The organism is Rheinheimera sp. 1928-s (assembly GCF_029269265.1).
In the GTDB taxonomy this organism is placed as follows: domain Bacteria; phylum Pseudomonadota; class Gammaproteobacteria; order Enterobacterales; family Alteromonadaceae; genus Pararheinheimera.
Map to the genome: position 1 here is coordinate 1 of NZ_JARIXP010000004.1, position 57,671 is coordinate 57,671.

Annotated in this window: 44 protein-coding genes and 1 riboswitch (1 of these 45 running past the window's edge); of the genes, 17 read left to right on the forward strand and 27 right to left on the reverse strand. The window is 47.0% G+C overall.

Annotated elements, in window-relative coordinates:
- The 9 genes from P3C17_RS10395 to sdhC form a co-directional block, all read right to left on the reverse strand.
- Positions 1-178: transposase (locus tag P3C17_RS10395; protein ID WP_300929847.1), on the reverse strand; the 178-nt coding region annotated here is incomplete at its 3' end.
- Positions 179-351: 173 nt separating this feature from the next.
- Positions 352-1,224 carry a succinate--CoA ligase subunit alpha gene (sucD, locus tag P3C17_RS10400; protein WP_008899439.1) on the reverse strand — a complete coding sequence of 291 codons (873 nt, stop codon included), beginning with the start codon at positions 1,222-1,224 and terminating at the stop codon, positions 352-354.
- Between the two features lie 10 nt (positions 1,225-1,234).
- Positions 1,235-2,401: an ADP-forming succinate--CoA ligase subunit beta gene (sucC, locus tag P3C17_RS10405; protein ID WP_300929380.1), complete on the reverse strand. Its 1,167-nt coding sequence runs from the start codon at positions 2,399-2,401 to the stop codon at positions 1,235-1,237.
- Positions 2,402-2,547: 146 nt separating this feature from the next.
- The gene (gene odhB, locus P3C17_RS10410; protein WP_300929381.1) at positions 2,548-3,732 is read right to left on the reverse strand and encodes a 2-oxoglutarate dehydrogenase complex dihydrolipoyllysine-residue succinyltransferase; all 1,185 of its coding nucleotides are present in this window, start codon (positions 3,730-3,732) and stop codon (positions 2,548-2,550) included.
- Positions 3,733-3,848: 116 nt separating this feature from the next.
- Positions 3,849-6,656 carry a 2-oxoglutarate dehydrogenase E1 component gene (locus P3C17_RS10415; RefSeq protein ID WP_300929382.1) on the reverse strand — a complete coding sequence of 936 codons (2,808 nt, stop codon included), beginning with the start codon at positions 6,654-6,656 and terminating at the stop codon, positions 3,849-3,851.
- Positions 6,657-6,767: 111 nt separating this feature from the next.
- Entirely contained in the window at positions 6,768-7,487 is a 720-nt protein-coding gene (locus P3C17_RS10420) for a succinate dehydrogenase iron-sulfur subunit (protein ID WP_300929383.1), read from the reverse strand.
- Between the two features lie 12 nt (positions 7,488-7,499).
- A complete protein-coding gene (gene sdhA, locus P3C17_RS10425; protein ID WP_300929384.1) occupies positions 7,500-9,272 on the reverse strand; it encodes a succinate dehydrogenase flavoprotein subunit in 1,773 nt (590 codons plus the stop codon).
- Complete coding sequence (gene sdhD, locus P3C17_RS10430; RefSeq protein ID WP_300929385.1) at positions 9,273-9,620, reverse strand: succinate dehydrogenase, hydrophobic membrane anchor protein; 348 nt, start codon at positions 9,618-9,620, stop codon at positions 9,273-9,275. It abuts the gene before it with no gap.
- Complete coding sequence (gene sdhC, locus P3C17_RS10435) at positions 9,611-9,988, reverse strand: succinate dehydrogenase, cytochrome b556 subunit (RefSeq protein ID WP_083826317.1); 378 nt, start codon at positions 9,986-9,988, stop codon at positions 9,611-9,613. Before sdhC ends, sdhD begins: the two co-directional genes overlap by 10 nt.
- A 369-nt stretch (positions 9,989-10,357) precedes the next feature.
- Between sdhC and P3C17_RS10440 the strand changes: the two genes are divergently transcribed.
- The 3 genes from P3C17_RS10440 (at position 10,358) to P3C17_RS10450 (ending at position 13,361) form a co-directional block, all read left to right on the forward strand.
- Positions 10,358-11,635, forward strand: a complete 1,278-nt coding sequence (locus P3C17_RS10440; RefSeq protein WP_233006939.1) for a citrate synthase — start codon at positions 10,358-10,360, stop codon at positions 11,633-11,635.
- Between the two features lie 62 nt (positions 11,636-11,697).
- Positions 11,698-12,912, forward strand: a complete 1,215-nt coding sequence (locus P3C17_RS10445) for a cysteine desulfurase (RefSeq protein ID WP_300929386.1) — start codon at positions 11,698-11,700, stop codon at positions 12,910-12,912.
- The gene (locus P3C17_RS10450) at positions 12,909-13,361 is read left to right on the forward strand and encodes a SufE family protein (protein ID WP_300929387.1); all 453 of its coding nucleotides are present in this window, start codon (positions 12,909-12,911) and stop codon (positions 13,359-13,361) included. Before P3C17_RS10445 ends, P3C17_RS10450 begins: the two co-directional genes overlap by 4 nt.
- Before the next feature lie 28 nt (positions 13,362-13,389).
- On the opposite strand, the gene tcdA is transcribed toward P3C17_RS10450, so the two are convergent.
- From tcdA to P3C17_RS10485, 7 genes are all read right to left on the reverse strand, one after another.
- A complete protein-coding gene (gene tcdA / locus P3C17_RS10455; protein ID WP_300929848.1) occupies positions 13,390-14,181 on the reverse strand; it encodes a tRNA cyclic N6-threonylcarbamoyladenosine(37) synthase TcdA in 792 nt (263 codons plus the stop codon).
- 7 nt (positions 14,182-14,188) lie between these two features.
- Positions 14,189-14,896 carry a TIGR01621 family pseudouridine synthase gene (locus P3C17_RS10460; RefSeq protein WP_300929388.1) on the reverse strand — a complete coding sequence of 236 codons (708 nt, stop codon included), beginning with the start codon at positions 14,894-14,896 and terminating at the stop codon, positions 14,189-14,191.
- Complete coding sequence (gene kdsB, locus P3C17_RS10465; protein WP_300929389.1) at positions 14,897-15,661, reverse strand: 3-deoxy-manno-octulosonate cytidylyltransferase; 765 nt, start codon at positions 15,659-15,661, stop codon at positions 14,897-14,899.
- On the reverse strand, positions 15,652-15,846 hold the full coding sequence (locus P3C17_RS10470; protein ID WP_300929390.1) for a Trm112 family protein: 195 nt from the start codon (positions 15,844-15,846) through the stop codon (positions 15,652-15,654). Before P3C17_RS10470 ends, kdsB begins: the two co-directional genes overlap by 10 nt.
- The gene (lpxK, locus tag P3C17_RS10475; RefSeq protein WP_300929391.1) at positions 15,846-16,817 is read right to left on the reverse strand and encodes a tetraacyldisaccharide 4'-kinase; all 972 of its coding nucleotides are present in this window, start codon (positions 16,815-16,817) and stop codon (positions 15,846-15,848) included. The genes P3C17_RS10470 and lpxK overlap by 1 nt, the downstream gene beginning before the upstream one ends.
- On the reverse strand, positions 16,817-18,565 hold the full coding sequence (gene msbA, locus P3C17_RS10480) for a lipid A export permease/ATP-binding protein MsbA (RefSeq protein ID WP_300929392.1): 1,749 nt from the start codon (positions 18,563-18,565) through the stop codon (positions 16,817-16,819). Before msbA ends, lpxK begins: the two co-directional genes overlap by 1 nt.
- Before the next feature lie 68 nt (positions 18,566-18,633).
- On the reverse strand, positions 18,634-20,805 hold the full coding sequence (locus tag P3C17_RS10485; protein WP_300929393.1) for a DNA internalization-related competence protein ComEC/Rec2: 2,172 nt from the start codon (positions 20,803-20,805) through the stop codon (positions 18,634-18,636).
- Between the two features lie 64 nt (positions 20,806-20,869).
- Here P3C17_RS10485 and P3C17_RS10490 point away from each other — a divergent pair, with 64 nt between their 5' ends.
- The gene (locus P3C17_RS10490; RefSeq protein ID WP_300929394.1) at positions 20,870-21,409 is read left to right on the forward strand and encodes a DUF2062 domain-containing protein; all 540 of its coding nucleotides are present in this window, start codon (positions 20,870-20,872) and stop codon (positions 21,407-21,409) included.
- 36 nt (positions 21,410-21,445) lie between these two features.
- On the opposite strand, the gene P3C17_RS10495 is transcribed toward P3C17_RS10490, so the two are convergent.
- The 3 genes from P3C17_RS10495 to P3C17_RS10505 all read right to left on the reverse strand — a co-directional run bounded on the left by P3C17_RS10495 (position 21,446) and on the right by P3C17_RS10505 (position 24,683).
- A complete protein-coding gene (locus P3C17_RS10495) occupies positions 21,446-22,684 on the reverse strand; it encodes a lipoprotein-releasing ABC transporter permease subunit (protein WP_300929395.1) in 1,239 nt (412 codons plus the stop codon).
- Complete coding sequence (gene lolD / locus P3C17_RS10500) at positions 22,677-23,375, reverse strand: lipoprotein-releasing ABC transporter ATP-binding protein LolD (protein ID WP_300929396.1); 699 nt, start codon at positions 23,373-23,375, stop codon at positions 22,677-22,679. Before lolD ends, P3C17_RS10495 begins: the two co-directional genes overlap by 8 nt.
- Positions 23,376-23,471: 96 nt before the next feature.
- Positions 23,472-24,683, reverse strand: coding sequence for a lipoprotein-releasing ABC transporter permease subunit (locus tag P3C17_RS10505; protein ID WP_300929397.1), 1,212 nt, complete (start codon positions 24,681-24,683; stop codon positions 23,472-23,474).
- A gap of 86 nt (positions 24,684-24,769) precedes the next feature.
- Between P3C17_RS10505 and P3C17_RS10510 the strand changes: the two genes are divergently transcribed.
- The 6 genes from P3C17_RS10510 to P3C17_RS10535 all read left to right on the forward strand — a co-directional run bounded on the left by P3C17_RS10510 (position 24,770) and on the right by P3C17_RS10535 (position 33,161).
- Positions 24,770-25,411: a PilZ domain-containing protein gene (locus P3C17_RS10510; protein WP_300929398.1), complete on the forward strand. Its 642-nt coding sequence runs from the start codon at positions 24,770-24,772 to the stop codon at positions 25,409-25,411.
- 85 nt (positions 25,412-25,496) lie between these two features.
- A complete protein-coding gene (mfd, locus tag P3C17_RS10515) occupies positions 25,497-29,000 on the forward strand; it encodes a transcription-repair coupling factor (protein ID WP_300929399.1) in 3,504 nt (1,167 codons plus the stop codon).
- Complete coding sequence (locus P3C17_RS10520; RefSeq protein WP_300929400.1) at positions 28,997-30,079, forward strand: CsiV family protein; 1,083 nt, start codon at positions 28,997-28,999, stop codon at positions 30,077-30,079. The genes mfd and P3C17_RS10520 overlap by 4 nt, the downstream gene beginning before the upstream one ends.
- A gap of 27 nt (positions 30,080-30,106) precedes the next feature.
- Entirely contained in the window at positions 30,107-30,358 is a 252-nt protein-coding gene (bamE, locus tag P3C17_RS10525) for an outer membrane protein assembly factor BamE (RefSeq protein WP_300929401.1), read from the forward strand.
- A gap of 65 nt (positions 30,359-30,423) precedes the next feature.
- The gene (locus P3C17_RS10530; protein WP_300929402.1) at positions 30,424-32,166 is read left to right on the forward strand and encodes a DEAD/DEAH box helicase; all 1,743 of its coding nucleotides are present in this window, start codon (positions 30,424-30,426) and stop codon (positions 32,164-32,166) included.
- Positions 32,167-32,318: 152 nt separating this feature from the next.
- Positions 32,319-33,161: an HDOD domain-containing protein gene (locus P3C17_RS10535; protein WP_300929403.1), complete on the forward strand. Its 843-nt coding sequence runs from the start codon at positions 32,319-32,321 to the stop codon at positions 33,159-33,161.
- A 41-nt stretch (positions 33,162-33,202) separates the two neighbouring features.
- Here the strand turns inward: P3C17_RS10535 and lysC are convergent, their stop codons facing one another.
- Both lysC and nhaD read right to left on the reverse strand, forming a co-directional pair.
- Positions 33,203-34,549 carry a lysine-sensitive aspartokinase 3 gene (lysC, locus tag P3C17_RS10540; RefSeq protein ID WP_300929404.1) on the reverse strand — a complete coding sequence of 449 codons (1,347 nt, stop codon included), beginning with the start codon at positions 34,547-34,549 and terminating at the stop codon, positions 33,203-33,205.
- Positions 34,550-34,658: 109 nt separating this feature from the next.
- A riboswitch (Lysine riboswitch) is annotated at positions 34,659-34,832 on the reverse strand.
- 399 nt (positions 34,833-35,231) lie between these two features.
- Positions 35,232-36,479 (reverse strand): sodium:proton antiporter NhaD, encoded by a 1,248-nt coding sequence (gene nhaD, locus P3C17_RS10545; protein ID WP_300929405.1) that lies wholly within the window; start codon positions 36,477-36,479, stop codon positions 35,232-35,234.
- A 137-nt stretch (positions 36,480-36,616) separates the two neighbouring features.
- On the opposite strand from nhaD, the gene P3C17_RS10550 reads away from it, so the two are divergent.
- From P3C17_RS10550 to P3C17_RS10560, 3 genes are read left to right on the forward strand one after another with little or no spacing between them, the layout of a single operon-like run.
- Positions 36,617-37,861, forward strand: a complete 1,245-nt coding sequence (locus tag P3C17_RS10550; protein ID WP_300929406.1) for a hypothetical protein — start codon at positions 36,617-36,619, stop codon at positions 37,859-37,861.
- Positions 37,862-38,410 (forward strand): hypothetical protein, encoded by a 549-nt coding sequence (locus P3C17_RS10555; protein ID WP_053424906.1) that lies wholly within the window; start codon positions 37,862-37,864, stop codon positions 38,408-38,410.
- Positions 38,403-41,267, forward strand: coding sequence for an ATPase (locus tag P3C17_RS10560; protein WP_300929407.1), 2,865 nt, complete (start codon positions 38,403-38,405; stop codon positions 41,265-41,267). Before P3C17_RS10555 ends, P3C17_RS10560 begins: the two co-directional genes overlap by 8 nt.
- Positions 41,268-41,292: 25 nt before the next feature.
- Here P3C17_RS10560 and P3C17_RS10565 read toward each other — a convergent pair whose 3' ends face one another.
- From P3C17_RS10565 to P3C17_RS10585, 5 genes are all read right to left on the reverse strand, one after another.
- Positions 41,293-42,036: a 3'-5' exonuclease gene (locus P3C17_RS10565; RefSeq protein WP_300929408.1), complete on the reverse strand. Its 744-nt coding sequence runs from the start codon at positions 42,034-42,036 to the stop codon at positions 41,293-41,295.
- Between the two features lie 10 nt (positions 42,037-42,046).
- Positions 42,047-43,912 carry a putative nucleotidyltransferase substrate binding domain-containing protein gene (locus P3C17_RS10570; RefSeq protein WP_300929409.1) on the reverse strand — a complete coding sequence of 622 codons (1,866 nt, stop codon included), beginning with the start codon at positions 43,910-43,912 and terminating at the stop codon, positions 42,047-42,049.
- A gap of 61 nt (positions 43,913-43,973) precedes the next feature.
- Positions 43,974-45,602: a BCCT family transporter gene (locus P3C17_RS10575; RefSeq protein ID WP_300929410.1), complete on the reverse strand. Its 1,629-nt coding sequence runs from the start codon at positions 45,600-45,602 to the stop codon at positions 43,974-43,976.
- Positions 45,603-45,703: 101 nt separating this feature from the next.
- Positions 45,704-47,005 carry a porin gene (locus tag P3C17_RS10580; protein WP_300929411.1) on the reverse strand — a complete coding sequence of 434 codons (1,302 nt, stop codon included), beginning with the start codon at positions 47,003-47,005 and terminating at the stop codon, positions 45,704-45,706.
- 396 nt (positions 47,006-47,401) lie between these two features.
- Positions 47,402-49,102, reverse strand: coding sequence for a Zn-dependent hydrolase (locus P3C17_RS10585; RefSeq protein ID WP_300929412.1), 1,701 nt, complete (start codon positions 49,100-49,102; stop codon positions 47,402-47,404).
- A gap of 467 nt (positions 49,103-49,569) precedes the next feature.
- On the opposite strand from P3C17_RS10585, the gene P3C17_RS10590 reads away from it, so the two are divergent.
- The 3 genes from P3C17_RS10590 to P3C17_RS10600 all read left to right on the forward strand — a co-directional run bounded on the left by P3C17_RS10590 (position 49,570) and on the right by P3C17_RS10600 (position 55,805).
- The gene (locus tag P3C17_RS10590; RefSeq protein WP_300929413.1) at positions 49,570-51,372 is read left to right on the forward strand and encodes a glycosyl hydrolase family 18 protein; all 1,803 of its coding nucleotides are present in this window, start codon (positions 49,570-49,572) and stop codon (positions 51,370-51,372) included.
- A gap of 77 nt (positions 51,373-51,449) precedes the next feature.
- Entirely contained in the window at positions 51,450-54,524 is a 3,075-nt protein-coding gene (locus tag P3C17_RS10595; protein WP_300929414.1) for a glycosyl hydrolase family 18 protein, read from the forward strand.
- A gap of 75 nt (positions 54,525-54,599) precedes the next feature.
- Complete coding sequence (locus P3C17_RS10600; protein ID WP_300929415.1) at positions 54,600-55,805, forward strand: lytic polysaccharide monooxygenase; 1,206 nt, start codon at positions 54,600-54,602, stop codon at positions 55,803-55,805.
- 46 nt (positions 55,806-55,851) lie between these two features.
- Here P3C17_RS10600 and P3C17_RS10605 read toward each other — a convergent pair whose 3' ends face one another.
- A complete protein-coding gene (locus P3C17_RS10605) occupies positions 55,852-57,129 on the reverse strand; it encodes an acetyl-CoA hydrolase/transferase C-terminal domain-containing protein (protein ID WP_300929416.1) in 1,278 nt (425 codons plus the stop codon).
- 211 nt (positions 57,130-57,340) lie between these two features.
- On the opposite strand from P3C17_RS10605, the gene P3C17_RS10610 reads away from it, so the two are divergent.
- A protein-coding gene (locus tag P3C17_RS10610) for a hypothetical protein (RefSeq protein ID WP_300929417.1) crosses the window boundary here: on the forward strand, positions 57,341-57,671 show its 5' portion. It continues 209 nt past the right edge of the window; only the first 331 of its 540 coding nucleotides appear in the window; its start codon is at positions 57,341-57,343; its stop codon lies off the right edge, out of view.

Sequence of the window (57,671 nt, forward strand, 5' to 3'; positions counted from 1 at the left end):
CGATCTGGACATTCAGTTCCACTACTTCACAACCCAACTGAGCACTGTAAACCTGAATACAACGCCAGACTTCCTTGCCTACATTGTCTTTCAGTATTCTAAACCGGTACTTCGGCGTCCAAACAATATGGTATTGACACCGCCAGAACACATGCGATGCTTGTTGATATCTACTCATGTTAATTACCTCTTTTGACTCTGCGAAAAATCAAAACGGCAATTAGCATGGGTAGGTCTTTACAGGCAAAGCCTTTTGGATGATAACCACCTACTGAAGTAGGTGGTTTAGGGCCGAAAATAAAAAACCCGCCACAAGGACGGGTTTCTTAGCAGAAATTACTAACGGTTGGATTACCAGCCAGTCAGTTCTTTCAGTGCTTTACCGATATCGGCTAAGCTTTTCACGGTTTTCACGCCTGCGTCTTCCAGTGCAGCGAACTTCTCGTCAGCTGTACCTTTACCACCAGAGATGATGGCACCTGCGTGGCCCATGCGCTTACCAGCTGGTGCAGTTACACCGGCGATGTAAGACACAACTGGCTTAGTCACGTGTTGCTTGATATAAGCAGCAGCTTCTTCTTCAGCTGAACCACCGATTTCACCGATCATTACGATGGCTTCAGTTTGTGGATCGTCCTGGAATAATTTCAGGATATCGATGAAGTTAGAACCTGGGATTGGGTCACCACCAATACCTACACAAGTAGACTGGCCGAAACCGTAGTCAGTCGTTTGTTTTACTGCTTCATAGGTCAGAGTACCTGAACGTGAAACAATACCTACTTTACCTGGTAAGTGAATGTGGCCTGGCATGATACCAATTTTACATTCGCCTGGAGTGATCACGCCTGGGCAGTTAGGGCCAATTAAGCGCACGCCTAATTCGTCACAACGTACTTTAGCGTCCAGCATATCCAAAGTAGGAATGCCTTCAGTGATACAAACGATCAGCTTAATGCCACCGTTTGCAGCTTCCAGGATAGAATCTTTACAGAAAGCAGCTGGTACGTAGATCACTGATGCTTCTGCACCAGTCGCTTCTACTGCTTCTTTAACTGTATTGAATACTGGTAAACCTAAGTGAGTTTGACCGCCTTTACCAGGAGTCACACCACCAACCATTTTAGTGCCGTAAGCAATGGCTTGTTCAGAGTGGAAAGTACCCTGAGCACCAGTGAAGCCCTGACAAATTACTTTGGTATCTTTATTAATTAAAACGCTCATGGATTACCCCTTATGCCTTAGCCGCTGCAGCAACTACTTGCTTGGCAGCACTAGTCAGGTCTGTGTCAGCGATAATATTCAGGCCGCTTTCAGACAGCACTTTAGCACCCAGTTCTGCATTGTTACCTTGCAGACGAACAACAACTGGTACTTTCACGCCGACTTCTTTCACTGCGCCGATCACACCTTCAGCAATCATATCGCAACGAACGATACCGCCGAAAATGTTGATGAATACCGCTTTAACAGCGTCATCAGACAGGATAATTTTGAAGGCTTCAACAACACGTTCTTTAGTCGCACCGCCGCCAACGTCCAGGAAGTTAGCTGGTTGGCCACCGTGTAATTTCACGATGTCCATAGTACCCATAGCTAAACCTGCACCGTTAACCATACAGCCGATGTCGCCACCTAAAGCTACGTAGTTCAACTCCCATGAAGCAGCATGTGCTTCACGTGGATCTTCCTGTGAAGGATCCTGCATAGCTTTTAAATCAGGGTGACGGTACAGAGCGTTGCCGTCGATCACCAGTTTGGCATCTAAGCAGTGCAGATCGCCAGCAGGAGTGATAACCAGAGGGTTCACTTCCAGCAGAGCTAAATCTTTGTCTTTAAACAGTTGAGCCAGACCCATGAAGATTTTCACGAATTGGTTCACTTGCTTGCCTTCCAGGCCTAATTTGAATGCTAATTCACGACCCTGGAATGGCTGAGCGCCTACCAGTGGATCGATTGCAGCTTTCAGAATTTTTTCCGGAGTTTCGTGGGCAACAGTTTCAATTTCCACGCCGCCTTCAGTAGACGCCATAAACACGATACGACGTGAAGAACGGTCTACTACTGCACCTAAATACAGTTCTTTAGCGATGTCAGTACAAGGTTCAACCAGGATACGGCTTACAGGCTGACCTTTTTCGTCTGTCTGATAAGTAACCAGTTGCTTACCAAGCCATTTTTCAGCAAAAGCTCTGATGTCTTCTTTGCTCTTAACCAGTTTAACGCCGCCCGCTTTACCGCGACCACCAGCGTGAACCTGAGCCTTGACAACAAACATGTCGCCGCCGATTTTATCTGCAGCTTCTACCGCTTCTTCAACAGTTGCTGCGGCGATGCCTTTCGATACAGGCAAACCATATTGGGCAAACAGTTGTTTACCCTGATACTCGTGCAAATTCATGGCTATTTTCCGTTCATTTTGACATTGAAGGCTACACCGGAGGTGCAACCTGACCTTTAGATCGGCGCGTATTATAGTGCCAATCAGTCTGATAAAAAATGCTGTTGCTATAAAACAACAGCATTTTTAGTTACTTTTTCCAGATATTAGATATCCAGCAGAATACGGGTTGGATCTTCCAGCAATTCTTTGATAGTGACCAGGAAGCCTACTGACTCTTTACCATCGATGATACGGTGGTCGTATGACAGGGCTAAGTACATCATCGGTAGAATTTCCATCTTACCGTCAACAACCATCACGCGGTCCTGGATTTTGTGCATACCCAGAATAGCTGATTGTGGCGGGTTGATGATTGGAGTAGACATCAGAGAACCGAACACACCACCGTTAGTGATAGTGAAGTTACCGCCCGTTAAGTCGTCCATAGACAGCTTACCGTCACGGCCTTTTAAGGCTAAGTCTTTGATAGCTTTTTCGATTTCAGCTAAGTTCATTTTGTCACAGTCACGCAGAACCGGTGTAACCAGACCACGAGGTGTAGACACAGCGATGCTGACGTCGAAGTAGTTGTGGTACACGATGTCATCGCCATCAATAGCTGCGTTCACTTCCGGGAAACGTTTCAGCGCTTCAGTTACGGCTTTCACGTAGAAAGACATAAAACCTAAACGGATACCGTGACGCTTTTCAAACACGTCCTGGTACTGCTTACGCAGTTCCATAATTGGCTTCATGTTCACTTCGTTGAAGGTCGTTAACATGGCTGTAGAGTTTTTCGCTTCTAACAGACGGTTCGCAATGGTTTTACGTAAACGTGTCATAGGCACACGTTTTTGTGAACGATCACCTTGTACCGGAGCAGGAGCGGCAACAGCAGCAGCTTTAGCTGGAGCAGCTGGTGCACCGGCTAAGAACTTTTCTACGTCTTCTTTAGTGACACGGCCATTTTTACCAGAACCCTGGATTTTAGCAGCGTCTAAGCCTTTTTCAGCAATGAGGCGACGAACAGATGGCGTTAACACGTCATCTGACTCTGTTGCAGCAGCGGCAGGAGCAGCGTCAGCTTTAGCAGCAGGTGCGGCGGCAGGAGCTGCAGCGCCTGCGTTCATATGACCAATCACTTGCTCAGCCAATACAGTTGCGCCTTCAGCATGAACGATTTCGCCCATAACGCCATCGGCCTGAGCTACCACTTCAAGTACAACTTTATCGGTTTCAATGTCCACCAGGACTTGATCACGGCTAACGGCTTCACCTGTTTTTACATGCCAGGTGGCGATTGTTGCGTCTGCAACTGATTCTGGTAGTACCGGGACTTTAATTTCCACTTTGTCACCTTTTTTTAAAATTGGGGTTCTGAATCGTTACTTAAACTAAAGTCAGAGCGCCTTGCGGCAGCACTGACTGAATACAAAGCGGCGCAGCTAATGCTGCGCCAGATTTATTAAGCAATAGTTAAAGCTGCGTTGACTAAAGCCTGTTGCTGTTTGTTGTGCACAGACAAGTAACCTACTGCAGGTGAAGACGAAGCTTCACGGCCAGCGTACGTCAGTTTTCCACCGGCTGGGATTGAAGCCCAGAAATGGTGTTGACTGCAGTACCAGGCGCCCTGGTTTTGAGGTTCTTCCTGACACCAGACAAAATCTTTTACATGCTGGTAGTCTTTCATGATAGTGGCCATCTCTTCCGCCGGGAAAGGATACAACTGTTCAATACGGACAATAGCAATGTCAGTCAGATTGCGTTTACGGCGTTCTTCCAACAGATCGTAGTACACCTTACCGCTACACATCACCACACGTTTCACATCAGCTGGTTTGATTGGATCAATTTCAGCGATGGCGTTCTGGAATACACCAGAAGCAAGTTCTTCTAAAGTAGAAGTCGCTAATGGGTGACGTAACAACGATTTAGGTGACATCACAATCAGAGGACGACGCATTGGGCGTACCATCTGACGGCGGATCATCGCATAGACCTGAGCCGGAGTGGTCGGAACCACAACCTGCATATTGTGATCAGCACAAAGTTGCAGGAAACGCTCTAAACGGGCTGAGGAGTGCTCCGGGCCCTGACCTTCGTAGCCATGAGGCAATAATAATGTCAGACCACATAAACGACCCCACTTCTGCTCGCCTGAGCTTAAGAATTGGTCAATCACCACCTGAGCGCCGTTGGCGAAGTCACCAAACTGGCCTTCCCAAATCACTAAAGCACGAGGTTCAGCTGTGGCATAACCGTATTCAAAGGCCAATACCGCTTCTTCAGACAAAGCAGAGTCAAACACCTGGAATGGACCTTGTGAGTCGCTGATATGTTCCAGTGGTGTGTAAGTAGCAGCATCGTTTTGGTTGTGCAGTACGGCATGGCGATGGAAGAAAGTACCACGGCCAGAATCCTGACCGACAATACGGATGCGATTTCCTGCACCAACGATAGAAGCGTAGGCCAGAATTTCAGCGAAACCCCAGTCGATCTTTTTCTCGCCTTTGAGCATTAAAGCGCGGTCTTCGTATACTTTGCCAACCTGACGTTGCAAGGTATGAGTTTCAGGCACAGCAATAGCTTTTTCACCTAAGGTGACCAAATCAGGCACAGTCATGCTGGCATCGTAAGCCGTATTCCAGTCATGGCCAATGTATGGAGTCCAGTCGACTGACACTTCAGTCATAGGACGCCATTCTTCAACCACGCAGTCGCCTTTATCTAAGGCGTCACGGTAACCATCGACCATCTGCTGCACTTGTTCGGCAGTCACGACGCCTTCAGCAATCAGCTTCTGAGCGTATAACTCACGTGGAGTTGGGTGTTTTTTGATTTTCTGGTACATCAGCGGCTGAGTTGCATTTGGCTCGTCCGCTTCGTTGTGACCGTTACGACGGTAACAAACTAAGTCAATCACCACATCACGTTTGAAGGTGTTGCGGTAGTCTACAGCCAGTTGAGCCACAAAAATCACCGCTTCCGGATCATCACCATTGACGTGGAAAATCGGTGCCTGAACCATCTTGGCGATGTCAGTACAGTATGGCGTAGAACGGGTGTCTTCAGGGTTAGAGGTAGTGAAACCGACTTGGTTGTTAATGACCAGACGGATAGAACCACCCACTTTGAAAGCACGGGTTTGAGAGATGTTGAAGGTTTCAGCAACCACGCCCTGGCCAGCAAAAGCGGAGTCACCGTGAATGGTGATAGGCAGAGCCAAAGAACCGTCAGTGCAACCGCGACGGTCTAAGCGGGCACGTACTGAACCTATAACCACAGGGTTCACGATTTCTAAGTGCGACGGGTTAAAAGCTAAAGCTAAGTGAACATTGCCACCTTTAGTTTCAAAATCAGATGAGAAACCCATATGGTATTTCACATCGCCTGCGCCAACCACTTCATATTTACCAGCAAATTCGTCAAACAACTTGCCTGGGTTTTTACCCAGCACGTTGATTAGCGTATTTAAACGACCACGGTGCGCCATACCGATAATACAATCTTTTGCGCCCTGCTCGCCTGCACGGTGGATCATGGCTTTAAGCATTGGCACCATGGCATCACCGCCTTCTAAACCAAAGCGCTTGGCGCCAGGGAATTTAGAGGCCAGGTATTTTTCCAGACCGTCTGCAGCCACTAAGCCTTGTAACAGTTTGGTTTTTTCTTCTTTTCCGAACGCACGTGAAGCCTGTTGGCTTTCTAAACGTTGTTGGATCCAACGTTTTTCGTCCGTCGAAACAATGTGCATATACTCAGCACCAATGGAACCACAGTAAGTAGCTTCCAGCGCTTTGTACAAGTCGCCTAACTTCATACTGGTGTCGCCACCAGCAAAAGAGCCGACATTAAATTCGGTGTCAAAATCTGCCTGAGTCAGGTCGTGATAGGATAATTCTAAATCACGAACACGAGGCTGCTTCCACAGGTTCAGCGGGTCGAGGTTGGCATGCTGATGACCACGGAAACGGAAGGCATTGATTAATTGCAGAACTTTCACCTGGCGCTGATCTGAACCACCTGCATTCACCGTAATAACTTCACGATGTTTGTTTTTGGCGAGTTCAGCAAATTGCTGGCGAATGTCGCTGTGACGGGATTCGAGTTCTACGCCGTCAATTTTGGGCAGACTGGCAAAAAACTCACGCCATTCATCACTGACGCTGGTCGATTCAGCTAAGTAGGATTCATAGAGTTCATCTACATAGGCCATGTTGCCACCGCCTAAATGAGAAGACTCTAACCACGCCTTCATTACACCTTCGTGCATTTAGTTTCCCTTATTCGAAGCACCTGGAAAAAATTCGCGAAAAGCGGCCTGAGGTTTCAGGCGCGCTTCATTTTATACCAATCAGCGCCAATTAGCTCTGACAAAGGGCGCTTAAAGCGCCCGGTTTAACAGCATAGATTTGATTTGACCAATTGCTTTGGTCGGGTTCAAACCTTTTGGACATACGTTGACACAGTTCATGATGCCATGGCAGCGGAACACGCTGAACGCATCATCTAAATCGTTTAAACGTTGTTCAGTGGCAGTATCACGGCTGTCAGCTAAGAAGCGGTAAGCGTGTAATAAACCAGCTGGTCCGATAAATTTATCCGGATTCCACCAGAAAGACGGGCAAGAAGTTGAACAGCAAGCACATAAAATACATTCGTACAGGCCGTCTAACTTTTCACGATCTTCAGGTGATTGCAGGTATTCGCCTGCAGGTGGTAACTCGTCATTAATCAGGTAAGGTTTCACCTTTTCATACTGAGTGTAGAACTGAGTCATATCCACAACTAAGTCACGCACTACTGGTAAACCTGGTAATGGACGGATCACCAGTTTGCCGCCTTTCCCCTTGCCTAAAGCAGACAATGGAGTAATACAGGCTAAACCGTTTTTACCGTTCATATTCAGACCGTCTGAACCACAGACGCCTTCACGGCAGCTGCGACGGAATGATAAGGTTGGGTCTTGTTCTTTTAATTTCAACAGTGCGTCTAACACCATCATGTCACGACCCTCTGGATTCTCCAGAGTATAGTCCTGCATACGTGGCGCCTTATCGACGTCAGGGTTGTAACGATAGACAGAGAATTCTAACTTCTTCATTCTGCATCCCTCTTAGTACGTACGTGCTTTAGGCGGGAAAGCTTCACGGAACTTAGGTTCCATATTCACTTTACGCTTAAACATTGATTCAGTATCTGGCGTGTAGACGCTGTGGCATAACCAGTTTTCGTCATCACGGTCCGGGAAGTCAAAACGAGCGTGGGCACCACGGCTTTCTGTTCTGTAGTTGGCAGCAACTGCAGTAGAGAATGCGGTTTCCATCAGGTTGTCCAGTTCTAAACATTCAATACGCATGGTATTGAAGTCTGAGCTCTTGTCATCCAGACGTGCATATTTCAGACGTTCACGGATTTCTTTCAGCTCAGCTAAACCTTCAGCCATAGCAGCACCTTCACGGAATACCGAGAAGTTCAGTTGCATACATTGCTGTAAGTCTTTTTTGATTTGAACCGGATCTTCACCCTGACCTGGCTTGCTGTCTTCCCAACGTTGAGTACGGGCTAAGGCAGCTTGCAGATCGGAATCAGAGGCAGCACGGTATTCAGAGGTTGCAGCCAAAGCTTCGCCCAGGTGTAAACCTGTAGCACGACCGAATACAACTAAGTCTAACAAGGAGTTACCACCTAAACGGTTGGCACCATGTACAGACACACAAGCAATTTCACCACAAGCGAATAAACCTGGAACTACAACTTCAGAACCATCGGCTTTCGGATGAATCACCTGGCCATGCACGTTCGTTGGAATACCGCCCATCATATAGTGACAAGTTGGGATTACAGGAATTGGCTCTTTCACAGGGTCAACGTGAGCAAATGTCTTCGACAGTTCGCACACACCTGGTAAACGGCTTTCTAAAACTTCCGCACCTAAGTGGTCCAGTTTCAGTTTGATGTGTGGGCCCCATGGACCATCACAACCACGGCCTTCACGGATTTCAGTCATCATAGAACGAGCTACAACGTCACGACCCGCTAAGTCTTTGGCGTTTGGCGCATAACGCTCCATGAAACGCTCGCCGTCTTTATTTAATAAGTAACCACCTTCACCACGACAACCTTCAGTCACCAGCGTACCAGCACCTGCAATACCTGTCGGGTGGAATTGCCACATTTCCATATCCTGCAGCGGCACACCGGCACGTAAGGCCATACCTACACCGTCACCGGTATTGATGTGCGCGTTGGTGGTAGAGGCGAAGATACGGCCTGCACCACCAGTAGCCAATACTACGGCACGGGATTTGAAGTAAACAATTTCACCGGTTTCGATTTCAATGGCAGTACAACCTACCACCGCGCCGTCCTGGTTTTTCACCAGATCCAGTGCATACCACTCAGAAAATACCTGAGTTTTGTTTTTTACGTTTTGTTGGTACAGCAGGTGCAATAAAGCATGACCTGTGCGGTCTGCAGCAGCTGCGGTACGGGCGGCCTGTTCGCCACCAAAGTTTTTCGACTGACCACCAAAAGGACGCTGATAAACACGGCCGTTCTCAAAACGAGAGAAAGGTAAGCCCATGTTTTCCAGTTCAGTAATGGCTTCAGGGCCAGTTTTACACATGTATTCGATAGCGTCCTGGTCACCGATATAATCGGAACCTTTGACGGTATCAAACATGTGCCATTCCCAGTTGTCCGGGTGAGAGTTACCTAACGCAACAGTGATACCACCTTGCGCAGATACAGTGTGAGAACGGGTTGGGAATACTTTGGATAACAAAGCACAGGTTAAACCTGATTCAGTAATTTGCAGAGCGGCGCGCATACCCGCACCACCTGCGCCTATTACCACGGCATCAAATTCGCGTACTGGAATATTCACTTAAACACCCCACAGAACAAAGAGACCCACAGCCACATAGCCAAAAGCTAAGGTGTACAACAGGAACTGTAAAACGCCACGCAAAGCTGCGTTTTTGACGTAGTCAGTTAATACCTGCCACAGACCAATTTTGGTGTGAACTGCGATACAAACTAAGGTTAATAAAGTGAAGGCTTTCATCAGTAAACCGGAAAACAGTGCTTTCCAGATATCGTAGGTCACTTCAGGAGTAACCAGGAAAAATCCCAGAATAAACAGAGTGTACAGCGTCAGAATAACGGCTGTGGCACGTAACGAAACGTAGTCTTTGACACCGTCGCGCTTTAAACTGGCTTGATTCAGAACCATAACCAAACTCCTGTTAAAACAGCTAATACAATCCACAGTACTATAGTAATGACTGCGCTCAGGTTACCGGACTTCAGTTCTTCCCAGTGGCCCATGTCCATAATTAAGTGACGGATGCCACCAATCATGTGATAAAGCAATACTGTGATAGTACCCCAGGCGATAAACTTGGCGATGAAGGATTGTAATACCAGTTTCACTTGCTCAAAGCCTTCAGGAGAAGACAAAGAGACTGCCCAAGCCCAGATCACAAACACCAGAGCGAAAAACATGGCTACGCCAGTTACGCGGTGCAGGATCGACGCTAACGCAGGAGCAGGAAAAGATATTGTTGTAAGGTCGAGATTTACAGGTCTTTGCTTTTTCACAGTTTCTTGCCCATCGACGCTCTTTATAGAGCTTTGTTGTCATTATGTGTTGCTGAATAATCAGTCAACGCCCAATGGATATACAGGCTACAGCTCAGTGTGGTTCAGCCTGTTTTTTTATCTATCAAACGCTGAACAGGTTTAAAACCCGCGACAGTATATAATTCACCACTTCGGATTACAATTTATGTTTGATTTGGTTATCGAATTTCTGCGTACTCTACCCTACAGCATTCAACTTTGATGGCAATACGACCAGAGTCGAATACTTATTATCCAATCGCGCATTAAAATTGACTTTTAGGCAGCACTTGAAGTTAGAATAGGTGCGAAAAGGTTTAACCCAATTAAAACAACAGGAGAAATCCAATGGCAGATAAAAAAGCTGTCGTGCAGATCGAAGGACAGGCACCATTTGAACTTCCTATCTATTCTGGCACTGCAGGCACTGATGTTATTGATGTTCGTGCTTTAGGTCAGCAAGGATACTTCACCTTCGATCCGGGCTTTATGGCCACGGGTTCATGCGAATCAAAAATCACCTATATCGATGGTGACAATGGCGTGTTGTTACACCGGGGTTACCCAATTGAGCAATTAGCAGAGCATTCAGATTATCTGGAAACCTGTTACCTGCTATTGGAAGGCGAATTGCCTGCTAAAGCTAAATACGATGAGTTTGTGCATACCATCACGCGCCACACTATGGTGCATGAAAAAATTGCCTCATTTTTCCAAGGCTTCCGTGTTGACGCTCACCCTATGGCCATGCTCTGTGGTGTAGTTGGCGCTCTGTCTTCTTTTTATCACTCAGACCTGGACATTAACGACCCGGAGCAGCGTAAACGCAGTGCTCACCGCTTAATTGCCAAGTTACCTACTATCTCTGCCATGGCGTATAAGTACACTGTAGGTCAGCCTTTTGTGTACCCACGCAATGACTTAACCTATGCAGAAAACTTCCTGCATATGATGTTCTCTGTACCAGCTGAAGACTACAAAGTCAGTCCTATTGTTGCCAAAGCAATGGACCGTATTTTTATGCTGCACGCAGACCATGAGCAAAACGCTTCAACATCCACAGTACGTTTAGCCGGTTCTTCAGGCGCAAACCCATACGCTTGTATCGCTGCTGGCGTTGCATCTCTGTGGGGCCCTGCACATGGCGGCGCCAACGAAGCGTGCTTAAAAATGTTACAGGAAATCGGTTCTGTTGATCGTATTCCTGAGTTTGTAGCTCGTGCTAAAGACAAAAACGACAGTTTCCGTCTGATGGGCTTTGGTCACCGCGTTTACAAAAACTTTGACCCTCGTGCCAAAGTGATGCGTGAAACCTGCCACGATGTATTAAAAGAGCTGAACATCAAGGATCCTCTGCTGGATGTGGCGATGGAACTGGAGCGTATTGCGCTGTCAGACCCGTACTTCATCGAGAAGAAATTGTATCCAAACGTCGATTTCTACTCAGGTATCATTTTAAAAGCCATTGGTATTCCAACCAGCATGTTTACTGTGATTTTCGCTATGTCACGTACTGTAGGCTGGATCTCTCACTGGGACGAAATGTTGTCCGACAAAGGCCACAAAATTGGTCGTCCGCGTCAGCTGTACACCGGCTACACCAAGCGCGACTACAAAAAAGCCTAACCTGCTGATGAGGCCGGATGTTATGATCCGGCCTCGTTTTTTATAGCTTTAGGTTGCCAATCTTGAATTTCAATCTCCCCGCTTTACGGCAACAATTCCCGTTTTTTACCGCTCATCCGGATTGGATTTATCTGGATAACGCAGCCACTTTGCACAAGCCGCAAGCCGTGCTTGATGCAATGAATACCTTTTACAGCCATCAAAACAGCAATGTGCACCGTTCAGCTCATGGTTTAAGCCAACAGGCCACAGCGGCCTTTGAAGCGGCCAGAAGCACAGTTGCACACTTCTTAAATGCGCGTTTTCCCCATGAAATCATCTGGACCAGTGGCACCACTGCAGGTTTTAATCAGTTGGTTTTTGGTCTGATGGGGCCTGTTTTGCAGTCCGGCGATCGGGTATTAATTTCAACTATGGAACATCACGCCAATATAGTGCCCTGGCATATTCATGCTTTGCCCTTTGGGGTGGAGTTGGACGTCGTACCTTTGACGGCAGAACATCGTTTTGACCTGACTGCTTTTGCAGAATTATTAAAATGTAAGCCAAAGGTCGTCAGTATTAGCCATGTCTCTAATGCGCTGGGCCATATTCAGCCTATAGCGGAGATAGTGCGTCTGGCCAAGGCTGCTGGCGCTATAGTCATACTGGACGGTGCTCAGGGTATTGTCTGGGAAAAAGTTGATGTACAGGCCTTGGATGTAGATTTTTATCTGTTTTCAGGCCACAAGCTCTATGGCCCAACAGGTAGTGGTGTTTTGTATGGCAAAACAGAGTATTTAGAGTTGCTGCGCCCACTGCTGGGTGGTGGCGAAATGATTAAAACGGTGAGTTTTTCTGGCAGCAGCTGGAACGATTTACCCTACAGATTAGAAGCTGGCACGCCCAATATGGCGGGCGCTATTGGCCTTGCTGCCGCTATTGTATGGCTGCAACAACAGGATTTAGTCGCGATACAGCAGCACAAACAAGGCTTGGTACAACGCTTTTATGAGGGTTGTCGTCGGATTCCGGCTTTAGAGCTGCTATCTGGTCCGACAACTAACGCAGGAATAGTGGCGCTCAACCTGAAAAATGAGCACCCTGCCGACCTCGCAACCTTGTTAGACCAACAAAAGATCGCTGTTCGGGCCGGAACTCACTGTGCTATGCCGCTATTTCAGGCTATAAATAGCAAAGGTTCAGTACGTTTCTCTTTTGCTTGTTATAACAGTTTCGACGAAATTGACCACACTTTAGCTGCTTTAACTACTGCAGTGGAGCTACTCGCTGAATGATCCGACCAGATATCTTTACAAAAACAGCTACAGCGCTAAAAAATATTTACGATAACCAACTGCCACAGTTACGTCAGTTGAAAGATTGGCAAAGTAAATACAGAATTTTAATGACGCTGGGCAAAGAATTACCGGCTTTTGACAGTGACTGGCACAGAGATGAGTTTTTAGTTCAGGGCTGTGAAAGCAAAGCCTGGCTGCTGCATTATCAGGACCCTGTTACAACACAGCACTTTTGGGCTTTTGACAGCGATGCCCGTATTGTCAAAGGCTTGATTATTCTGATCTTAGCGCAAGTGAATGCTTTAACCGCAGAAGAGTTCGCCAAGGCGACACCAGAGTTATTACTAAACGAATTGCAGCTACAACAAAATATCAGCCCCTCACGCAGCAATGGTTTGCTGGCAGTGTTAACTAAAATTAAAAATGGGGTCAGATCACATTGTTAACAGTTAACAATGTGATCTGACCCTAATTTCATTTATTCGCTTTTTCCGCCAGCTTTTTCAGCACTTTTGATACAGCAACAAAAGCAAAAGAGCCTGTCACCACAGTCACAGCACCAAAACCACCACTGCAGTCTAAGCGCATAGGGCCTTCCAGTTCTGGTTTGGTCTGGCAAACAGTGCCATCGCCTTTTGGATACACCAGTTGCTCAGTTGAATACACAGCATCTATGCCAAAACGCCGTTTGGGGTTGCGACTGTAGTTGTAGTCACGGCGCAGCGTATTACGGACCTTAGATAACAAAGGGTCGTACACAGTCTGACTTAAGTCGGCCAGCTGAATCTGAGTGGGATCCACCTGCCCGCCAGCTCCGCCTACTGTCACTATCGCAATTTTATTACGTTTGCAGTGTGCAATCAGCGCCACTTTGGCTTTAATGGAGTCGATGCAATCCACCACATAGTCAAAATCGGTGCTCATCAGCTCAAACAAATTGTCAGAGCTAACAAAATCTTCCACCTGATGCACTCTACAGTCCGGGTTGATTGCTTTGATCCGCTCTGCCATCACCGCCACTTTGTCTTTGCCTATGCTGTCAGACAAAGCATGCAGCTGCCTGTTGGTATTGCTGATGCAAATATCATCCAAATCAATCAGAGTTATTTCACCTATGCCCGAGCGCGCCAAAGCTTCAGCGGCCCAGCTGCCAACCCCACCAATGCCAACCACACAGACATGAGCCTTCTGAAACGCATCCAGCGCTTTGGTACCATACAAACGGCCTATGCCGGCAAAACGTAATAAATAATCGGACACGTAAATTACTCTTTTACTCAACAACTTTAGAGGTTGTTGGTTTTTGATAAGAAGGCCAATCCAGCAATGCAGGCTCTGCCCAGTGCTGATCCAGATGCTGCAACAAGGATGGCGATAAAAACTCTGTGCCATCAGATGGAGGCAACACCAGCTTAATGTCAGTGCCACGCCAGCTAAAATACAGCGCATAAGCATGCAGATAGAGACGGTCTGCCGCTGTACCCTGATACAACTCATCCCCTAAAATAGCGGCGCTGACACTTTTTAAAGCAACACGCACCTGATGGGTTTTGCCGGTAAAAGGCTTGACCAAAAAAGCTCTGCGCCCTTCCACCTGGTAAAAAGCTGAGACAAAATAACTGACCGCAGCATTAGTTAACGTACTGGTCAATTTCCAGGCCGAACGACGCGCCTGCACCATATCGCCTTTGACCCAGCCTTGTTTTTTCTTTGGTTTTTGATCCGTCAGCGCCAAATAAAACTTTTGGATCTGCTGGTTTTGAAAAAGTTGTGACAAGTCCGCTGCAGCTTCACTGCTTTTCGCCAGCAGCAATAAACCTGAAGTGCCTTTGTCTAAGCGGTGCACGGCATAGAGCTTTAAGCTAAACTGAGCTTCCGCTAAGGCAACTACTCCGGCTTCAAACTCGGAATGAAAACTGCTGCCGGAAGGTTTATCCAGCACCAGAAAATCGACGTGATCAAATACCAGTGTCAATGACATCTATAAAGCTGCCGCTACCAGACGGGCACGTTCTAAATCTTCAGGCGTATCTACGCCCACTGCAGGAGTTTCCAGCGCAGTCGCTACATGAATAGCTTCACCTTGCCACAAGACTCTGAGCTGCTCTAAGCATTCAATTTGTTCCAGCTGTGATGCTGGCCAACTGACATAATCCTTAATAAAACCAGCACGGTAAGCGTAAATGCCTATATGACGGCGATAAATATCAGCCAGAGCTACAGTAAAATTTTTATCGCGATCAAAAGGGATCACAGAGCGGCTGAAATACAGTGCATAACCATTTTTATCGCTTTGTACTTTCACCACATTCGGGTTTTGTACTTCATCCTGATGTTCAATAGGTACAGATAGAGTCGCCATGCGGGCTTTGCTTTGACTGGCTAAATTCTCTGCCACCTGACGGATAATAGCAGGCGGAATAAAAGGCTCATCGCCCTGCACATTCACGACCACAGTATCATCAGCCAAAGCTAATAAAGACACCACTTCGGCCAGTCGCTCGGTGCCAGAGTTGTGCTCTGGACTGGTCATACAGACTTCGGCACCAAAGCTTTCACACACCTGCTGCACACGGGCATCATCAGTGGCTATAACAACCCGCTCTGCACCACTTTTAATAGCCTGACGGTACACCCGTTCAATCATACTTTGGCCGGCAATATCGGCCAGCGGTTTACCAGGTAAACGGCTGCTGGCGTAACGGGCCGGAATAACAACCAGAAACCCCGCTGTTACTAACGCCATTGGTCCGCCTCATCCAGACTTAAAGTACGGGCTTCAGAAGTTAATAGCACAGGAATATGTTGTTTTACCGGATAAGCCAGACGGTCTGCAGTGCAAATCAGCTCCTGCTTTTCTTTATCCAGTTTCAGTTTGTTTTTACAAATTGGACAAGCAATGATGTCCAGCAAAGCGATATTTAAAGCCATTAGTTATCTCTCCATTGGTTCAGCTGTAGCTGCAACCAAAATTTAAATTCATCCGGTAATTGAGCCTCGACCGGCAGGTAATACCAATTGGCTTTGGCAAAAGCCCGGCATTTGACCGCATCTTTTTCAGTCATCAAGAGTGGGCCTTCAATGCCCGCCAAGCTTTGTTCATCAAAAGCATAATGATCGCGGAAAAACTCTGTGGCTTTAATCTCAATACCAAAGCTTTTTACCGTATCGACAAAACGTTGTGGATTGCCTATGGCCGCCACTAAAGTCACAGCTTGTGTTTGTTCTGACCACTGGCTTTGACCATCTAAAGCAACAGGAGCAACAGGTTTTAACGCCATTTTATACTGTGCAGACTGGAAATCGCCGCTATTTACAATAACCGCATCGACGCTTTGTAAACGTGATACCGGTTCACGTAAAGGCCCTGCTGGCAATAACTGCTGATTACCCAGTCCGCGCTGACCATCAATTAACACCAACTCCAAATCGCGTTTTAATCTGTAGTGCTGTAAACCATCATCGCTAATGACAATATCGCAGTCCGTGGTTTCCAACAGATACTGAGCTGCTGCTACTCTGTCTGGGCACACCACCACAGGACAGTGACTTTTGCTGGCCAACAGCAAAGGCTCATCGCCCACATCAGCGGCTAAATGCAACGAAGTAACCCGCACTGGTTCAGTGATCCGGGCACCATAACCACGGCTGACAATACCGGGGGTAAAACCCTGCTCTGTTAAACACTGACAGAGCCAAAGCGTAAAAGGGGTTTTTCCTGTGCCTCCAACTGAAATATTACCGACAATAACAACGGGTTTTTCCACAGCAAAAGATTGAAACCAGCCGCGCTGATAACCAACACGGCGAATTGTAGCCACCAGCCGATACAACAAACTTAAAGGCCAAAACAACAGTGTAAAAGGATGCTGTTTATACCAGCCACGCTCCCACCAGTTCATCAGGCCTCGCTAAATTGCATTTTATACAACTGAGCATAGTAGCCATTTTGTGCCAGCAAAGACTGATGAGTGCCCTGCTCTACGATCTGGCCCTGATCCATCACTAAAATCTGGTCAGCATTTTCAATAGTAGATAAACGGTGCGCTATGACAATACTGGTACGGCCTTTAAACAACTCTTCTAAAGCCCCCTGTATTTTACGCTCTGATTCGGTATCCAATGCTGAAGTGGCTTCATCCAGAATAAGCACAGGAGCCTGGCGCAATAAAGCCCTGGCTATGGCTATACGCTGGCGTTGACCACCGGATAAAGTCACACCATTTTCGCCGATTTCTGTGTCCAGCCCTTGTGGCATCTGGCTGACAAATTCCATCACATGGGCTTTTTCCGCCACGTTAATTAAATGCTCGCGGCTTAATTCACCACGATAACCATAAGCGATATTATTGGCGATGGTGTCGTTAAACAGTACCACTTGCTGCGAGACCACAGCCATTTGCCCGCGTAGTGAGTCCAGCGTGCAGTCTTTAGTATTGATGCCATCCAGCAGAATTTCGCCTTGTTCAATTTCATAAAAGCGCGGCAATAAGTTGGAAATAGTAGTTTTACCACTACCGGAGCGGCCAACTAAAGCCGCAGTCTGGCCAGGTTCTACTTTGATATTGATCTGTTTTAACACCTGTTTTTCATGACCAGGATAGTTAAAGCTTAAGTTCTTTATTTCAATGGCGCCTTTTACCTGCCCAAGCTCGAGAGTGCCGGTGTCCTGCTCTGGTTTTTCATCCAACACTAAAAATACATTGGTTGCTGCAGCCATACCACGCTGGAAATCACTGTTCACTGTCGTCAGCTGTTTAAGCGGTTTCAACAACAGCATCATGGCGGCCAGAATTTCACTGAAAGTACCAGGGGTTAAGGTATCGAGCATAGCCGGAAAGCTGGCAAGATAAATAACAAAAGCCAAAGCAAAAGAAGCGATCAGCTGCACCAGCGATACACTGATGGAACGGGTCGCCTCCATTTTCACATCCAACTGGCGGTTGCGATTATTCACTGCCTTAAATCTGGCGTTTTCCAGTTCGGCAGAACCAAAGGATAAAATCACTTTATGACCATTCAGCATTTGCTCTGAACTGGTGGTGACATCCCCCATGGCATTTTGCATATTGCTACTGATTTTGCGAAAGCGTTTTGACACTTGAGTCACGATCACGGCGATCACTGGTGCTATCACCAGAAAAATAAGCGACAGCTGCCAGCTGTTATAAAACATCAGGCCCAGACAACCTAAAACAAAAACACCTTCGTGAATAAGCACCATCAGCGCTTTACTGGAGGCTTGTTTAATTTGCTCGGCATCGTAGGTAATTTTGGAAATCAGCTCGCCGGTCGAATGTTTATCATGATAACTGACAGGTAAGGCGATCATCTGACGGAATAATTGCTGGCGTAAGTCTTTGACTATATGAGTGCCAGCCCAGGTTAGGCAGTAGCTGGAAATAAAATGAAACACACCGCGCAGGAAAAACATCCCCACCACAAAAACCGGCGCCCAGGCCAGGTAAGCCATATCTTTTTGGGTAATGCCTCTGTCGATAAAACTGGAAAACTGGGAAATAAAATACACGTCCACGCAGGCATAGCCGGCCATACCCAGCATGGCCAGTGCAAAGCCGGCTTTATAGGGTTTTAAATACCGCAGCAGGCGCTGAAAAGTGCTGATTGAACCCGTTGTTTGTGAAGACAAATTTAACCCCAAAGAATATGAAAACCGCCGCCATTCTACCTTGTTGTTTCGGCTCTTTCAGCAATTGTTCACTGCTTTTGCAGCCAAAATGGCAAAGGCTGTTGCCGGTAAGGCCAGATATGTAGCTGCTGATCCGTTATTTCAATACGAATAGCGCCTTGGTCTGCAGTGTTCAGCAGCGGAATTTGTAGCAAAGACAAGCGTGCACGCACTTCTTTACTCGGATGGCCATAGGAATTATTCGACGCAGCACTATTGAGGGCTAACAAAGGTTGAACTTGCGCTAAAAAGCTCAGGTGACTTGAACTCTTGCTGCCATGATGGCCTAACAGCAACAGATCTGTCTTCAAATCAGGCTGAACACTGAGCAGCTCAGCTTCCACTTTGCGGCTGATATCCCCTGTTAATAAAAAACGCCATCCGGCAGCTTCTATCGCAAGCACGCAGGAAGAGTCATTGCCTTCCGGCTTTGCATAGGCACTTTGAAACGACCCTAACCGGGCATCCAGATAAACAGCAGGCAAAGCTGAACAAAGCTGCTGCGGATAACCTGTCTGAAAATCAGCGATTAACTGCACCTTGGGGTAAGCTTTCAGTACTTCAGAAAAAGCACCGGTATGATCGCTGTCAGCATGGCTTAAAATTAAATAATCCAGCTGACGTACGCCCTGATAATGCAGATAAGGCAAGACATAAGCTTCGGTTGCATTAAAACTGCCATACACAGGCCCCACATCGTACAGCAGCCCTCTGTCGCCTTTTTGCAACAACACTGCAGTGCCTTGCCCGACATCAATCATATGCAATTGCCACTGCGACACTTTGGGCCATAACAAAAAAACAAAAGGCAACAGCAATAAACTCAGCCGCAATCTGGGGACAGAACCAGGCAGGAAGAACACAGCCACTAACAGCAACGCCACCAAAAGCGCAGAAAAAACCGTCTGAGCAGGCAACAGCCACCAGTAGTCCATCGCCGCACCGTACAGCAGCCAATGATAAAGCGGCGCTAAAACCAGATCCGCCAGTTGCCAGTGCCATACCGCATGTGCAGGCAACACCAGCTCCAACAGTAAGGCAATCAGTAAATAAGGAATAACCAGCAAAGAACACCAGGGCACAAAAATCAGGTTGGATAATAAAGCTAAAGGCGCTATGCCATGGAAAAATAGTAAAGTAGGCGCACTCATCAACAGCGTCATCAGCGCCTGAAATTGAATAGCGTGGCGAACTCGGCCACTAAAGCTATGGTCCAGCAATGGATAACGCCAGACAAACAGAAAAATCAGCGCCACCGCATAAACCGTCAGCCAAAAGCTGATACTCATCACCCATAAAGGGTTGAGCAGCAACAGCAAGCCGCAGACCAACAACCAGCTTTGACTGTAACTTAAACGCCTGTGGTGTTGCATCAGGTACACAGCTAAAACCAGCGCTACCAAAGCACGTAGGGTTGGAATAGCAAAACCAGCCAGCAAGCTGTAATACCAGGCCGCTGCTAAAGCAACAAAAGGAGCCAATTGGCGGCAGACTAATAGCCTTAGATTGATTTTTGCCAGCAATAGCATCAAGCCATAGACCCAGCCAAACAACAAACCTATATGAAAACCGGATATCGAAATTAAATGCCCAAGCGCCGTCGCCTGTAAACCTAACCACAACTCATCGCTAAAAGGCCGTTCGCCCAGAGTTAAAGCGGTGATCAATGAAAAAGACGGTAAATCACCAATTTTTAATTTTAAACGCTGATACAACTGCTGACGGTGATCCCATTTTGGCTCCTGCAGCACCGCATCCTTTACCACGCAGTTGGCAATAAGGCCGAGTACATAGGCATTGGCCTCCACATAAGCAGAACCTGGATTGGCCGGCGAGCGAATGGCTTTGCAACGTAACTTTAACCACCAGTTTTGCCCCTGTCCCAATAGCTCCGGCGCATTCTGCCAGCGCAGTCGCAACAAGTACCCTTGGTGTGGTCCTTCATTGATTTGCCATAAAAATCTGCTGAAGTCTTCATCTTGTTGTCTGATACTCACCACCTGCCCTTTTAGCCAGGGATCGGCCAGGCTAAGTAACTGTTGCGTATGCAGCTGATGCTGCTGCACTTGCCACAACCAGAGACTTAAAGCACAACAAAATCCAGTAAAAAACAGCAAACGGTAGTACAGACAAATCAGGATCAGAGATAACGAAAAAATAAGCCACAAAAGGGCTGGCACTATTGGTAAAAATAATGACAATAGACATCCGCTGATCACACCGATGAAAAAACGGTTCACGTTAATTTTTCATTAATGAGTTGTAATGGCAAAGAATCTAATTAAGAAATATCTACCAGATACAGAAAAAATCAAGCAACACCCGTCGCTAAAAATTTTTGGTGCTTTGTTGCATGACAACAATTTGTGGCACTTTAATCGCCGTTCAGCACGCGGCGCTTTTGCGGTGGGTTTGTTTGTCGCCCTGATCCCTATGCCATTTCAGATGGTATTAGCCGCTGCTTTGGCTATTTTATTCAGAGTAAACTTACCTTTGTCAGCCGCTTTAGTCTGGTTGACCAATCCACTGACCATGGGACCGATATTTTTTATCTGCTATCAGTTGGGGGCGCTGATTTTAGGCCATCCTGGTCATCATGTAGAACCACAGGTGAGTTTAAGTTGGTTGATCGATAGCCTGGATACTATAGGCAAACCTTTCCTGTTGGGCAGTCTGATTATTGGCTGCACCCTGTCGGCTTTGGGCTATACGCTGGTGGATTATTTCTGGTGTTTGTCGGCAAAAAAATCCTGGCACAACCGCATTAAGAAACGTCAGAGTGAGACTGAAACCGACTCGCTCTGAGGTTTTTTATCTTCGCCTGCCACTTGGCGTCAGAAACTATCTTTGTCCTAACACAAAGGCAGGCTGCACTTTGCTGGCGCTTAATGCAGGATAAATAGTCGCCAGTAAGCTCATGATAAGAGCTATGCCTATGGTGATCACCACTTGCATGGGTTCGATATGAGAAGGCACATAATCAACAAAATAAATACTGGAATCCAGCAAGCTAAAACCTGTCAGGCTGGTAATTAAACGAAACAAGGGTTCTATTTGCCAGGCCAATAGCAACCCTACCAGGCCACCGACTAAAGTACCTGTCAAACCATTCAGCCAGCCGAGCCACATAAAAGCTTTCACTATGCGGCTTCTGGGCATGCCCATGGTCAGTAAAATGGCTATATCCCCTTGTTTTTCCCGCACTGCCATCACTAGAGTTGCAACAATATTAAAACAGGCCACAGCCAATACCAGTACTAACACCAGATACAAAATACTGCGCACCATCTGAATATCGTTATACAAATGCCCCTGAATGCGGAACCAGTCCAGCATGTAGACATAGTCAGTCGCCATACTGCCTAAGGTTCTGGACAACAAAGGCGCAGCAAAAATATCGTCAATTTTAAAGGCAAACCCCTGAACTGCGCCCTGCGGATAGTTCAGCCAGGACCCCAAAGCCGAAATATCCACCCAAGCCTGCTGATAGTCGAGCTGGCCGCCAATACTGACGATGGCAACTACGGTTAAACTGACATGCTTATGACTGGCCAGTTTGCCATCCGCAGTGACTTGCGGCAGCATCAGTTGCACTTCATCCCCCACTTTGGCCTGCACTTCGTCAGCTATGCCTTTGCCAAGTACAATCTGATGTTCGCTGATTTGGGCGAGATCCCCAGCCACAACAAAAGAGCCTAAAGCACTGATGCCTTGCTCCAGCTGCAAATCAATACCCCTTAAGCTGGCGGCTTTGACTTTCGCACCGCTGCGGATCATGGTATTGGTTTTGATATAAGGCGCACCCGCTACAACACCTGGATGCAGTTGCAATGGCTTAATTTTTTTCTGCCAGTTTTGAATAGGGTCCGACACCGCCTGTAATTCGACATGAGGAATAACAGACAAAAGCTTGTCTTTTAATGCCAGCTCAAAGCCGTTCATTACAGATAAGGCCAGAATGAGAATAGCCACGCCAAGGCCAATGCCTATAGTGGAGGACGCCGCAATAAAACGGATAAAAGCGTTGCTGTTACGGCTTTTGCGATACCGCTGCGCCAATTGCCAGGACAAACTAGCCATGACTTAAGCCATCCATCGTCTTGCCTAAATGACCATCACGCATCCAGTATTGCTGATCGAGCTTTTTCGCCAGCGCCAAATCATGGGTCACCACAATAAAGCTGGTTTTCAACTCACGGTTTAATTCACGTAATAACTTATAAATACTTTCTGCAGTTTGATGATCCAGATTACCAGTAGGCTCATCGGCCAAAACTAACGCTGGCTCCCCCACCAAAGCCCGGGCTATAGCAACACGCTGACGCTCACCGCCACTCAATTCAGCAGGTCTGTGAGCCACCCTGTGTCCTAAGCCCACACGTTGCAGCATAGCGGCCGCTTTTTGCTCCGCATTTTCGTTGCTTTCGCCACGGATCAGCAGTGGCATAGCCACATTTTCAAGTGCAGTAAAATCCATCAGCAGATGGTGAAACTGGTAAATAAAACCCAGTTTTTCATTACGGAGTTTTGCTTTGGCATTGGCGGATAACTTAGCTACAGCTTTGCCTAACAAGGTCAGTTCACCACTGTCTGGCTGATCTAAAGTGCCTAAAATATGCAACAAGGTGCTTTTTCCTGAACCAGAACTGCCGACTATGGCCAGCATTTCTCCGGCTTTGACTTCAAGGCTGACCTGATGCAACACCGGAGTGACATTTGCACCATCCGTGTAGCTTTTACTGATTTGACGGGCCGTTAAAATACTGGTCATTAAACTCTACCCAAAGTAATTGATGTTGCGGAGCGAGAGCGCCCGGTAAACAAAACTGCGACCTCTGTTTCCTCTAAGTAATCGACGACGAGGAAACTATTCATCACGGAGAACTTCTGCTGGTTGTACTTGCACTGCCCGCCAGGCTGGATAAACCACTGCCAAGGCCGTCAGCACCAAAGCTGATACCACTATAAAAAAGATTTGCACGGGCTGAATATCCACAGGCAAAGCCACCCCAGCCACCACACTAATACCCAAGAGTGACAAAATACTGTTGAGCTGCCATGCGATCACAATACCGGCTACAGCACCACTTAAAGTGCCAAGCAAGCCGTTATTCATACCCTGTACGGCAAAAACGGTAAAAAGCTGAGCGTCTGTCATGCCCTGAGTTTTTAAGATGGCTACTTCACGTTGTTTTTCTGTGACCATCATCACCAAAGCAGACACTATATTAAAAGCCGCTACGGCCACTATCAGCAGCAACATCAGCCACATCATGGCTTTTTCCATGGCCACAGCAGAAAACAATTTGCCATGACTGTCACGCCAGTCTGTGACTTTGGCGACAGCAGGAAACTCAATAAGCTCGTCGGCTAATGCTGGAGCAACAAAAGGCTCAGTTAAACTTAAACGCCACTGTGGGGCATCCTGTTGCTTGCTGCCCAGTCGTTTTAAATCAGGTAAATGCAATAATGCCACGCCGTTATCTACTTCAGAGCCGGTATTAATTAAGCCAGCGACCGTGAACAAACGCTGGCGCGGCAACCAGCCCATGGGCGTAAAACTTCCACCTTCGGCCAACAACAAACGAATTTGTTGACCAGGACCGACCTTTAATTCATTAGCAAGACCAGCACCTAAAATCACAGAATAAGGCTGAGCTGTTAAAGCAGACCAGTCACCAGCAACCAAAGATTGTTGTAAAAAAGACGGGATTTGATCCGGCTCTATGCCTTGTAATAACACAGCAGTGAGTTGACCAGGGCTTTGTGCCAAAGCCTCCAGTTGCAAATAAGGCGTTGCCTGCTGAATTTGTGGATACTGTTGTTGCAAAGATGCGATATCAAGCTGTGGTTCTGGCGTACTCTGCACTATTAAATGCGGGATCACCCCTAAAATACGTTTTTTTAACTCAGCTTCAAAACCATTCATGACAGAGCTGACAATAGTCAGCGCCATCACACCTAAAAAAATACCTGTGACAGAAAACAGCGTAATAAAAGATAAAAACCCATGTCCTTTCCGGCTCTGGCTGTAACGCAAACCAATACGGACACTCAGGGGGAATTGCAAGCTTTTCACAGACTTCCACTTGGGTTGGTGAAGAAATTGCTGCGATAATAGTGATTATCCGTTAAGGTTACAAGCTTGCTACCCGAGGTATCCTTATGCAACAGCCTGGCAATACAAACACAGCCGCAGAATTAGTCGCAGAATTTGCCGATTACTTTCAGATTGAGCACCAAACGACGGTCAATTTAGTGCCTTTTCCCGAGCCTTTGCCGGACCAGGATGGCTTTTTACGCCTTATTCCTGACGCTTTTAAGATGACCAGTGAGCTCAGCCTGCTGAACAATTCATCCATTCGTACCTTTAATGCAGTGAAAGATTTGTCCGTTGATTTGGCGCATTATTTACAGCAACAAGCCCGTAAACTGGATGCATTAACTCATTATGTGCTGCGCTCCCAGGATGATCCGGCCTGTCGTTTTTTTACTTTTAGTTACGGTGGATCCGGTGTACAGGTGTGGATGGATAAAGCAGTGGCGTTAGACCAACTCTATGAAGTGAAACTGTTTTTAGATAATAATGATGGCGCTTTATTTTGTTTAGGTCAGGTGCTGGAAGTGACAGAACAAGCAGCTACAGAACCAGAACAAAAAACCGGTTATCTGGTCAAAATTCTGTTTCGCCGTATTCGGGATGAAGACAGAGATATGGTGGTCAGAGCCAGTTTGCATGAACAATCCAGACAACTAAAACGTAAAGCGGAACAACGCCAGCAACAAGCACAGCAGACTCAACAGTAGTAAACAGTGACTTATGTTGAACCTAAATAAACCAACAGACCATATTAAACAACGGTCTTTTTATAACGAGTAAAGAATTTCTCTGATGATCCGCATTGAAGCATTACCAGCGCCCACCTCCAGCACCGATCAAAAACAATGGGGCCGTCTGTCCGGCGCTGCCTTGCCATGGGCCATTTATCAGCTGTATCAACGCCAGAAAGGCCTTTATGTGGTTGTAGTGCCAGACACCACCACAGCCCTTCGTTTAGAGCAGGAACTGACGGTATTTTTCCATGAAAACGCTGCAGATGTTTGGACTTTCCCTGACTGGGAAACCTTGCCTTATGATGTATTTTCACCGCATCAGGATATTATTTCCCAGCGCATAAAAACTCTGTACAGCCTGCCTCGTTTGCAGCACGGCATAGTCATAGTGCCACTGAATACGGCCTTGCTGCGTTTAACCGACGCCAGCTATTTACAGCAATACAGCCTGGTACTCAAAAAAGGCCAGCAACTGGATTTAACAGCGCTGCGTCAACAACTGGCCGCAGTGGGTTATCGTGCTGTGGATCAAGTGATGGAGCATGGCGAGTTTTCAGTGCGTGGTTCCTTGCTCGATTTATATCCTATGGGCAGTACTCTGCCTTATCGTATTGACTTTTTAGACGATGAAATTGATGGCATTCGCCTGTTCGACCCAGATAATCAGCGCACTGTGCAGCAAGTCAATGAAATTGAACTCTTGCCTGCTCACGAATTCCCACAGGATAAAGCGGCGATAGAACGCTTCCGTATTCGCTATCGTGAACGTTTCCCGGCGCGCAGCGAAAAAGAATCGCTCTATATGCAGGTCAGCCAGGGCCTTATGCCTGCTGGTATCGAATATTATCTGCCACTCTTTGCTGAGCAATCTGCACCTTTGTTTTCGATGCTCCCTAAACAAACAGTGATGCTGGCGGTCGGTGATTTGGAGGCTGCAGCAGAACGTTTCTGGCACGACTTGCAACGTCGTTATCAGGATAGAGCAATCGATTTACTCAAGCCCATTTTAAAACCGCAGGAATTGTACTTAGCAGTCGATGAGTTTTTCGCTCAGCTCAAACAATGGCCACGCTTACGTTTAAGCCGGGCTGAATTGCCGGAGCGTGCCGGACAATCCAATGCCGCTGTGGCTGATTTGCCAGAGCTGACGGTTAATCATCAACTGAAAAACCCGCTGGAAAAGCTGCAGCAATTTATTGTTGAGATCAAAAAGCAACAAGGCCGTGTGCTGTTTTTCGTAGAATCTGAAGGCCGGCGCGAAAGTTTATTACAATTGATGCAACGTAACCAAATTCGCTTGCAGCAGTTTGCCTCCGTCGAAGAGTTTTTAACAGACCAGGTTGATTTAGGTATTGTCATAGGTTCGTTGGAGCAAGGCTGTTTATTGAAGGCCAGCTCTGGCAAAGCCAAAGCAGGCGACGAGCCTTTAGCTTTAGTCAGTGAAAACGAGCTGTTTGGCCACAAAGTAACCCAACGCCGTAAACGTAAACACAGCCAGCAAATCTCCGGCGATACCATCATCCGCAATCTGGCGGAGCTCTCTGTTGGCCAGCCTGTAGTGCATTTACAGCATGGCATAGGCCGTTATCAGGGCTTGCAGGTGCTGGATGCTGCGGGCATCAGTGCTGAATTTGTCACCATTGAATACGCTGGTGCCAGTAAGTTGTATGTGCCTGTTTCATCACTGCATTTAATCAGCCGTTACACAGGTTCGGATCAGGATCATGCGCCACTGCATAAGCTTGGCAACGACACCTGGGAAAAAGCCCGGCGTAAAGCGGCAGAGAAAGTACGGGATGTTGCCGCAGAACTTTTGGATGTTTACGCGCAGCGTGCCGCCCAAACCGGCTATGGATTTAAACTGGAAGCCGACCAGTACGAGCTGTTTGCCGATGGTTTCCCTTATAAAGAAACCGTTGATCAGCTCGATGCCATAGCTGCAGTGCTAAACGATATGCAAACCGAACGCGCCATGGACCGTCTGGTCTGTGGTGATGTAGGTTTTGGCAAAACAGAAGTGGCGATGCGTGCGGCTTTTGTTGCAGTCAATGACAATAAACAAGTGGCGGTTTTAGTGCCAACCACGCTTTTGGCACAACAACACTTTGAAAACTTCCGCGACCGTTTTGCCAACTGGCCGGTCAAAGTGGCGGTGTTGTCGCGTTTTATAAGTAGCAAAGAGCAAAAGCAGATACTGGAAGAAACCGAACAAGGCAAAGTCGATATTCTGATAGGCACCCATAAACTGCTGCAGGACGATATTCGCTTTAAAGATTTAGGCCTTTTGATTGTTGATGAAGAACACAGATTCGGTGTGCGGCAAAAAGATAAAATCAAAGCGCTGCGAGCTAATATCGATATTCTGACGCTTACAGCAACGCCAATTCCACGCACCTTAAATATGTCGATGTCTGGCATGCGTGATTTATCTATTATCGCTACTCCTCCTGCCAAACGTTTGCCGGTCAAGACTTTTGTGCGTGAACATGAAGAAGGCTTAATTCGCGAGGCTGTGCTTCGGGAAATATCCCGTGGTGGTCAGGTGTATTTTCTGCATAACGATGTAGCCAGTATAGAAAAAGCCGCCGCTGATTTAGCCTTACTGCTGCCTGAAGCCTTAATTGGCATAGCTCATGGCCAGATGCGTGAGCGTGACCTGGAAAACATCATGGCTGATTTTTACCATCAGCGTTTTAACCTGCTGCTGTGCTCGACCATCATCGAAACTGGTATAGATGTGCCCACCGCCAATACCATTATTATCAACAGAGCCGATAACTTTGGTCTGGCACAGTTGCACCAATTACGTGGCCGTGTCGGCCGTTCGCATCACCAGGCTTATGCGTATTTATTGACGCCTCCGCCAAAACGCTTAACCAAAGATGCCGAAAAACGTCTGGAAGCCATTTCAGCTTTAGAAGATCTAGGTGCTGGTTTCGCACTCGCCAGTCAGGATATGGAAATTCGCGGAGCAGGCGAGCTATTGGGAGATGAGCAAAGCGGCCAAATTGAATCTGTTGGCTTTAGTTTGTATATGGAAATGCTGGAGCAAGCTGTAGAAGCGCTTAAGGCCGGTAAAGAGCCAAGTCTGGATGCACTTTTAACTCAACAAACCGAACTGGATATGAAACTGCCTGCCCTGCTGCCGGATTCTTATATTCCGGATGTCAGCCTACGTTTATCCTTTTACAAACGTCTAGCCTCCTGTCGCGACGAGCAGGAACTGGATGATGTGCAGGTAGAATTGATTGACCGTTTTGGCTTATTGCCGGATGCTGCGAAAAACTTAGTCAAAATCACAGAGTTAAAAATGCAGGCGCAGACACTTGGAATTAAACGACTGGAAGCCAACAGCAAAGGTGGTGTGCTAGAATTCGCCGAACGGACTTCAGTGAACCCGTCTTACATTATTCAGCTGATCCAGACTCAGTCGAAAGTATTTAAATTGGAAGGCGGTAGTAAACTGAAATTTATCAAAGATTTACCTGATACTAATAGCAGATTCGCCTTTGTCAGCTTTATGCTGGATGACTTTGCTAAACATCAGACAGGAGCATCATGAAACATCTGCGTTTAACATCGCTGGGACTGGCTTTGGTAGGTTTATTCGCCACAACCACAGTCTTTGCCAACAGCTGGTATGAAATTGAACTGATCGCTTTTAGCCGAAGCTCCAATAACAGTTTAAAAGAGCAGTTTGAAGCTCCTACAGCGGCGCTTAAAACCAGCAATGCGATGGATTTGATGCGTCCTTTAGTGCAACCTACACTAGCTGATTTAATTAAAGCTATACCAGCCTGCACACCAGCACAGGCTGATCCAACCTTGTCAGCCCCGGCTCCTGCACAGCCAGTGTCTGCCACTGTACAGCAGCAAATTCAGCAACTATTAACCGAACATCAGCAGAATAAACAGGAGCAGCCAAGCCTGGTTGCAGAAGATTCTCTCGATGTGCAGTTAGCACCAGAGCCGGTAACAGCGTCTTTATTTCAGTTGAATATGCAGAATTGCCAGATGGAACAATGGGATATGGATGGTCAGTTAATAAGCCGGCCATTAAGTACTGAAGAGTTGGCCTTGCAGTTGCCAGCGCCAGCGCAAATTCCTGCTACCTTTACTGGGGACGGAGTTGCCAAAGATACGGCTTACTTAGTAGGGCCAAATGATTTACAGCTGAAAAATCTGGCGTATCAATTACAGCGTGAAGCGGGCAAACAACTGCTGGTGCATACAGCCTGGCGTCAGCCTCTGGTCTCAGGCCGTAACAGCCGCAGCCACTGGTATGCAGGCTCTTACCATGCGGATGAAAATACAGACGCAGGACAAACTGTTGATTTAATGCAGCAAGTGCAGCAACAACTGGCCGCAGTGCAACAAGGTCAGAGCAGCTTGCAACTTTGGTTTAGTCCGTGGCAATTTGATTCTTTAGTTCAGTTACGTTTAGGTCGCTTTATTCAGTTTGATGGCACTTTTTACTTGCGCCAGAATGAGGATAACAACCAGCCGGCGCAACTTGCGATTAAACAAAGTGCCCGCTTAACCTTAGGTCAGATCCATTATCTGGATCATCCGCGATTAGGCGTGATTATTCAGGTAAAACGTTTTACTCCGCCAGAGTCAGCTGTGGCGGCAACACTTTAGACATTAAAATAACACAAGGAATCTGTTATGAAAAAAATCGTGGTTTTGTTAGCGGCTCTGCTGTTCGTCGGAGCTTGTAGCAAACTGACTCAAGACAATTATGATCAGGTAAAAGCCGGTATGACGTACCAGGAAGTGACGGATATTTTAGGTACTGCCACTCATTGTGACGAAGCAGTGGGCACCAAAAGTTGCCGCTGGGGTGATGATGAAAAAAATATCAAAATCACCTTTTTAGCTGACCGTGCCACTGTTTTTTCTAATCAGGGCATTCAGTAATCATTGGTCGTCATCTTTCTCAAGGGGCGCTTTTATCGCCCCTTCTTCTTGCGTAAAACGCTCTGATGTTTCAACTTCGGTCTTACCAACAACAAGCTGTGCAGTCTGTTCTTGTACATTTTCGCCAAAAGCAGGATGCAGCAGTGCTGGTATTACCCACTGGCGCAGGAAAGAGCTTAGTCATAGCAGAACTGGCGCGCTTGGCCCGTGGCCGGGTGCTGGTACTGGCTCATGTCAAAGAGCTGGTGGAGCAAAATCATGCCAAATACCAAAGTTATAGCTTAGAGGCCGCTATTTTTTCGGCCAGTTTAGGCCGTAAAGAAACCGCGGCTAAAGTGGTGTTTGCCTCTGTGCAGTCGGTAGCTCGCAATCTGGATGAATTTACTGAGCAGTACAGCTTATTGGTCATTGACGAATGCCATCGTGTCGGCGATGACGAAGACAGCAGCTACTTAAAAGTCATTCGCGCTTTACAGGCCCAAAACCCAGACTTAAAAGTACTGGGCTTAACGGCCACCCCCTACCGCTTAGGTTCTGGCTGGATTTATCAGTATCACAGTCGAGGTCTTATCCGCACTACTGAACCGCGTTTTTTTAAATACTGTATTTTCGATTTACCTATCCGCTTTTTATTGGGTGAAGGTTATTTAACGCCTGCCGTGCTGATGGATGCTCCAGTGTTGAGCTATGACTTCGCGGGTTTAAAACCCACAGCCAGTGGCTACTTTAAAGAAGCGGATCTGGATTTACGCATCAACCAGCAACAACGTGCCACGCCCCAAATTATTCAGCAAGTGATACAACAAGCCCAAAGTCGGCAGGGCGTGATGATTTTTGCCGCGACCACAGCCCATGCCCGCGAAATTTTGGGTTATTTACCAGCCGGCCACACTGCACTGATTTTAGGCGATACTCCCCAAAAAGAACGGGATGCGCTGATCCATAGTTTTAAACAAAAGCAGCTGAAGTATCTGGTCAATGTGGCGGTATTAACCACAGGTTTTGATGCCCCTCATATCGATTTAATTGCTATTTTGCGTCCCACAGAATCTGTCACCTTGTATCAGCAAATTGTTGGCCGTGGCCTGCGCTTAAGCCCGGGTAAAACCGATTGTCTGGTGCTGGATTATGCAGGCAACAGATTTAATCTGGAGCAACCTGATATAGGTGAATTGCGGCCTGAACCTGGCACTGAACTGGTTACTATCCCCTGCCCACTCTGTGGTTTTTTTAATAATTTCTGGGGCAAAACTGACGACAGAGGCTTAGTACTGGAGCATTACGGCCGCCGCTGTCAGGGCTATAAAGAGGACGAACAAGGAAAGCCTCATGCCTGCGGTTATCGTTTCAAAGCCAAGTTTTGCCCGGACTGTGGTGCAGAAAATGATATAGCAGCCCGCCACTGTGGTGACTGTGGTTTGGTATTGGTTGATCCGGATAAGAAGCTAAAAGAAGCCTTAAGTTTAAAAGATGCGCTGGTGCTTTATGTCACCAGGATGCAACTGCAAAGTCATCAGAGTAAAGAAGGGAAAAGCTCACTTAAGGTCAGCTATTTTTCAGCTGATGGCGCAGAAATAGCTGAATACTGGAGCTTGCAAACCAAAGCTCAAAAACAAAAGTTTTTAAATTTATTTGTGCCCCCTCATCTGGTAGACAGGCACAGGCCATTTGTTGACGCGACAGTGCACAAAGTGCTGCAACAGGCACACAGATTTCAGCCGCCAGGGGCCATCATAGCCCGCAAAGACGGTCGTTTTTGGCAAATCCGTGACAAGTTGTTTCAAATTCAGGATAAAGACGCAGAATAATTCCCAGCATCTGGACAAAATGAAAAATTCTTTTGTTTTGCTACTGGGCAAAGGCAATGGAATTCGCTAATAATCAGAGCGTCCGTCTATGAATTAAATAACAAGACAGCACAAACAGATAGTTCTTTTTTATTGTCACAAGGTTGCAGTTTATGTCAAACGAAAACGCGTTATTAAGCTTGCTGGTCGAAAAAATTCAAAGTGATACCTTGGTGCTGCCAAGTCTTCCTGAAATTGCTTTACGTATCCGCAAAATGGCAGAAGACCCAAATGTAAATTTAAATCAGATGGCGGATATTATTTCTCACGATCCGGCCATGTCCGCTCGTATGATGAAAATTGCCAACAGCGCCTTTTTAGGCCGTTCAGTGCATGTCAGTTCTTTACACCAGGCCGTTACCCGCATTGGCCTGCGTTATATCAAAAACATTGCAACAGCTATGGCGGTGGAACAGTTATTTGTCTCTCACTCCAGCCTGATTAAAGACATGATGGGCAAAGTATGGCAAGACACGCTGGAAGTGGCCTCAGTGGCTCTGGCGGCGATGCAGTTGTATAACCGTAATTTAAAATCCAGCCCTGTTAATTTTGACACCATGACTTTGGCTGGTTTAATTCATAATATTGGTGCTTTGCCTATTCTGACTGAAGCAGAAAAACATCTGGAACAGTTTGGTGACAAAGACTTTATCGCTGGCTGTATCACGGATTTGGCTGGTGGCATAGGTGGCAGTATTTTACGTAAATGGGAATTTCCGGATGAACTAGTCGAAGTGGCTGAGCTGTGGAATACCAAATTGCCTCACACAGATAAAGCCAATTACCTGGATTTTATTCGTATCGCCACTATTCAAAAAGGTTTTGCCAAAGATAAAACCGAAGCTCGTATTGCGTTAAAACCTTTTGCTGACAGAGGGTTAATTACAGGTGTAGATTTCTTCCGCTCTCCTGAGTTTGTGGTTATTTATCAGGATATGAAACAGCTGTTTGTCTGATTGAAACTGGTGTCAGAGCCTTAAGCTCTGACACCTTTTTTTTAATTAAATAACTTCTGGTGTAACTCTTTCACCACAGCAGCAGCTGACGCATCCTGAACTAAAAAGCACAGGTTGTGGCGCGAAGCCCCGTGACAAATCAGTCGCATATTAATTTGCTCCAGAGCGCTAAACAGCTCACCCGTCACCCCTTTGGTGCTGTGCAGATGATTGCCTATCACAGCAACCAGACTTAAGCCCTGCTCGACTGACACTTCACAGAAACTTTTCAGCTCGTCAATCGCTGGTTCTATCGCCGAATTAAAAGCGCTGCCTGCAGATTCGTCCAAGGTTAAAGCCACAGAAATTTCTGAGGTAGTGACTAAATCCACTGATATTTGATGACGACTTAGAATGTCAAAAACCCGGGCTAAAAAACCTGCTGCATGTAACATCGCCGGGCTTTTTACCGTGATCAGAGTCTGGGATTTACGCAAAGCAATGGCACGATAAGCAGGTTTGTGCTCGACCGTTTTAGCAATCCAGGTACCGCCCGCTTCTGGTTCGCGGCTTGAACCGACAAAAACTTTGATATTGCGGCGCATAGCCGGAATTAAGGTGGCAGGGTGCAATACTTTAGCGCCAAAAGTAGCCATTTCAGCCGCTTCATCGAAACTGATTTCATTAATACAACGGGCATCAGAGGTCAAACGTGGGTCTGTGGTGAAGATACCCACTACATCTGTCCAAATTTGCACAGTAGCAGCATTTAAAGCTTCACCCAATAAAGCTGCACTATAGTCTGAACCGCCCCGGCCTAAGGTCGTGGTTTGTCCGGCTTCATCTGCACCAATAAAACCTTGAGTGACAACAATATTTTCACGCAGTAAAGGCAATAAATGAGTGTGTGCCAAATCAGCAACAACATCGATTTGTGGTTCACCTTTACCAAAGCGGCTGTCGGTGCGAAGCACGCGACGCACATCAAAACACTGGGCAGCAGCGCCACGTTCCACTAACACCTGAGTAAATAACACTGAACTTAAACGTTCACCAAAAGACTGGATCAGATCTTTGTGCGCGCCGGAATAAACAGCCCCCCCAGTTTCAATCAGGTTACGTAAATCAGCAAGCAAGGTGTTGATTTGAGCGGCCACAGCTTCAGGCTGTTGCAGAACATTCAGCACAGCCAAAGTAATACGCTCTATGCCTTCAAAGGATGCATAGCGGGCCTGTACTTCAGTTTGTTTAGTGATATCGACCAATAAATTGGTCACGCCTGAACTGGCACTGACAGCGACCAGACGGATACTAGGATCGGCTAACACAATATCAGCACAACGGGACATAGCCTGAAAATCGGCCACTGAGGTTCCGCCAAATTTGGCGACAATAAGTTGATTAGACATTCGAGTCTCTCCTTATCAATAAGTCATAAGGCAGAGCATGGCATTTGCAGGCAGTAAATAAAGTTGTGGTGCAGGCACTATGCTGCAGACAACTGATCACAGACACACAAAGGCCAGAAGCTCTCCACCACAAAAAACAGGTGACAGTCGTAAGGATTCAGCCTTAACAACCGGACTATCTGCCGCTACAGCATCTGGTCCTCGGCGTTAATCCCCCTCAAACATCCTGCGGCTTGTAGCAGCCTGAGATGTTCTACCTGGTTAACGCTCCTCTTCTGGTCTATACCCGTCGTTCTTGAAACTGCAGCTTTGTTGACTGCGTGCACTCGCCCCAGTCACATAGGACTACTATGCTCCTGGGGTCTCACGCACTTGTCGTCGCGCTGCAACTCCAATTACTTAGGGTATACTCCCCGTCGTTCTTGAAGCTGCAGCTTTGTTGACTGCGTGCCCTCGCCCCAGTCACATAGGACTACTATGCTCCTGGCGTCTCACGCACTTGTCGTCGCGCTGCAACTCCAATTACTTAGGGTATACTCCCCGTCGTTCTTGAATACGGGCGGGGGTATATCACAATCACATAGGATTGACGGCGCAGAGCTTAAGTGACTTTTTTACAAAAGGCAACAGCCGTTTAGCCGTCTTTTTAGAAAAACTGTAATTTAGTTACAGTTTTTCATCCTTAAGCCAAAGCAAACTGGCCAATAAAATACACCCCTACATAACCCAGACTGTAGCAGCCCAGCAGGTAACCTGCCATTTTGAAGTAAGTGCCAAAGGTCAGTTCTTTGACTTTACTCATGGCAATAATACCGGCCGCAGAACCTATGATCAGAATAGAACCACCTACCCCAGTGGCGTACGTTAAAGTCAGCCATTCTGCTGTCGTCATGGTTAAATCTGCTTTTAACAAAGCCGCAGTTAAAGGCACGTTGTCGATCATCGCAGACAAAATACCCATCAGGTAGTTGGCTTGCACTGGCTCTAAATACTGATACAAATGCGTAATATTGGTCAGCACACCAATTTCTTTCAGAATACCAACCAGCAGCAAAACCCCTAAGAAAAACAACAAGGTGTCAAACTCCACCTCACGGATGTAATGCAGAATATTTACACCTGTCTTTTTACGCAGCAGGTACTGAGCCGCTAAGAACATCACGCCTAAACCAAACAGGAATGTCAGTACAGGCGGGATCTGGAACAGAATGTTAAACAACAGTGTAGAGCCTATAGTCGCTGCAAAAATACCTGCAATAATCACATCGGCTTTTTCTATTGGCTTAGGGGATTTCTCCAGCACAATACGACCTGTCATTTTGCGTGACAACAGAATTGCCAATACAGCGACGGCAAATAACGAAGGAAGAATTAACAATAACAAATTCGTGATGGTCACTTTGCCCGCTAAAAATAACATCAGGGTGGTCACATCACCTGTGATCAACGACACGCCACCGCTATTGACAGCAAAAATAATCAAGGTGGCGTATTGAATACGTTTTTTCACTTCCAGTTTAATACTGCTGATGACGGCGATAGACACTAGCGTCGCAGTCACGTTGTCGGCAAATGACGAGAAAATAAAAGCAAAGACTGCAATGATAAACATCAAACGACGTTCAGACAGCTCGGCAGGCAATAAACGCTGCACAATTTGAGAGATAAAGCCTTTGCTATTGAGATAAGCGACAAAAGTCATAGTTGACATCAAAAACAACCACAAAGTAGCTATTTCTAATAAGTTATGATTCAACTGCTCACTGATTTCGCTACTTGTAGCGCCGTGCATTGGAAAAATAAAAGCGAGGATCCAGCAAAGAGTACCGAAAAAAAGTGTCGTTTTTGCCTTGTTTACGTGGATAATATCCTCTATAACGATCATCACAAAGGCGATTGCCACCAGAGCCAAAATTACTGCGCTTACCATGATGTAGTACCAGCTTAATTGTTGTGGAAAAGGAAGGAATTTGCGGGGCGGTATTCTACCAGCCCAGACAAGATGCCACTACCCTACCAAAGTCACATTTGTGAAATATTTATGATACGTATGAAAAGAAAGGACAAATGATAGCGCCACGTAAAATTATCCGCTGCTTAGATGAGCATTGGACTGTCATTGAGCAGTTGGTCGAACGAAGTGCCAGCGGCAACTTCAGTTTTCAGGATGTACAACATCTGATCCTGCGCCATAACAATGGCCTGAGCAGTGAACAGGTGTTCCGTGAAGCCCAGCGTTTTTTGCAACTTGAAATTCTGATCCCTTTGGCTAAATCCAGCCAACTGGAGCTGAATCGTTCTGTGCTGGAATTTGCCCAGCAGTTAATGCAGGAACAGCAGCTTGGGTTAGCGACTGATATTGAAAGTCGTATCATGGAGCTAAAACGTTTATCAGAACGTATGCAGGAGGCGGCTCAAAGCCGTGACAGCAGCGAACTGCGTCGCTTCTCACGGGTGATGGACGAACGTATTCGTGAAGTACTGAAGCACTTTGGTCACAATGAAAGCGCCATTTTATCGCTTGTCGAACGCGCTAAAGCAGACGAAGGCAAGCTCAGCCTGGCCAGGCGTTATGCCGCTGTGATGGATGCTTTTGATGACTATATAGACCCAGTATTAGCGTTGGTCGACATCAACGGCCCTTTCCAGAAAACCGTTTCTGATGTGGAAGCTATGCTCAGTGAGTTACTGCAGATCATCGAAGTGACTGGCACGCTGAATACCGAAAAAGAGACGCTTATTCAGCTGCGCACCCGCTTGATTGAAATGAACCAGGTAGGCCGTGAGAGTTTAAGCCGTTGTGCTGATTTACTGATGCCACTGAGGGATGAGCTGCGCCGTAATACTTTGCTGTCCCGTAACGCCAGCTTCTTATTGGGTCAGATGCGTAAAAAAGGCATAGATCTGACGCTGGAACCTTTAGTGCCAACCATCAGCTCCGACAGTCAGCGTTTCTCTTTAGGTTCAGCCAATCAAATCACCAGCTATATGGCTGAGCTTTGTCAGTACGAACACGATGCCTATCAGTTACCAGAAGAGATTTTGAGCAACCACAGTATGCTGATGCAGGTGCCAGAGCTAAAAGACGTGGTCCACAAAGCCAAAGCGCTGAAAAAACTGCCGGATTTAAGTCGCTGGCTGGCCGACAGTTACCCTGAATTACCAGTAGATGAGCTGCTTTTCCTCTATCAGGAGCTATCACGCTCGGATGAGCTGACACTGCAGCACAGCGAACACAATACAGAATTGACACTCAATGGTTATAAGCTGACCTTACACCCTTTTCAAAGCAGCGAAGCCGGGACTTTATAAATGCAATTAAACTTAGATGAACTGACCCAACTGGCTGAAATCAGCAAAAAGCTGTCGAACGGTTACCATATCAGCGAACAGGATTTTGCCTTGTGGCAGGAACTGGATTTGCAGGAAGATTCCTACACAGCTCTGTTTGGTGCTTTAGGCAATACATTAAAACGCGACAGCCGTGGTTTCTTTTATTTTGAAGTGGATGATGCCACCGCCAGCATGGGTAAAATTTCCCGTCTGTTTGCTTTGACTTTATTTGCTTTGGTGGAGTTTTATGCCGATAAAGGCCAGGACCCACTGCGGGCTTTGTTTGAACATGAAATTACCACAGAAATTTGGGGCCAGCTGTTACAACAGCAATACCACTTATTTGAGCAACTGGAAATTTTCTCAGTGACCGATATGAAACGTGAAATCGCCAACCGCTTGTTACGTTATGGCCTGGCGCGGCCAAGCGGCGATCAGATCAAATTATTATCCCCTGTGTATCGTTATTTAGACGCGCTGATGGATGTGGATCACAGCGCTGTAACAGAGGAGAATGCAGATGTCTGAGCAGCTTAATTCAACAAAATCAGAGCTGTATGGCTTAACCAAACTTGCATTGCTCAATACTGCTGGCTACGCCAAATGTGTGATCCCGCTGGATGACTCGTCCTCTATTTGCGCACCCAACAATACGGGTAAAAGTTCGGTGATCAACGCCCTGCAGTTCCCACTGATTAACGATTTGCGTTTAACAGAGTGGGACGGCCACGACTTAGACGAAACCCGTAAGTTTTACTTCGGCACAGACCAAAGCTATATCCTACTGGAAGCTAATTTGCCAGACGGCCCTGTCGTCATTGGGGTAGCTGGTCGGGGTAAAATTGCAGGTTACGCTTTCCAGTATTTTTGCTACAAAGGCAAACTGGATTTAAACCATTATTTAGATGGCAAAAGTTATGTGCGTTACAACAAGCTGGACCATCATTTACGCAGTTTAGGTTTTGATCCTATTGAATTAAAACAGTCTGAACTGAATGCCATGCTGACAGGTGGTGCCACACCTTTTGACAGCCGCATCAATCTTCGGATGATCCCGTTAGCAAACGTTTCTGATGCACCCGTCTACAAAGACATTTTCCGTCGTATTCTGAACCTGCACCGCCTGACCGCTCAGGATGTAAAACGTCTGTTATTGCCTGTATTTGCCCGGCATTTAGGCGACCCTAAGGTCGATTTTTATCAGGTTTGGCACAACGCCTTTGAAAAGGTCAATAAAGACAGACGTGAGCTAAAAGCTTTGGAAAACCAACAGGAAGCTGTCACAGCCCTTGAAAGCCTGCTGGAAAACCGCTCTGTACTCAAAGGCCGTTTAGCGACTTATGCTCCTAAGCTGGATGTGGCTTTAACTGAATTCCATAGCTACTTTGACGATCAGCAAGAGCTATTAAACGAGCAGCTGACCGGCTTATTGGCTGAGAAAAGCCAGCTGGAAGAACGTCAACGTTTGTATGTTGGCCAAATTAAAGAATTGTCTGGCCGTCAGCAGCAGTTACAGCAATGGTTTGGCGAATTTGATGGTCTGTCACAAAAATTCAGCTTAAGTAATGAAGCCACCTTGCAGACCAACTTAAGCAATATCCGCGCAGCCTACGAGCAGTTAAGCCACAGCTTACAAGGTGCCAGTCAGGTTAATGCCACAACTCTGGCGCATCAAAAAAGCCAGAGTGCCAAGCAGTTGCAAAGCTTAAAGCTGCAGCTGAAAAACCTCGAATTTAACCTGTATTCCCGTCTGCGCGAAGATTTAAGCCTGCCGGAAGTACAGCAAATTACCCGCATTCTGAATCCGGATTTGTTGTCGCTTTCGACCACTGGTGGCGGTGATATTGAAATTCTGGACGATGCACTGTTTTCAGAGCAGCTGGAGAAAATTGCCGATTGCTTTAAACAAGGCAAATTGCATTTACCTGGTGTGGTGATTGACCTGCATCATTTGCAGCCGGTAGAGCAAAATAGCTTAGAGAACAAAATCCAGCTGAAAGAACAAATTGATGCGCTGCAGCAAACTTTACATACGCTGGAGCAGCAGTTAGCTGTTGCTGGTGATTTGGCCGGTAAAACCCGCGAGAAAGACCGTTTGTATCAGGATCTGTTACAAGCCGAAGAAGACATTAAGAAATTTGGCCGCTACCAGCAAATGCTGGAATTCAGTGACGAGCAACAGGCATTGCAGTCCGAGCTTGAAATTGAAGAAGACAAGCTGCAGGAACAGTTGGCTGAAGTGCAGCACAAGGCCTCTACCCTGTCTGATCGTCGCAACTTAGTCGGCAATAAGCAGGAACAAATTAAACGTCAGGCCGAACGTATTGAGCAAGAGAAAAAAGAGCGGATCGACTTCCAGCTCGATTTCTACTCAGGCAAAGTCACACCTTATCCTATTGAAGTGACCTTGGATTTTGACAACTTAGCCGACGTATTACGCGACTTTAATAAGCAGTGTAATGAGCTGAAGCTTATCGACGTTAATATCAAAAACACCTACCTGTTTATTTTTAACGCCGGTATTACTAAGTTTGAAGTCGAATCCGATGAAGAGCTGAAGTTCCAGAAACTAATCAGCGCTTTCCATCATTTAGACAAAGAGCGTGAAGCTATTGAACGTCGTGCCCGCGTCGCTTTGACTGAAGTGGCGTCTACGCTCAAAGGCTTACGTGATGATTTAAACCGTCTACACAGGGAGCTAAATAGCTTTAACCGCGGTATCTGGCGTCATCAGATTTCCAACTTGCAGGATTTTAAAATTGAAATTGTCGACCGCGCTTTATTGGTTGGCCATATCGATACTATTCTGACCACCTCAGAAGCTTATCAGCAAGGGGATACGCTGGATTTATTGGCCCCTAACGCCAGCAGCAATGAGCGTGAAGTACAGGCAGCCAAAGACTATTTAATTCAGGCCGCCAGTGAAAAAGGTGGTTTAACTTTATCCGACTTGTTTGATATCCGCTTTAAAGTAGTGAATCGAGCCGGTGAAATAGAGTTCTTTGACAAAATTGACTCAGCAGGCTCTAACGGGACCCGTATTACCATTAAGTTATTGTGCGGTATGTTATTTATCCGCCAGTTATTGTCTGAGCGTGAACGCGGTAAATACCGTATTCCAATTTATATCGACGAAGCAGCCGATATTGACCCGCATAACCAACAGGCGCTGATCGAAACCGCGCTGAACTTTGGCTTTGTGCCCATCTTTGCTTCGGTTAAACCTCAGACCTCGTGCCGTTATATAGTGCCAATCCGCACTGTAGCCGGTGGTGCGCAAAACTGGGTGGATGAAAAAGACTGGATTTTATGTGAAAAAATTCCGGTGGCTGGTGAAGAAACTGGCGAATTGACAGCAGTGGAGTTGGCTGAAACTGAAGCTTGATCTCACTATCAAAAAAGACGCGGTATCAACTCCACAGCTTGCCAACTGGAGTTGATGCCGAAAAATGTTGCGCCACCTGAGCCTGAAATAATTCAGCACAGGCAATGGCGTCTGTCACCGCATGATGAGGTTGATAAGCCGGTAGCTGGTACCGCTGCCGGCAATCGGCAAGGCGTAACGAAGGCTTGGATTGCCCTCTGATACTTCGCCACCATCCCTGTAGACCTGATTGAGTAAAACCCCGCTCTAACGCCAAAGTATCAATCATGGGAAAAACGATACCTTCACCTAAACGACTCATCAAACCATGATACAAAAAGGCGCGCTCGATAGGCAGATGATGCACCAGCACGACTTTTCCTGCCAAAGCCTGCAACAAAGGCTCAATATAGAGTTCTAAATCAGCAGCCTGCGCTATGGCGCTGTCGGTAATACCATGCACTATCACTGAACTTTCGTTGAGCTGTACTCTGGGTTTGACCAGATAACTTTGTGCCTTGCTGCTGTGAATTCGCTCCAACGTTAGCGGCACCAGCCCTATGCTGACGATGCCATCGCGTACAGGATCTAAGCCTGTGGTTTCAAAATCTAAAGCGACAAAAGAGATCTCTTGCAAAGCAGTCTCAGCAGCTGCAGCGCCTGCCTGATAAAAAACCTTTAACCTGGGGTCTTTGGCCTTTAACTCCAACTGCTGCATGGTGTTTTGCCAGTTTTTGCTCAGCATCTGCAGTGGATCTGTTTTTAATTCCTGCTTTTTCAGATAAAACATAACACCTCTGTTACTGTCGCCCGCCTGGGTAACGAAACTTCAGAAATTTTTGCGCGAAGCTTAGAATTTGAAAGGCTTCTTTTAAGGTTTTACGTTCAAACGCTGAGAGTTCTTCAGGTTTGACTTTGTTATCCGCCGCTCTGCCCGCTTGGATCGACTTGGCTTGCTGACGAATTCGTACCATAGCTATCACTTCCAGAGCATCAATCAAATCATCAGCCCTGCCCTTAGGTAAAATTCCGGCCGCTTTGACTGCCAATAAACGCTCATAGGTATTGGTTGCAGCGCAGCCAATAGATAAAGCATGCACTCTGACCAGGTCGGCCAATGGCGCGGTACCTCTGCGTTTAATATCCAGTGAGTTATTTTGCTGACCATCATTTTCCAGCACAAAATCTTTAAAGAAACCTAATGGTGGCGTCCGGCTGATAGCATTTCTGGCCATACAGGCTAAAAAGTCCGGATTGGCTTTTACCTGACGCCTGATTTGTTGATTCAGTTGATCGGCCCATTGCACTTGGCCCCAAACCCCTTCTAAATCAAAAAATATACCGCTGTTGAGCAATCGCTGAGCATCAGGTTTTTCAATCCAGTCCGTGAAATACTGCTGCCAGACTCGTAGCGGCTGTCGCCACTGACTGTTGGTGGCCATAATATCGCCACTGCAATAGCTGTAACCACAAAGGGCCAAACCATCGCAAACAAACTGAGCCAGCGCAGCAAAATAGTCCTGATGCAAAACCGGGTCATAGTCATTATGCAGCACCAACGCATTGTCCTGATCCGTCACGATCAGCTGTTCATCCCGCGCCATAGAGCCCAAGGCCAGAAAACAATAAGGCACAGGTGGTGGCCCCAATTGTTGCTCTGCCAGCTCGAGTAAACGTTGCTTAAAACTGCGGCCTGTCACCGCCATAGCAGCGCCAATCATTCTGGAGTTAGCATCTTCATTGACCATACGGACAAAACAGGAGGCTAATTCAGTGCTCAGGCTTTGTAGTTCAGCCACCGTTTGCTGGCGGAAAATGCTGCTGACAATGTACAGGCTGTTTTGCGACTCATAACGGATCACGTCGGCGATAGAAATAATACCCAGCACCTTGCCCTCTTCAAGCACGGGTAAGTGATGCACATTGTGACGCAGCATCAATAACATGGCTTCAAACACAAACTGGTGTTGCTCTATACACACCAGTTCGGTGGTCATCACCACTGCTACTTTTTGCTGATAATCCAAACCTGCAGCTATTAGTCTGTTACGTAGATCCCTGTCTGTCACTATGCCAACCAAAGCCGCGTCTTTTGACTGGTCCGCTACAATCAACAAGCACGACACCGACTCTTGTTGCATCAATTGCGCCGCCTGCTGCACTGTGGCATCTGCGGCTAAAGTTACAGCAGCTCTGCCAATCAACTGGCGAACTTCTGAACTCATTAAATCATTGCTACTTTTGTCGGCAAGAACCCCGCTCTTTTTGCGTTGGGTATCGCCTATCTCAACATAATCAGCAAAGACTTCATCGGATTGATACAGCAATTCAAAACAGTCCACAGGAATAAAATAGATCAGGCTGTCTTCTATCGCTGTAGCAGGAAAAATAACAGTTTTATCGCGCAATAAGCCTTGCTCAGCAAAAATTCCTCCTTCGCTGAGTCTGTTATACAACACGCCATTACGTCTGTAGGTTTCGACGGCACCGCTGCGAACCAGATGCAAAGCCTGTAGCGGCTCACCAAAACGCAATATCGGCGTACCAGCTTTAAAATAACCAATGTCTACCTGCATCGCAGTCTGGTGCAATAAGTCATCCGGCAGCTCTTTAAAAGGGCTGTAGCGCTTTAAAAAATTCAAAATTTCTATTTGTTCTATCTGCATTCGATTGCCTTCTCCATGAAAGCAGGAGGAGTGATCTCCTCCTGCCTTGATCATCCAGCGGTTAACTACGAGGCTCTGATCTCAGCCCTATCACAACAGACACACAAGAGGCTAATAACACCAAAGCAAAAGGAAAGCCGGTCGAAACTGCCATGGCCTGCAATGCCACTAAGCCACCGCCCAGCACCAGCGCTATAGCAACCAAGCCTTCGAAGGTGCACCAAAACACCCGCTGCGCCACAGGCACATTCACTTTACCTCCAGCCGCTATGGTATCGATCACCAATGAGCCTGAATCAGAGGAGGTAACAAAAAACACCACCACCAGCACTATGGCAATAAAGGAGGTGATATTGGCCAATGGTAAGGCCTGCAGCATTTGAAACAATTGCAGTGGCAATGCTGCCGAGACTGCCGCCTGATAACTATCCTGCACCAGTTGATGAATAGCAGTAGAGCCAAAGACGGTCATCCACAATACACAAGCGAAAGAAGGTACCAGCAGTACTGAAATTAAAAACTCACGTACAGTTCGGCCTCTGGATACACGAGCGATAAACATGCCGACAAAAGGCGACCAACTGATCCACCAGGCCCAGTAAAAGGCCGTCCAGCCTTGCAGGAAATTACTGTCTTCGCGCCCAACCGGATTGGCAAGAGCAGGTAAATACTGCAGATAAGCCCCAAGGTTATCCAACACGCCAGTTAATATCACTAGTGTTGGCCCAAGCACAATCACGGACAACAGCAGCAGTGCCGCCAGTGCCATATTGATTTCAGATAAACGTTTTACGCCCGCATCCAAGCCCGCCACGACCGAAACCAAAGCAATCAGCGTAATCACCACCACTAATACTATTTGGGTCGTCTGACCTTCAGGCACACCAAACAGCAGGTGCAAACCGGCAGCGGCCTGAGCAGACCCCAGCCCAAGCGATGTTGCCAAACCAAATAAAGTGGCAAATACCGCAAGAATATCAATGCAATGCCCTGGCCAGCCCCAAACCCGCTCTCCTAACAAGGGATAAAACACCGACCGGATCGTCAGTGGCAAACCTTTGTTAAAGGAAAACAACGCCAACCCCAGCGCTAAAATGGCGTAAATAGCCCATGGATGCAGCGCCCAGTGGTAAATAGTAGCCGCCATACCCAAACGTGCAGCTTCGACAGGATCGCCGACAGCACCAGCAAGTGGCGCCCAATCAGTACGACTGCCATTTTCCAGTACTGGGCCAGTTAAGGCACTGCTGAAATGAGATAAAGGTTCGGACACACCATAAAACATCAGGCCTATGCCCATACCGGCGGCAAATAACATCGAAAACCAGCCCAAATAGCTGTAATCGGGTGTGGCCTCTGTGCCGCCCAGCCGCACTTTACCCAGAGGCGATACAATAAGTGCCAGGCAAAGCAGCACAAAAATATTGGCGACACTGATAAAAAACCAGTCCAGATTACTGGTCAGCCAACCACGCATAGCAGAAAACACCGGCGCGGTTTGGCTCTGGAATACCAATGTAAGTATGACAAAAGCCACAATACTCAAGCCTGAGATCAAAAATACTCTGTTATGAATATCCAGACCAAAAGGGCCAAGTTTCACCAGAATATTGTCTTGCCCGACCTGATAGTCGGTGTCGATAGCATTGACCCTGCCATCAGGGATCATCGGATCTTTTTGTTCGTTCATTCTGTACCTGCTGTAGTTTTAATGTGCGCCTACACTGGTCACCAGCCTGAGTGACCAGTTATTTCGGATCACGCGGTTAAAAATGTCGGGAAAAAGACCGGCTAAAAGTAATAGCCAATATTGATATTAAAACGTTGCTCTTCTTCCGCACTGTTTCCGGCCATACTGCCACCGACAAAAGGCTGGTTACGGGCGTGCACATAATCCACATAGGTAAAGAGTGAACCTGCAGCAATAGAAAAGCCTGTGACATTCATCAAAGTACTGCGGCTTTGATCGGATTTGTCATACACCAGACTGTAGTTGTTATAAAACTGCAAATCAGTGACAGGGCCCCACTGAACTGGTACATCATAGGCCAGGTTGACTGTGGCTGATTTTGCTTCTGCTGCTATAGAGTCATAAAAACCGTAAGCTCCTACAGCGATACGCTCTATACCATCCAGATCATAGTGATACTGGCTATGTTGCAGCTGTAACTGCCAATGCTGATAGCGGCTGTTCAGATGCAAAGCAAAAGCCTGATAATCACCAGCATTATGCGCACCATCGTGCAACTTGCCGGACAGCGCAGAAAAACCAAGTTCGGTGTGCAACTGGCCCTCTGTCAGGTGATAACCAAAACGGCTGACAAAGGTATTGGTTTCTGCCAATGCTTGAATGGGTTCGCCATAAATATCTTCGGTCGCACCGCGAGCGCCGACTATATCGTAGGAATAGCGGTCGGTTTTATCTCCAACATAACCATCTATGCCACCGAGTTCATCGTTTTTGAAAAAGCCTATATCCAACTGCCACTGATCAGAAATCTGCCGTTTAAACAGCAAGCCCAAATCGTGGTCATCTTCTAAACCCAGGTAATAATTACTGCTAAAGAAGTAGTTATTTGAGTTGTAAGGCCAATTGCCAAAAGGCACCTGAGTGATACCCAACTGGGCTTGCCACAGCTCATCCAATTGATAAGCCACATAGGCTTTTTTAACCGCCGTCATGTAATCAAAAAAACGAATCTCGGCATTTAAGCTGACATCCCCAACTGTGCCGCGAAAATCCAGTCGCAGCAGGTCGAAGTCAAAATCACCACCGCGATTTTTATTGCCTTCATCATAAGAGGTATGACTGAAGTTTGTCCGCACGGCACCGCCGACTTCGATGCCATCAGCAGGTTTTTCAGCGGCCGGTTTTTCAACTTCGGTTGTTGCAGTGTTTTGCTGATTTTCCGCTTCAGATTCTTGCTTAGTCTGCTCTGCTAAACGGCTTTCCAAAGCCTCAACCTGAAGTTTAAGTTGCTGTAGCTGTGTCGCTAAATCCTGCTGCTCTGCAGTATTTAAACTATCCGTTGCATAGACAATAGAAGGACAGGCCGCTGCGATAGACAGAGCCAGAATTGTGGGCTTGACCATTGAATAACCTTTGGTAAGTAGTGAGAAGAAATACCCAAGTACAGAAACAGCCGAGTTGACCAAGCTGTTGTTGCCTGTCTGCGACAAACATTACTTTGGGCATATAACGCTTTTATAGGGTAACGCAACACCAGGCTCAGGCCAAATTTCAAGCGGGAAAACGGGATAAATGGGGAACTCAGCAGGATAGATGGCTAATTAGAGGATTATTGTTTATGTAAATTCCCGGCTAAATTTCATAAAATTTAGCATTTTTGATGCTGTTCGTTGCAAAAAACACTGAGGGTCAGAGCACAAGCTCTGACCCTGTTTATGTGCAGGATGTACAGTCTATTGCAACTGTCGGGGTGGTAGCGGTCTTTGCCTCTGGCAAAGGCTGGGCTCTTGTTGCGACAATTACAAACCTAAAACACCTTTACCCTGATTAAAGATAATATCCACAGGGATATTAGCACTGGTTAAACGGGCCAAATCATCAGCCAGCTGAGTTTTGATCACGCCTTTATCTGCCATCAAAGACGCCACACCTTCGTAGTTACCGTCCCCCTGCAACGTCAGGATCAGTTGCGACAACGAGGTCATAGCTTGTTTCATTTTGACGTAATCCACCTGATAGGTGCCGTCGTCATTACGGACAAAAGCGCCCTGCTCGGCAAAGTAGTTAAAACACACCATATTGGCTTTGCCGTGTGCGCTGGATGCGCCAAAACGTACTGAGCGGAAAATACCAGCCATAAAAGTGGTGTAAAAATCTTCCATTTTGGCATCAGGTAATAAACCCTGCTCCGACAACTGGGAAATCATATACAAACCTAAAATATCGGCTTTGCCTTCTTCCAGACCACCCGATAGCTCTTTTAAGCTCTGGCGCACTGTGCCTTTGTTATTGATGGTGTTTTTAATACCTAAACCATGCGCTACTTCATGGAACATCACGTTGTTAAAAAAGGCATCAAAAGTCACATGCTGGCGCTGCGAAGGTGCGATCAATACATCAGCAATAGGCGACATAATATGTTCAAACTTAGCCTGCATCGCATTTTTTAACTGCAAACGGCGCGTGCCTTTTTCCAGCTGCACCTGCTCATCATTGGGCAAGTTAATGGCGATAGTTTTGCCACCTGAATTGGAATGACCGGCGTAATAAATCACGTCATAGGCATTTAAGTCCGCATCGGAGCCTGGGCTTTCAGTTTTGTATTGTTCTGGCACCGGCAGACCTTTTTGCAAAGCTGGTAACGTAGCAGCGTATTTAGCTAAACGTTCACTCCAGGCTAAATCTTTCACCAGTACATAAGATTCAAAAGCTGCGCGGTAACCAAATAACTGATCTTCATAGGTTTCAATAGGACCAATCACCACATCTATAGGGTTGGTTTTCATCGCCATCCAGGCAAAATCGGACGGCTGATAATTGTCAGTTAAAAAGGCTTCAGCGCGCATCGTCAGGTAATTGGCAAAGTCTTTATCTTCCGATAAAGCCGCAGCTTCTTTTAATAAAACGGCTGCTGCTGTCAGTTCTGTTTTGTACAGCTGCGAATAAGGTACAGCCACTAAGTTGCCGTCTTTGTCGCGTTGTACTGCCGAATAAAGCCCGTTTTTATCGGCGAAATCGGCCTTTTCAAACTCTTCTTTGGTCATATCAGATGGATAAAACTGAGCGCCCAGAGGCTTAGCTGTATAGCCTGTTAAAAACACCTCATCACCTTGTAATCTGTCCCAGGGGCCGTAGTTTACATCGGCAAACGCTTTGGTTTTGGCATCCGTTATTTTGCCTAAAAAGCTTTGTTTATCTTCTGAAAAAGCCTGCTTCCAGAACAACTGATCCATAATTTCCGACGCTTCAATCAGCTTGGCCAGCATCTGTTTATGTTGTGCTGATATACCAGATAAATCTGCCGTTAAATCCACAGTGCGGTAGATATCCAGGCGTTTTTCAAAGCCTGCGACCAGCGAGCTGGCTAAGGTATCGCTTGTTGGTGCAGCAGCTGCAGCTGTATTTTGTTGTTCTGTTTTTTGCTCTTCAGCAGGTGTACAAGCCGTTAAAGCTAAAGCGCCGCCAAGGCTTAATGCCAGCATAATTTTGTTGAGGTGCATCCTATGGTTCCTTCTGTTTTTTTAGTTTTGTCTTGGTTCTGTTTTGGACCTGTTTGGCCTGAGGTTTGAATCTTTTTAATCCGCAATATCATACTCCAGAGTGAGCCAACTTGCCGTCTCAGCGTCTCAGTTTTACGCAAAAACTATACTTTTTGGTAAAACATCCATAGTTACAATTTCCTATAAAAAAACCAAAAAGATAAAACCCGCAAAACAAATGTCTATCGCTGTCATTTTAATCCGTCATAAACTTTTGTTTTTTGTCTCTTAATTTCAAACAGATAACAAAATATAATCAAATTATCATAAATTTATAATCAAACTGAAATGATCAATAATTGACAGCGATGTCATTTAAGCTAATTTTTAATGCGCTGGTAACACACTGGGAGAAGGATGGTCCGTGGTCAGTGTCCTCATCGGCATACAGAAGCACATTATTGCTATAAACACAGACCGGAGATTTCATGTTAACAACATCTTTCACTCAGGCGGATCAGAGATCGCGCCGTACAATTTTGCAGACCCGCTTACCCCATCCTGTTTTTTTATTAGTATTATCCAGCCTGTTATGCTGCACGCAGTTGAGTGCAGCACCAGCAGCGCCGGGTAAACCTCAATTGGCCTGGCAGGAAACTAATGTCAGCCTGGTGAATGGCCAGTTTAATATTCCGCTGCAATGGGATATGTGGTGGGGTACCAATGGTAATGAATGGAATTTAACCCGCAATGGCACTGTGGTTTACACTTCAACCATAACGCCTAATGGTCAGAATGCACAAAGTGGCAACACCAATTCGCTGGTCACCACTGCAGGCAGTTATGAGTTTGTTGTGCAACTGTGCAATCAGCAAGGGGCCGAAAAAACCTGTACCGCCAGCGATAAACGAGTGATCACAGTGACAGGCTCCGGAGGTGGTGACACAGGCGGTGGTGATACCGGAGGCGGTGACGGTGGTTTTGATCCATGGACTGATATCAATGCCAGTAATTACCCTCAACCGCTGAAACAAAACAACGTCGCGCACAGCAACAGCACAGGAAAAATGGTGGGTGGTTATTTTGTTGAATGGGGCATTTATGGCCGCAATTACCATGTTGCAGATATTCCAGCCAAAAACCTGACCCACCTGTTTTATGGTTTTATTCCGGTTTGTGGCCCCAATAGTTCACTGAATGATGCCAATCCACAAGGGTACAGCGCGTTAATGGCGCAATGTGCCGGCAAACCGGATTACACAGTGGTGGTGCATGACAAATTTGCAGCTTTAGAAAAATCCTATCCGGGTGACACCTGGGATCAACCAGTACGGGGTATTTTCGCCGAGCTGTACCGGCTGAAAAAAACACATCCAAATCTGAAAATCTTACCTTCAGTGGGTGGCTGGACCTTGTCTGATCCGCTGTACACCATAGGGGTCAATGCGCAAGCCCGCGCTACTTTTGTTGAGTCCATTGTCGATATGATCCAAACCTACGACTTCTTTGACGGTGTGGATATCGACTGGGAATTCCCTGGCGGTGGTGGTGCTCACCCTACGCTTGGTTCAGCTCAGGATGGCGCTGGTTTTGCCCTGTTGATGCGTGATTTACGTTTGGCGCTGGATGCCTTAAGTGTGGAAACAGGCCGCACTTATGAGTTAACCGCAGCCATGAGTGGTGGTGTACAAAAACTGCAACTGGTCGACTGGGAAGCAGCTCATCCGTACATGGACTACATCAACCTGATGACCTACGACTATTACGGTGCCTGGAACGGAGTGTTAGGCCATCAGGCTACTTTATACCCCAATCCAAACTCTCCATTGCCAGGTTTTAGTGCTGACGAAGCCGTACAGCATTTGCTGTCACGTCAGGTGCCTGCAGGCAAAATCACCTTAGGTGCCGCTATGTATGGCCGTGGCTGGAAAAATGTCAGTAACGTCAGTGGTAATAATCCGTTTACCGGCACTGGCGGCGCAGGCATCAGCGGTAGCTGGGAAGCGGGTATTGAAGACTATAAAAAAATCGAAGCCGACTATATGGGTGGCGTGAATGGCACCGGAGCCAATGGCTTCAGCCTGTTGTGGGACGACACGGCCAAAGCCAGCTATGTCTGGAATTCCGCTGTCGGCACTTTAATCAGCTTCGACACCAAACGTTCTGTACAAGCCAAAGGTAACTATGTATTGCAGCACCAACTGGGCGGCATTTTTGCCTGGGAACTGGATGCAGACAACGGCCATATCCTCAACGCTATGCACGAAGGTTTAGGCCATCCGGCGCAATAACCATCTCAAAACAACGGGCCTGCGTCAAAAATGGCCCGTTGTTTTATCTGCCACACAACAAATAAGAGAATAGCTTTATGCAACAGGTACAAAAACTTTATCTGTGTGGGCTACTGAGCCTGAGCAGTTTCAGCAGTCTTGCACTCGACTGCGCCCCTTTGGCGTCATGGGATGCAGGCGGCACTTATGTCACCAATAATCAGGTGAAACATCAAAACAACGCTTACCAAGCCAACTGGTGGAACCAAAACCGTGATCCAGCCTTGTATTCCAATCCTTATCAGGAATGGACTTTACTTGGAAGCTGCGATGGTGCAGTCGAAAATCAATTGCCCAGTGCAAGTATCACCAGCCCTGCTGCTAATACCAGCTTTAGCGCTGGTACTGTGATTAGCTTCAGTGCCAATGCCACAGATCCGGATGGCAGCATCAGCAAAGTCGATTTTTACCTGAATAATCAGCTGTTAAGCTCGGATACCAGCAGCCCGTATCAGGCACCATGGACAGCGGTAGCCGGTAATCATCAGCTGTATGCTGTGGCTTTTGATAATGAAAATGCCAGCAGTCAAAGCAGTACTATTGCCTTTAGCGTGACCAGCGCACCAGGCAATCAACCGCCACAAGTCAGCCTCTCCTCTCCTGCCAATAACAGCCAGTACAGAACAGGTGAAACGATCTTAATCAGTGCCTCTGCCAGTGATAGCGACGGTACAGTGGCCAAAGTGCAGTTTTATCTCGGCACCAGCTTATTGGCCGAACAAACCGCAGCTCCTTATACCACCAGTTGGACAGCAGTTGCGGGTCAGCAGCAACTCAGAGTGGTGGCAACAGACAATCTGGGTGCAAGCAGCGAAGTCTCGGTTTTGGTTAATGTCACAGATGAGCAAAGTGGTCATGCCGCTTGTCGTCCTGATGGTTTATATGCCACGCCTGATCTGGATATACCTTATTGCACAGTGTACGACAGCAATGGTCGTGAGCTGATGGGCGCCGATCATAAACGCCGTATCATTGGTTACTTCACCAGTTGGCGTAATGGCGCTAATGGTCAGCCCACTTATTTAGTGCCCAATATTCCGTGGAGTAAAATCAGTCACATCAACTATGCCTTCGCCCATGTCAATGCCAGCAATCAGGTAGGCATAGGCAACATCCAAAGTGCAGCCAATGCGGCCACTGGTATGGAATGGCCTGGTGTTGCAGGGGCAGAAATGGACCCGGAGTTTAACTACAAAGGCCATTTTAACCTGCTGAATAAATACAAAAAACAGTACCCGCATGTCAAAACCCTGATCTCCATCGGTGGCTGGGCTGAAACAGGTGGTTTCTTTAATGATGCTGGTGAACGTATTGCCAGTGGTGGCTTCTACAGCATGACCACCAATGCGGACAACAGCATCAACTACAACGGCATCAATACCTTTGCCGATTCAGTCGTCAGTTTCCTGCGCACTTATGGTTTTGATGGTGCCGATATTGACTACGAGTATCCTTCTACCATGAAAGACTCTGGAAACCCGGATGATTTCACCATAGCCAATGCCCGCCGTGGCGGCTTGATGGCTTCTTATGTGGTATTGATGAAAACCTTAAGAGAAAAACTGGATGCGGCCTCAGTAGCGGATGGCAAACACTATCTGCTGACCATAGCCTCGCCTTCGTCCGGTTATCTGCTGCGTGGCATGGAAGCTTTTCCTGTCACCCAGTATCTGGATTACGTCAACATTATGACCTACGACTTGCACGGCGCATGGAATCAGTATGTTGGGCCTAATGCAGCCTTGTTTGATGATGGACAAGACAACGAGCTGGCGACCTGGAACTACTACAATTCGGCGCAGTACCAAAACATCGGCTACTTAAATACCGACTGGGCTTACCACTATTTCCGTGGCGCTATGCAAGCGGGCCGCATCAATATTGGTGTGCCTTATTACAGTCGCGGCTGGAACAATGTCACAGGCGGAACCCATGGTTTATGGGGCAAAGCACCTTTGCCTAACCAGAATCAGTGTCCGGCCGGTACGGGCGGTTCAGCACAAAACCAATGTGGCAGCGGTGCTGTCGGCATAGACAACCTCTGGCATGATTTGGGCAAAGATGGCAATGAAATGCCAGCTGGCTCTAACCCACTCTGGCATACCAAAAACCTGCAGGCTGGTATCTTAGGTAGCTATGCCAGTATTTATGGCCTGGACCCTGTCAATCAGCCAGAAGATCAACTGATTGGCACTTATCAGCACCATTACGACAGCACGCTGGTTGCGCCATGGCTTTGGAACACGACCAAAAAAGTCTTTTTGTCGATTGAAGATGAAACCAGTATTGCCGCCAAAGCCGATTACATTATCGAACGAGGCATAGGCGGTGTAATGTTTTGGGAGCTGGCGGGTGATTACAGCTACAACAGCAGCACAGGCGAATATGGTTTTGGTGATGACTTAACCAGTATCTTCTATAACAAATTTAAAACCGCTTCTTTGTATGGCAATCAGCGTGACCCAAGGCCTTTACCTGCCAGCAGTCTGGATCTGAACGTCAGTCTGGGTGGTTTTAAATTAGGTGATTCAAACTACCCACTGAATCCTAAACTGACGTTGGTGAATAACAGCGGTCAAACCTTACCTGGAGGCACAAAAATCAGCTTTGATGTGCCCACAGCAACAGGCAATAACGTGACGGATCAAAGCGGTTTAGGTACTACGGTTATTGAAAATGGTTCCAATAGCTCAGGCAATAATATTGGCGGTCTGGACAATGATTTCCACCGAGCGGAATTCACCCTGCCGGGCCACAGCCCTTTAGCTTCAGGTGCCACTTTGGAGATGACACTGAACTACTACCTGCCTATCCCTATGCCGTCGAACTGGCGTATCACTGTAGGTACAAAGTCTTTTGCACTAAAACAGGACTACCCACAATTACCAGCAGGCACCATCAGTGGTGGCTCTGGCGGTGATGGTGGTAATAACGGCGGCAGTTGCGTTGGAGTGCCTGCCACAGTAGTGACCTACCCGACATGGCCTCAGGGCGATCACGCGGCTGGTGGAAACTACATTCGTTATCAGAACCTGATTTACAAAGCCAATTGGTGGACCAACTCAGTACCAGGCTCAGACAGCAGTTGGACTTTGATCTGCACCGCTTCTTAATCTTGTGCCACTGATAATTTCTTTACCCTTTACAGCGCCGGATTGAGTCCGGCGCCTTTTTTAAGGAAATCTGTTATGAACACATCACAACTTTTCACCGGAACTTTGAGCTTGCTTGCCCTGCTCTGTTCTTTTCACAGTCAGGCCCATGGTTATGTGGAATACCCCAAAGCCCGACAGCAAATTTGTAAAGAAGATGGCGGCTACTGGTGGCCTGCTGACGGCTCTGGCATACCCAACCTCGCCTGTCGTGCCGCTTTTGTGCAATCCGGCGAATACCCTTTGAGTCAGCACCACGAATTCTCCAGCAATGTCGCCAACTATCAGGATATCAGTGCAGTAAAAGCCAAACTGACCACAGGCTTGCTGTGTGCTGGTGGCGATGCCCGCAAAGCCGGTATGGATGCACCTTCAGCGCATTGGCACTACAGCACTATTGATCTAAGCCAGCAAAACAGCCTGCAACTGAAATTTAAAGCCACAACGCCACATAACCCCAGCTACTGGCAAGTGTATTTATCCAGCGCCGATTATGATCCGGCCACAGAGCTTTTAAGCTGGGATAAATTACAGTTAATTCACCAGCAAGCGGATATCACAGCACAAGCGGGTTATTATCTGTTGAACATCAGCTTGCCTGCGGATCGTCAGGGCAAAGCCGTACTTTATACCCGCTGGCAAAGAGAAGACGCAGCTGGAGAAGGCTTTTATAACTGCTCAGATGTGTTGCTGGTCAATAGCAACACAAACCCGGCTCCAGACCCCGTCTGGTTTGATAAAGGCGCCTATTTAACTTCAGGGCAGACAGGCTCTGCAGGTGAAACTGCGGTAGTGCGCGTATTTGACAACTCAGGTCAGGAACTGATGGAGCAAAGTCTGTTGATCACCCAAACAACGGCCATCAATCAGCAATGGGCGTTGGATTTAGCTCAGCTGGTCAATACTCAGCACAGCACTTTGCTGCAGATTGGTTTACAACAAAATGGCCTGATCACAGTGCAGCCACCCCCTGCACAAAACCGCTTTTATCTGAGTCATAACACTCACTTTGTCAATCTGGATTTAAAACCGGCAGAAACCACAACACCGGGTTGTGCAGGTCTGGATCCAGCTCAGATTTTTGCCTACCCTAACTGGCCGCAAAAAGACTGGAGTGGTCAACCCAGCCATGCCAGTGAAGGCGATTATCTGTCCTATCAGAACAAAGTCTATCGCGCCAACTGGTGGACTCAGTCTGTTCCGGGCTCAGACAGCAGCTGGACTTTGATTTGTTCAGTGTGAGCGCTCAGGCCCTGAGGTGAACTCAGGGCTTTTTTCAGTATTTACCTTACACCAGCAAACCCCAATCTTCATAAGCGGCTTTAGCCAGTTGTTCCCGAAATTGTGGTGCTGCTATATCAATTAAGGCTCTGGCTCTTTCGGTCAAACTGCGCGCCCGCAAGTTTGCCACTCCAAATTCTGTCACCACATAATGCACATGAGCCCGGGTCGTGACCACACCAGCGCCAGGCGCCAATAAAGAACTGATACGGGACACTGTGCCGCCCGCAGCTGTGGCAGGTAAAGCAATGACAGAACGCCCGCCTTCAGACAAAGCTGCACCACGCACAAAATCCATCTGCCCGCCCACTCCTGAATAAATACGGGTTCCCAATGAATCGGCACAAACCTGACCGGATAAATCCACCTGCAAAGCACTGTTGATTGCCATCACCTGCGGGTTCTGCCGGATCACAGCCGTGTCATTGGTGTAAGCCACATCTAAAAACACCACTTCAGGGTTATCATCCACAAAGTTGTACAAAGCCTGGCTGCCCATCGCAAAAGTAGTGACTATTTTGCCCGGATGTTTTTTCTTATTACGGTTGGTAAACACGCCTTTTTCCAGTAAAGGCAATACGCCATCGGAAAACATTTCGGTATGAATACCTAAATGCTGCCTGTCACCAAGACAAGCCAGAGTGGCGTCAGGAATAGCCCCTATGCCCATTTGCAGGCAATCACCATCACGCACTAAACTCGCCACATGACGGCCTATTTGTGCTGTCACCGGATCAACCACAGCAGGTAAATGCAAAGGAATAGGACTCTCGAGTTCCACATAAGCGGCAAAATCTTTCAGATGCACAAAAGAATCGCCATGAGTGCGGGGCATATTCGGATTGACTTGTGCAATGATTTTTTTCGCCGATTGCAAAGCCGCTCTGGTTGCCTCAACTGAAATACCCAGACTACACAAGCCATGTTTATCCGGTGGCGATACCTGAATAATAGCGGTATCGAGCTTTTGCTCCCCACTGCGGAATAACTTAGGAATTTCCGATAAAAAGGCAGGCACATAATCAGCCAGCCCCGCATTCACTGCTGGGCGACTGGGTCTGCCAACAAAAAACACCCGCTGGCGTAAATGGCCTTTGAGCTCATGAGCACACAAAGCTTCGCTGTGTTCTGTGTGCAGGCTAAGTAAGGTCAGGTTTTGTTTATCCAACGCAACACGGGCAAGGCCATTGAGCATGGCATAGGGAGTTGCCGCCATCGAATGACACCAAATGGTTTCGTCATTCTGGATCAATGAAAGCGCCTGTTCGGCCGAGTAACAACGCATATAAGTCCTCTGCTTCAGATAAATAGTCTGTGTAGTTTAGTTGGTTTTGATCAGGCGAATACTGATAAGGATCAACAGAAACCATTGATAAAAGTAAATTTTTTGTTGTGTTAGCTGGGCTAATTCAAGCTGAAACAAGTAACAAAGCCACACTAAATTTTACAGAGCGTTCAGCGATGAAAGTCTGTTGTTCAACACAAGGATGAATGAAATGAAAGTTGTTCTGTTATATCCCCTGCTGATGGTTGCTTTAACGGGTTGCGCAGTGCAACAAGAACCTGCACCAGTCAAACCGGGCTTGACGGCTTGGGATGCCATAGTAATGTCTGAGCAGTCAGCGCCCGCGGTCGTACCAGGTCTATTTTCGCTGGAGATAAAAAATGCAGCAAAGGTAGGTAAGGTGGTTTACCTGAATACAGAATACGATTACCGCGACAGACGTAATGTCACTGTGGCACTGACTGCAGAAATGTTGGAGGAATTTGCCACACTGTATCCGGATCAAAAACCAGAGCAGTACTTTATAGGGAAAACCATAGTGG

Coding starts and splice junctions, on each gene's coding strand:
- P3C17_RS10595 (WP_300929414.1), top strand. CDS start 51,450: ATGCAACAGGTACAAAAACTTTATCTGTGTGGGCTACTGAGCCTGAGC.
- P3C17_RS10460 (WP_300929388.1), bottom strand. CDS start 14,896: ATGTCATTGACACTGGTATTTGATCACGTCGATTTTCTGGTGCTGGAT.
- P3C17_RS10520 (WP_300929400.1), top strand. CDS start 28,997: ATGAAACATCTGCGTTTAACATCGCTGGGACTGGCTTTGGTAGGTTTA.
- P3C17_RS10570 (WP_300929409.1), bottom strand. CDS start 43,912: ATGCAGATAGAACAAATAGAAATTTTGAATTTTTTAAAGCGCTACAGC.
- sucC (WP_300929380.1), bottom strand. CDS start 2,401: ATGAATTTGCACGAGTATCAGGGTAAACAACTGTTTGCCCAATATGGT.
- sucD (WP_008899439.1), bottom strand. CDS start 1,224: ATGAGCGTTTTAATTAATAAAGATACCAAAGTAATTTGTCAGGGCTTC.
- bamE (WP_300929401.1), top strand. CDS start 30,107: ATGAAAAAAATCGTGGTTTTGTTAGCGGCTCTGCTGTTCGTCGGAGCT.
- P3C17_RS10580 (WP_300929411.1), bottom strand. CDS start 47,005: ATGGTCAAGCCCACAATTCTGGCTCTGTCTATCGCAGCGGCCTGTCCT.
- P3C17_RS10495 (WP_300929395.1), bottom strand. CDS start 22,684: ATGGCTAGTTTGTCCTGGCAATTGGCGCAGCGGTATCGCAAAAGCCGT.
- P3C17_RS10565 (WP_300929408.1), bottom strand. CDS start 42,036: ATGTTTTATCTGAAAAAGCAGGAATTAAAAACAGATCCACTGCAGATG.
- P3C17_RS10530 (WP_300929402.1), top strand. CDS start 30,424: ATGTTTCAACTTCGGTCTTACCAACAACAAGCTGTGCAGTCTGTTCTT.
- kdsB (WP_300929389.1), bottom strand. CDS start 15,661: ATGGCGTTAGTAACAGCGGGGTTTCTGGTTGTTATTCCGGCCCGTTAC.
- P3C17_RS10590 (WP_300929413.1), top strand. CDS start 49,570: ATGTTAACAACATCTTTCACTCAGGCGGATCAGAGATCGCGCCGTACA.
- lolD (WP_300929396.1), bottom strand. CDS start 23,375: ATGACCAGTATTTTAACGGCCCGTCAAATCAGTAAAAGCTACACGGAT.
- P3C17_RS10510 (WP_300929398.1), top strand. CDS start 24,770: ATGCAACAGCCTGGCAATACAAACACAGCCGCAGAATTAGTCGCAGAA.
- P3C17_RS10470 (WP_300929390.1), bottom strand. CDS start 15,846: ATGGCTTTAAATATCGCTTTGCTGGACATCATTGCTTGTCCAATTTGT.
- P3C17_RS10560 (WP_300929407.1), top strand. CDS start 38,403: ATGTCTGAGCAGCTTAATTCAACAAAATCAGAGCTGTATGGCTTAACC.
- P3C17_RS10550 (WP_300929406.1), top strand. CDS start 36,617: ATGATAGCGCCACGTAAAATTATCCGCTGCTTAGATGAGCATTGGACT.
- lysC (WP_300929404.1), bottom strand. CDS start 34,549: ATGTCTAATCAACTTATTGTCGCCAAATTTGGCGGAACCTCAGTGGCC.
- nhaD (WP_300929405.1), bottom strand. CDS start 36,479: ATGGTAAGCGCAGTAATTTTGGCTCTGGTGGCAATCGCCTTTGTGATG.
- P3C17_RS10420 (WP_300929383.1), bottom strand. CDS start 7,487: ATGAAGAAGTTAGAATTCTCTGTCTATCGTTACAACCCTGACGTCGAT.
- sdhD (WP_300929385.1), bottom strand. CDS start 9,620: ATGGTTCTGAATCAAGCCAGTTTAAAGCGCGACGGTGTCAAAGACTAC.
- P3C17_RS10450 (WP_300929387.1), top strand. CDS start 12,909: ATGATCCGACCAGATATCTTTACAAAAACAGCTACAGCGCTAAAAAAT.
- P3C17_RS10440 (WP_233006939.1), top strand. CDS start 10,358: ATGGCAGATAAAAAAGCTGTCGTGCAGATCGAAGGACAGGCACCATTT.
- P3C17_RS10555 (WP_053424906.1), top strand. CDS start 37,862: ATGCAATTAAACTTAGATGAACTGACCCAACTGGCTGAAATCAGCAAA.
- P3C17_RS10600 (WP_300929415.1), top strand. CDS start 54,600: ATGAACACATCACAACTTTTCACCGGAACTTTGAGCTTGCTTGCCCTG.
- mfd (WP_300929399.1), top strand. CDS start 25,497: ATGATCCGCATTGAAGCATTACCAGCGCCCACCTCCAGCACCGATCAA.
- P3C17_RS10490 (WP_300929394.1), top strand. CDS start 20,870: ATGGCAAAGAATCTAATTAAGAAATATCTACCAGATACAGAAAAAATC.
- P3C17_RS10575 (WP_300929410.1), bottom strand. CDS start 45,602: ATGAACGAACAAAAAGATCCGATGATCCCTGATGGCAGGGTCAATGCT.
- P3C17_RS10605 (WP_300929416.1), bottom strand. CDS start 57,129: ATGCGTTGTTACTCGGCCGAACAGGCGCTTTCATTGATCCAGAATGAC.
- P3C17_RS10415 (WP_300929382.1), bottom strand. CDS start 6,656: ATGCACGAAGGTGTAATGAAGGCGTGGTTAGAGTCTTCTCATTTAGGC.
- P3C17_RS10535 (WP_300929403.1), top strand. CDS start 32,319: ATGTCAAACGAAAACGCGTTATTAAGCTTGCTGGTCGAAAAAATTCAA.
- P3C17_RS10585 (WP_300929412.1), bottom strand. CDS start 49,102: ATGCACCTCAACAAAATTATGCTGGCATTAAGCCTTGGCGGCGCTTTA.
- lpxK (WP_300929391.1), bottom strand. CDS start 16,817: ATGAACTGGTGGGAGCGTGGCTGGTATAAACAGCATCCTTTTACACTG.